39 protein-coding genes (1 of these 39 running past the window's edge) are annotated in these 41,358 nt (G+C 64.7%); 22 read left to right on the top strand and 17 right to left on the bottom strand.

Annotated features, from left to right (window positions below; all coding sequences use genetic code 11):
- The coding region (locus ACYVHH_RS11325; protein WP_460565252.1) for an MCP four helix bundle domain-containing protein at positions 1-1,004 on the bottom strand (1,004 nt) is incomplete at its 3' end.
- Positions 1,005-1,253: 249 nt separating this feature from the next.
- Between ACYVHH_RS11325 and dcd the strand changes: the two genes are divergently transcribed.
- Together dcd and ACYVHH_RS11315 are read left to right on the top strand one after the other, a co-directional pair.
- On the top strand, positions 1,254-1,826 hold the full coding sequence (gene dcd, locus ACYVHH_RS11320) for a dCTP deaminase (protein ID WP_460565251.1): 573 nt from the start codon (positions 1,254-1,256) through the stop codon (positions 1,824-1,826).
- Between the two features lie 14 nt (positions 1,827-1,840).
- On the top strand, positions 1,841-2,218 hold the full coding sequence (locus ACYVHH_RS11315; RefSeq protein ID WP_460565250.1) for a cupin domain-containing protein: 378 nt from the start codon (positions 1,841-1,843) through the stop codon (positions 2,216-2,218).
- Positions 2,219-2,228: 10 nt separating this feature from the next.
- Here the strand turns inward: ACYVHH_RS11315 and ACYVHH_RS11310 are convergent, their stop codons facing one another.
- The 5 genes from ACYVHH_RS11310 to ACYVHH_RS11290 are packed head-to-tail and all read right to left on the bottom strand — an operon-like array spanning position 2,229 to position 5,871.
- Positions 2,229-3,059, bottom strand: coding sequence for a thymidylate synthase (locus ACYVHH_RS11310; RefSeq protein ID WP_460565249.1), 831 nt, complete (start codon positions 3,057-3,059; stop codon positions 2,229-2,231).
- 26 nt (positions 3,060-3,085) lie between these two features.
- On the bottom strand, positions 3,086-3,772 hold the full coding sequence (locus ACYVHH_RS11305) for a glutamine amidotransferase (RefSeq protein WP_460565248.1): 687 nt from the start codon (positions 3,770-3,772) through the stop codon (positions 3,086-3,088).
- Positions 3,769-4,011, bottom strand: coding sequence for a DUF3297 family protein (locus ACYVHH_RS11300; protein ID WP_460565247.1), 243 nt, complete (start codon positions 4,009-4,011; stop codon positions 3,769-3,771). The genes ACYVHH_RS11305 and ACYVHH_RS11300 overlap by 4 nt, the downstream gene beginning before the upstream one ends.
- Before the next feature lie 28 nt (positions 4,012-4,039).
- Positions 4,040-5,467, bottom strand: coding sequence for an FAD-binding oxidoreductase (locus ACYVHH_RS11295; RefSeq protein ID WP_460565246.1), 1,428 nt, complete (start codon positions 5,465-5,467; stop codon positions 4,040-4,042).
- Positions 5,464-5,871: a DUF2069 domain-containing protein gene (locus ACYVHH_RS11290; protein WP_460565245.1), complete on the bottom strand. Its 408-nt coding sequence runs from the start codon at positions 5,869-5,871 to the stop codon at positions 5,464-5,466. The genes ACYVHH_RS11295 and ACYVHH_RS11290 overlap by 4 nt, the downstream gene beginning before the upstream one ends.
- Before the next feature lie 31 nt (positions 5,872-5,902).
- Here ACYVHH_RS11290 and ACYVHH_RS11285 point away from each other — a divergent pair, with 31 nt between their 5' ends.
- Positions 5,903-7,147 (top strand): YihY family inner membrane protein, encoded by a 1,245-nt coding sequence (locus ACYVHH_RS11285; RefSeq protein ID WP_460565244.1) that lies wholly within the window; start codon positions 5,903-5,905, stop codon positions 7,145-7,147.
- Between the two features lie 19 nt (positions 7,148-7,166).
- On the opposite strand, the gene ACYVHH_RS11280 is transcribed toward ACYVHH_RS11285, so the two are convergent.
- From ACYVHH_RS11280 to ACYVHH_RS11260, 5 genes are all read right to left on the bottom strand, one after another.
- Positions 7,167-7,886, bottom strand: a complete 720-nt coding sequence (locus ACYVHH_RS11280) for a methyl-accepting chemotaxis protein (RefSeq protein ID WP_460565243.1) — start codon at positions 7,884-7,886, stop codon at positions 7,167-7,169.
- Positions 7,887-7,918: 32 nt separating this feature from the next.
- Complete coding sequence (gene amt, locus ACYVHH_RS11275) at positions 7,919-11,323, bottom strand: ammonium transporter (RefSeq protein WP_460565242.1); 3,405 nt, start codon at positions 11,321-11,323, stop codon at positions 7,919-7,921.
- Positions 11,324-11,426: 103 nt separating this feature from the next.
- A complete protein-coding gene (locus tag ACYVHH_RS11270; RefSeq protein ID WP_460565241.1) occupies positions 11,427-12,722 on the bottom strand; it encodes a cytochrome P450 in 1,296 nt (431 codons plus the stop codon).
- 4 nt (positions 12,723-12,726) lie between these two features.
- Positions 12,727-13,533, bottom strand: coding sequence for an alpha/beta fold hydrolase (locus tag ACYVHH_RS11265; protein ID WP_460565240.1), 807 nt, complete (start codon positions 13,531-13,533; stop codon positions 12,727-12,729).
- A 2-nt stretch (positions 13,534-13,535) separates the two neighbouring features.
- Positions 13,536-14,837, bottom strand: a complete 1,302-nt coding sequence (locus ACYVHH_RS11260) for an O-acetylhomoserine aminocarboxypropyltransferase (protein WP_460565239.1) — start codon at positions 14,835-14,837, stop codon at positions 13,536-13,538.
- Between the two features lie 178 nt (positions 14,838-15,015).
- On the opposite strand from ACYVHH_RS11260, the gene ACYVHH_RS11255 reads away from it, so the two are divergent.
- From ACYVHH_RS11255 to ACYVHH_RS11245, 3 genes are all read left to right on the top strand, one after another.
- A complete protein-coding gene (locus ACYVHH_RS11255) occupies positions 15,016-15,492 on the top strand; it encodes a CBS domain-containing protein (protein ID WP_460565238.1) in 477 nt (158 codons plus the stop codon).
- A 109-nt stretch (positions 15,493-15,601) separates the two neighbouring features.
- Positions 15,602-16,708 (top strand): chorismate synthase, encoded by a 1,107-nt coding sequence (gene aroC / locus ACYVHH_RS11250; RefSeq protein WP_460565237.1) that lies wholly within the window; start codon positions 15,602-15,604, stop codon positions 16,706-16,708.
- A gap of 8 nt (positions 16,709-16,716) precedes the next feature.
- A complete protein-coding gene (locus ACYVHH_RS11245; RefSeq protein ID WP_460565236.1) occupies positions 16,717-17,886 on the top strand; it encodes an MFS transporter in 1,170 nt (389 codons plus the stop codon).
- On the opposite strand, the gene ACYVHH_RS11240 is transcribed toward ACYVHH_RS11245, so the two are convergent.
- From ACYVHH_RS11240 to ACYVHH_RS11215, 6 genes are all read right to left on the bottom strand, one after another.
- Positions 17,846-18,733 carry a DMT family transporter gene (locus tag ACYVHH_RS11240; RefSeq protein ID WP_460565235.1) on the bottom strand — a complete coding sequence of 296 codons (888 nt, stop codon included), beginning with the start codon at positions 18,731-18,733 and terminating at the stop codon, positions 17,846-17,848. The genes ACYVHH_RS11245 and ACYVHH_RS11240 overlap by 41 nt on opposite strands.
- 71 nt (positions 18,734-18,804) lie before the next feature.
- The gene (aroQ, locus tag ACYVHH_RS11235) at positions 18,805-19,266 is read right to left on the bottom strand and encodes a type II 3-dehydroquinate dehydratase (RefSeq protein WP_460565234.1); all 462 of its coding nucleotides are present in this window, start codon (positions 19,264-19,266) and stop codon (positions 18,805-18,807) included.
- 38 nt (positions 19,267-19,304) lie between these two features.
- Entirely contained in the window at positions 19,305-19,712 is a 408-nt protein-coding gene (locus ACYVHH_RS11230) for a DUF6691 family protein (RefSeq protein WP_460565233.1), read from the bottom strand.
- Positions 19,709-20,185, bottom strand: a complete 477-nt coding sequence (locus ACYVHH_RS11225; RefSeq protein WP_460565232.1) for a YeeE/YedE family protein — start codon at positions 20,183-20,185, stop codon at positions 19,709-19,711. The genes ACYVHH_RS11230 and ACYVHH_RS11225 overlap by 4 nt, the downstream gene beginning before the upstream one ends.
- A gap of 31 nt (positions 20,186-20,216) precedes the next feature.
- Positions 20,217-20,504: a 2Fe-2S iron-sulfur cluster-binding protein gene (locus ACYVHH_RS11220; RefSeq protein WP_460565231.1), complete on the bottom strand. Its 288-nt coding sequence runs from the start codon at positions 20,502-20,504 to the stop codon at positions 20,217-20,219.
- Positions 20,501-21,214, bottom strand: a complete 714-nt coding sequence (locus tag ACYVHH_RS11215; protein ID WP_460565230.1) for a haloacid dehalogenase type II — start codon at positions 21,212-21,214, stop codon at positions 20,501-20,503. Before ACYVHH_RS11215 ends, ACYVHH_RS11220 begins: the two co-directional genes overlap by 4 nt.
- Before the next feature lie 286 nt (positions 21,215-21,500).
- Here ACYVHH_RS11215 and ACYVHH_RS11210 point away from each other — a divergent pair, with 286 nt between their 5' ends.
- The 16 genes from ACYVHH_RS11210 to arsB all read left to right on the top strand — a co-directional run.
- Entirely contained in the window at positions 21,501-22,703 is a 1,203-nt protein-coding gene (locus tag ACYVHH_RS11210) for an HD-GYP domain-containing protein (protein ID WP_460565229.1), read from the top strand.
- 11 nt (positions 22,704-22,714) lie between these two features.
- Positions 22,715-25,711, top strand: a complete 2,997-nt coding sequence (locus ACYVHH_RS11205; RefSeq protein ID WP_460565228.1) for a PAS domain S-box protein — start codon at positions 22,715-22,717, stop codon at positions 25,709-25,711.
- Between the two features lie 10 nt (positions 25,712-25,721).
- A complete protein-coding gene (locus ACYVHH_RS11200; RefSeq protein WP_460565227.1) occupies positions 25,722-26,858 on the top strand; it encodes a response regulator in 1,137 nt (378 codons plus the stop codon).
- A complete protein-coding gene (locus ACYVHH_RS11195; protein ID WP_460565226.1) occupies positions 26,851-27,186 on the top strand; it encodes an Hpt domain-containing protein in 336 nt (111 codons plus the stop codon). Before ACYVHH_RS11200 ends, ACYVHH_RS11195 begins: the two co-directional genes overlap by 8 nt.
- 498 nt (positions 27,187-27,684) lie before the next feature.
- Complete coding sequence (gene sbnA / locus ACYVHH_RS11190) at positions 27,685-28,668, top strand: 2,3-diaminopropionate biosynthesis protein SbnA (protein ID WP_460565225.1); 984 nt, start codon at positions 27,685-27,687, stop codon at positions 28,666-28,668.
- 9 nt (positions 28,669-28,677) lie between these two features.
- Positions 28,678-29,691: a 2,3-diaminopropionate biosynthesis protein SbnB gene (gene sbnB, locus ACYVHH_RS11185; RefSeq protein WP_460565224.1), complete on the top strand. Its 1,014-nt coding sequence runs from the start codon at positions 28,678-28,680 to the stop codon at positions 29,689-29,691.
- Positions 29,688-32,165, top strand: a complete 2,478-nt coding sequence (locus ACYVHH_RS11180; RefSeq protein WP_460565223.1) for a Pls/PosA family non-ribosomal peptide synthetase — start codon at positions 29,688-29,690, stop codon at positions 32,163-32,165. The genes sbnB and ACYVHH_RS11180 overlap by 4 nt, the downstream gene beginning before the upstream one ends.
- A gap of 1 nt (position 32,166) precedes the next feature.
- On the top strand, positions 32,167-34,716 hold the full coding sequence (locus ACYVHH_RS11175) for a non-ribosomal peptide synthetase (RefSeq protein ID WP_460565222.1): 2,550 nt from the start codon (positions 32,167-32,169) through the stop codon (positions 34,714-34,716).
- Between the two features lie 35 nt (positions 34,717-34,751).
- The gene (locus ACYVHH_RS11170) at positions 34,752-35,774 is read left to right on the top strand and encodes a TauD/TfdA family dioxygenase (protein WP_460565221.1); all 1,023 of its coding nucleotides are present in this window, start codon (positions 34,752-34,754) and stop codon (positions 35,772-35,774) included.
- 32 nt (positions 35,775-35,806) lie between these two features.
- Positions 35,807-36,859: an NAD(P)-dependent oxidoreductase gene (locus tag ACYVHH_RS11165; RefSeq protein WP_460565220.1), complete on the top strand. Its 1,053-nt coding sequence runs from the start codon at positions 35,807-35,809 to the stop codon at positions 36,857-36,859.
- A gap of 28 nt (positions 36,860-36,887) precedes the next feature.
- The gene (locus tag ACYVHH_RS11160; RefSeq protein WP_460565219.1) at positions 36,888-37,553 is read left to right on the top strand and encodes a 4'-phosphopantetheinyl transferase family protein; all 666 of its coding nucleotides are present in this window, start codon (positions 36,888-36,890) and stop codon (positions 37,551-37,553) included.
- 139 nt (positions 37,554-37,692) lie between these two features.
- Positions 37,693-38,736, top strand: coding sequence for an ArsJ-associated glyceraldehyde-3-phosphate dehydrogenase (locus tag ACYVHH_RS11155; protein WP_460565218.1), 1,044 nt, complete (start codon positions 37,693-37,695; stop codon positions 38,734-38,736).
- A 2-nt stretch (positions 38,737-38,738) separates the two neighbouring features.
- Positions 38,739-39,980, top strand: coding sequence for an organoarsenical effux MFS transporter ArsJ (arsJ, locus tag ACYVHH_RS11150; protein WP_460565217.1), 1,242 nt, complete (start codon positions 38,739-38,741; stop codon positions 39,978-39,980).
- A 10-nt stretch (positions 39,981-39,990) separates the two neighbouring features.
- On the top strand, positions 39,991-40,317 hold the full coding sequence (locus ACYVHH_RS11145; RefSeq protein ID WP_460565216.1) for an ArsR/SmtB family transcription factor: 327 nt from the start codon (positions 39,991-39,993) through the stop codon (positions 40,315-40,317).
- Positions 40,318-40,327: 10 nt separating this feature from the next.
- Positions 40,328-40,819, top strand: coding sequence for an ArsI/CadI family heavy metal resistance metalloenzyme (locus ACYVHH_RS11140; protein ID WP_460565214.1), 492 nt, complete (start codon positions 40,328-40,330; stop codon positions 40,817-40,819).
- A gap of 9 nt (positions 40,820-40,828) precedes the next feature.
- On the top strand, positions 40,829-41,358 hold the 5' portion of the coding sequence (gene arsB / locus ACYVHH_RS11135) for an ACR3 family arsenite efflux transporter (RefSeq protein WP_460565213.1). It continues 493 nt past the right edge of the window; 530 of the gene's 1,023 nt are visible here — the first part of the coding sequence; the start codon lies at positions 40,829-40,831; its stop codon lies off the right edge, out of view.

Here is a 41,358-nt window from a genome sequence, read left to right as displayed (position 1 = left end):
AGGTTGCCTTGTTCCAGCGCCTCGGCCACGGTGATGGTGTCCTTGAAGGCGGTGTCCACTGTGTCGCTCAACTGGTTGAGCAGCTCGGAAAGCTCCTTGGTGTAGCCCGCCTTGCCGTGCAGGTCCATCTTGCTGGTGAAGTCGCCTCGGTTCGCCGCGGCCACGATGTTGCGAATCTCGGCGACGATGGCGATCAGGTTGTCCTGCATGGATTTCATCGAGGCCATCATGCTAGCTGTGTCGCCCTGCTTCAGAGCAATTTGGGTAGAGAGGTCGCCTGTGGCAATCTTGTTGGCGATGTCTGCGGCCGTGCCAGGCTCACCACCCAGTTGTCTTGTCAGACCTCGTGTAATGAGCATGCCGATGACAATGCCCATCGTGAGTGCTACGCCAATCACGGCGAGCATCAGTGCGCGGGATGTCTCGTACAGCGTGGTCGTGAAGTCGGATGCTTCCTTGGCGTTGTCCTCCTTGAGCTTGGTCAGATCAGTCAAACTCTCGTCCAGCTTATCGACCGCTGCTCTTACCTCTTTCATCATGTACTCGGCAGATTTTCGCTCCTGTTGCCGAATGCCTGCCGCTTCTTCTTGCTTGGCCATCTCTAGAATCTTTTGTTGGCCTTCTTGATATGCCTTGTATGCCAGTTCAACAGCGGCAAACTTCGCTTTACCGTTTTCTGTATAGAACATTGGTCTCGCTTTCTCGAGGTTGGCGCGAGTTTGATCGTCAAATTTGCTTAAGGCAACAAGATGAGGTGCTGCGTCCACTGCGGGCAGGGACTGGGCCATCAAGTAGTTGCGTATAGCACGCCCCTGATAGAGAAGGCCAATGTTGGCCTCCTTGACATAAGAGAGGCCCAGCAGTTCCTTTTGATACATCGTGTCAGCTGCATCGTTGATCTTGCTCATGTTGTTGATGGCGATCACGCCTACCACCAACGAAAACAATGCGACGACAACGAAACCGGTTAACAGTTTGGTCGAAACTTTCAGACTTTTGAACATGATTCTTTCTCGAGGGGGTGTGTGTGGGGCGGTGTAGAAATTTGTCTTTTAAGCCCCTGCCGGTATATGTACCCAAGCATAAATTCCAATCAAAATAAGTAAATCAGGAGATTCTGATTTTTGAGGAGGATGTGTAGGGCGAGGATGTAGGGGGTTGCTTATGACGTATGCCTTGATGCGCTTTCATAGTGCCGTGAGCGGTTGCTATCAGGCGAAGTGCCTACAATCTGCCCAACTGGAGCAACACCGATGAGCATCAAGAGCGACAAATGGATACGCCGCATGGCCGAGCAACACGGCATGATCGAGCCGTTCGAACCTGGCCAGGTGCGGCATGTTGATGGGCGCAAGGTCATCAGCTACGGCACCAGCAGCTATGGCTACGACATCCGTTGCGCCCCCGAATTCAAGGTGTTCACCAACATCCACAGCACCGTGGTGGACCCGAAGAACTTTGACGAAAAGAGCTTTGTCGACATCCACAGCGACGTCTGCATCATTCCGCCCAACAGCTTCGCGCTGGCGCGCACGGTGGAGTACTTCCGCATTCCGCGCAACGTGCTGACCATCTGCCTGGGCAAGAGCACTTACGCGCGCTGCGGCATCATCGTGAACGTGACGCCTTTCGAGCCCGAGTGGGAAGGTTACGTGACGCTGGAGTTCAGCAACACCACGCCGCTGCCCGCCAAGATCTACGCGGGTGAGGGCTGCGCGCAGGTGCTGTTCTTCGAAAGCGACGCGGACGACGTTTGCGAGGTCAGCTACAAGGACCGTGGCGGCAAGTACCAGGGGCAGCATGGCGTGACCCTGCCGCGCGCCTGAAGGCGGAGCTGGTAGTGTCTGCAGCCGATCTGTTGCGCTTTGGCCTGCCGCTGCAAGGCGAGGCAGAGCTTTCCCGCCCCAAGCCGGAGCGCCTGCTGGCGGGCAACCCCTTGCGCGAGACCTGGAACGCGCTGGACGCGCCGCTTGACGGCGCCAAGACCCTGAGCACGGGTGTCTGGCGTTGCGAACCGGGCCACTGGCGCATTGCCTTTGGCCCCACCGAGCGCGAAGTGTTCACCGTGCTGCAGGGCCGTTGCCGCCTGCACGAAGATCGCGGTGGCGGCGGTTTCCAGGAGGCAGGCCCCGGCCAGGCCATCCACATTCCGCCAGGCTTCACCGGCTCCTTCGAGGTGCTGGAGACGGTGACGAAGGTCTACGTCATCGTCGAGTGAGCCAGCGTCCTCAGACGGCCACGGGCGCCTTGATGGCCGGGTGGTGCTGGTATTCCAGCACCTCGAAATCCTCAAACTCGTAGTCGAAGATGCTGGCAGGCCGGCGCTTGATGTGCAGCGTCGGGTAGGGGTGGGGCTGGCGGCTCAGCTGCAGCTCCACCTGCTCGAAGTGGTTGTTGTAGATGTGGCAGTCGCCACCCGTCCACACAAAGTCGCCCACGTCCAGGTCGCACTGCTGCGCCAGCATGTGGGTGAGCAGGGCGTAGCTGGCGATGTTGAACGGAACACCCAGGAAGATGTCGGCACTGCGCTGGTAGAGCTGGCAGCTGAGCTTGCCCCGGCCACCGGGCTCGGTGGCGGGCGCCACGTAGAACTGGAAGAAGGCGTGGCAGGGCATCAGTGCCATCTTGTCCAGGTCGGCCACGTTCCAGGCGCTCACGATGATGCGGCGGCTGTCGGGGTTGGTCTTGAGCTGTTTGACCACCTCGGCAATCTGGTCGATGTGGCCGCCATCGGGTTTGGGCCAGTTGCGCCACTGCACGCCGTACACGGGGCCAAGGTCGCCATCCTCGCGCGCCCATTCGTCCCAGATGGTGCAGCCGCGTTCCTGCAGCCAGCCCACGTTGCTGTCGCCGCGCAGGAACCACAGCAGTTCCAGGATGATGGACTTGAGGTGCACCTTCTTGGTGGTGACCAGCGGGAAGCCTTCGCTCAGGTCGAAGCGCATCTGGTGGCCAAACACGCTGCGCGTGCCGGTACCCGTGCGGTCGCCCTTGTGCACGCCATGGTTGTACACGTGGCGCATGAAGTCTTCGTACTGGCTGCGGACGGGGCGGTTCATGGGACAGGGTCTCAAAAAATGGGATTCTATGCCGCGGCAAGCCGGGCAAAGCGTGCCAGCAGGGAGGCCGCTTCCGGTGCTTCGGCCACGGGCGGGCGCTGGGTCAGGTCCGTGTTGGCCTGCACGTAGGCTGCCGTGGCCTGCGCGCTGAACTCGGGGTGGAACTGCACGCCCCAGGCGTTGCGGCCAAAGCGAAAGGCGTGGTGGGGTTCGAAGCCGTTGCCCGCCAGATGCACCGCGCCTTCGGGCAGGCGCCGCACACTCTGGCGGTGGGCTGCCTGGCCACCAAAGCGCACGGGCATTCCGCTGAAGAGCGGGTCTTCCTGTGCGGCGGGCGTCAGGTGGATGTCGACCGTACCCAGCTCAATGCCGCCAGGGTGGTAGTCCACCTCGCCGCCCAGGGCGTGCGCCAGCAGCTGGTGGCCGTAGCAGATGCCCAGTACGGGAAGCTCGGCGGCTACCGCCGCTTGCAGCCATTCGGCGGTCTGTTCGCTCCAGGGTTCGCGGTCTGTCACCATGCTGTGCGAACCGGTGACGATGGCGCCAGCCACATCGCCGCTCGCAGGCAAGTCCACGCCCTGGCGCGGGTCCACCACTTTCACGGGCAGGCCAGCTTCGCCCAGTCCCTCGATGATCCAGTGCTCGAAGTCGCCCAGCGCTTGCGCAATGTGCGGGTGGGTGCTGCCCACCTTGACGATGAGCAGTGGCTTCACTTGTAGAACGCCTCGACCGTGCCCTTGAGTTTGATGAGCAGCGGGTTGCCTTTGCGGTCCACGGTCTTGCCTGCGGGCACGCGCACCCAGCCTTCGCTGATGCAGTACTCGGCCACGTCAAAGCGTTCCTTGCCGTTGAAGACGATGCCGATGTCGTGTTCGAACACGGCGGCGACGTGGTGCGGGCTGCGCGGGTCGATGGAGAGATGGTCGGGCAGTGCGGGGCGTTCTTTGCTCATGGTGTTTCAGATCGAAAAAAGACGCGGCTCAAAGCACGCGCCCAGGGTTCATGGTGCCCTGCGGGTCGAGCGCGGCCTTGACGGCGCGCATGAGTTGCAGGGCGGTGGGGTCTTTGTAGCGGGGCAGGGTGTCGCGCTTGAGGCTGCCAATGCCATGCTCGGCGCTGATGGAGCCGCCGTGCCGTTGCACGGCGTCGAACACCAGCGTGTTGACGCGCGCTTCCTGTTCGCGCAGGAAGGCGGCGCCGTCCGCGCCCTCGGGGCATTGCACGTTGTAGTGCAGGTTGCCGTCGCCCAGGTGGCCGAAGTTGACCAGCCGAACGCCGGAAATTTGTTCGGCCAGCAGGGCGTCGGTTTCGGCACAGAAGGCGGGAATGCGCGAGACGGGCAGGCTGATGTCGTGCTTGATGTTGAGCCCTTCCTCGGACTGCGCAAGCGAGATGCTTTCGCGGATGTGCCAGAGGTTGCGGGCCTGGGCCAGGCTTTCGGCCACCACCGCGTCGGTCAAAACGCCGTCTTCCAGCGCCGCTTCGAGCAGGGCTTCAAAGCGCTGGCGGGCGTGGGCCTCGCCTTCGGTGTCGCTGTTTTCCAGCAGCACGCAGTAGGGGGTGTCGCGCCAAAGGGGCACGCGCAGGTCAGGGAAGTGCTTGTCCACCAGGCCCAGGGCGAACTGGCCCATCACCTCGAAGCCGGTGAGGCCCGGCCCCAGGTGGCGTTGCGCCAGGCCCAGCAGGGCCACGGCCGCGTCCATCGATGGCACGGCCGCCCAGGCGGTTAGCTGTGAAGCCGGGCGTGGGAACAGTTTGAGAGTGGCCCCAGTGATGATGCCCAGCGTGCCTTCGCTGCCCACGAACAGGTGGCGCAGGTCGTAGCCAGTGTTGTCCTTGCGCAGGCCGGTCAGGCCGTTCCACACCTCGCCCTGGGCGGTGACGACCTCCAGGCCCAGGCACAGGTCGCGCGCATTGCCAAAGCGCAGCACCTGGGTGCCACCGGCGTTGGTGGCCAAGTTGCCGCCCACCGTGCAGCTGCCTTCGGCGGCCAGGCTCAGCGGCAGCCACAGGCCAGCGTTCTCGGCGGCCTGCTGCGCTGCCTGCAGCACGCAACCTGCGTCCACGGTGATGGTGAGGTTGGCCACGTCGATGGCACGCACGGCGTGCATGCGTTGCAGGCTCAGCACCACCTGGGTGCCCGTGGCGTCGGGTACGCTGCCCACCACCAGGCCGGTGTTGCCGCCCTGGGGCACCACGGCCACGCCTGCGGCGCCGCAGGCCTGCACCACCGCGGCCACCTCCTGGGTGTTGCCGGGACGCACCACGGCCAGGGCGCGCCCGGTGTGGCGTTTGCGCCAGTCCTGCTCGTAGGCCGACAGGTCGGTGCCGTCCTCATGGCAAAGCACGTGAGCCTCGCCCACGATGGCGCGCAGCTGCGCGCGGAACCGTGTGACGTCAGGCTTCATGAGTTGGCTGCCTTCGCGGCCTTCAAACGCAGGCGGACATGCAGGCTGCACGCCGCGAACAGCAGCAGGCAGAGCAGCACCTGCGCCAGTGCCAGCCATGCGCTCAGGCCGGTGTCGCTGGTGGCGCGCACCAGCCCCTCGGTGATGTAAAGCCACACCAGCAGGCTGAGCCAGCGGTAGGTGTACATGCGGTGTTTGAGCAGGCCCGCCACGGGCAGCGCCAGCGGCAGCACCTTGATGGCCCACCACGAGCCGCCGGGCCGCAGCGGCGCCAGCCACAGTTCCCAGGCGAGCCCCAGGGCGATGAGCGCCAGCAGGCTGCCCAGGGCCAGGGCCTGGATGCGTTTGAGGGTAGGGCTTGCGCTGGTTGCGGGCGGCGGGGACGGAACGTTGGGGGCTTGCATGGTCGATCGATCTCGGTGGCATGATACCGGCATGAGTGAAACCACACGCTGGGCCGGGCGCATCGACAGGGCAAGGAAGCAGGCCGAAGAACTTTGGGAGGGCGTTCGTCACTTTCCCTGGCGCAATACCGCCATCACCCTGCGGGAACGCTTCAGGGAAGACCGCCTGGCCGTCACGGCGGGCAGCCTCACCTTTACGACGATGATTTCCATGGTGCCGCTGTTCACGGTGGCTCTGGCCATCTTCAGCGCGTTCCCGATGTTCTCGCGCATGGAGACCATGCTGCAGAAGTGGCTGGTGCAGAGCCTGGTGCCCGAGAACATTGCGCGCCAGGTGATGAACTACCTGGTGCAGTTTTCCAACAAGGCCGGGCAGATGGGGTGGCTGGGCGCCTTGCTGCTGCTGGTCACGGCACTGGCCCTGATACTGACCATAGACCGCAAGCTGAACGATATCTGGCGGGTGCGGCAGCTGCGCCCGCTGGCCCAGCGGGTGCTGGTGTACTGGGCCGTGCTCACGCTCGGGCCGTTTGTCCTGGGGCTCAGCCTCAGCCTGAGCTCCTACGCCATGTCCACGTCCCGGGGGTGGGTCGGCGGTCTGCACGGCGGCCTGCTGTTCCTGCTGGACGTGCTGGAGTTCGTGCTCGTCATCGGTGCCCTCGCGGCGCTGTACCGCTATGTGCCGCACGCCAAGGTACGGTGGCCCCATGCCATGCTGGGCGGGCTGTTCGTCTGGATCGGGCTGGAGCTGGCCAAGAAGCTGCTGGCCTGGTACTTGGTGAAGGTGCCTACCTATTCGGTGGTGTACGGCACGTTTGCTACCGTGCCCATACTGCTGGTCTGGATCTACCTGGCCTGGGTGACCCTGTTGCTGGGGGCGGTGGTCACGGCCTACCTGCCCAGCCTGCTCAGCGGCATCGCGCGTCGGGGCGATACGCCGGGCTGGACGTTTCAACTGGCCCTGGAGGCGCTGGACCAGCTCTGGCGCAGCCGCGACGCCGAGGACAAGGGCTTGAGCCTGGTGGTGCTGGCGCAGCGGCTCAGGGTGGACCCGCTGCAGCTGGAGGGCCCTTTGGAAACCCTGCAGGCACTTGACTGGGTGGGCAAGCTGGCCGAGGAAGAAGAGCGCTACGTGTTGCTGATCCAGCCCGAGGCCGTGGACGTGGAGCCCCTGGTGCACCGCCTGTTGCTCCCCCGGGCAGACAGCGCCCTGCCGTTCTGGCAGGCCGCCCGGCTGGCCGGGCTGCGGCTGGTGGAGGCATTGCCGCCGCGTTGAGGCGCGGCACCCGAAGGCATCAGCGTGACGCCAGGGCCAGCCCCTTCTTGGCCAGTGTGTCCACTTCGGTACTGATGTTGGCCAGCGTGTTGGCTACCACGGCAAACTCCCTGCCAACGGTTCCGGCGCGGGCGGCAATGACCTGCGCGTTGAACGACACGACTTTCGCCTCCCGGGCCACCGACTGGATGTCGCCCACGATGCCCTTGAGTTCCTTCATGATGGCCGCCTCCTTGGCTGCGCTGATCCGGTCGAAGGCGCTGGTCGCCGTGTTGAGGGCCTGGAGCACGCTGTCCACACTGCTGACCAGCCGCTCCAGGGCCACGTTGCCACCGGCATGGGACGCGCGTGCATAGGCCAGTGCCTCCTGCGCGTGGCGAATGAAGGTGTCCACCGTGCGCGCGACGTGTCCGGGTTCGAAATAGGTTTCACGCAGCAAGGCGCCGTCGCCGTTGGTGAGCTGGCGGGCCGTCTGCACCAACTGCGCCTGGCTGTCGACAAACAGCGCCAGCGACTGCTCGGCCGCGCTCAGCTGGCTGGATTCCCCCCGGGCTGCCAGCACGATCTGCAGCGTCAGCCGCTGAGACAACATGCGCTGCCTGGCAGACAGGTTCACCAGAGACATGCCGTTGTGCCCGTTGGCGGCAGGCTGGCGCAGCGCTACCGGCTGGACGCTGGCCATGCTGGGCGCGGGAACGGCGGCGGGGACGCGGGAGGGAGCGAGTGCTAGGTTGTTCATGGCGTGCATTCGTGATGTGGTGGAAATGGGGGTCAGCGGGGCATCATCCGCACCTGCGCCAGACTGGCCAGGGGCCTGGGCTCGCCCAGGTGAAAGCCCTGCCCGAAGTCGACGCCGATGTCCTGTATGCGGTCCATGATGGCGGGGCTCGACACGTACTCGGCGATGGTCTTGAGCCCCATGACATGCCCGATGGCGTTGATCGCCTGCACCATGGCCAGGTCGATGGGGTCGGTCTCGATGTCCTTGACGAAGCTGCCGTCGATCTTCAGGAAGTCCACGGGCAGGTTCTTCAGGTAGGCGAACGAGGACAGGCCGCTGCCGAAGTCGTCGAGCGCGAACAGGCAGCCCAGCTGCTTGACCTCGCCGATGAAGTGCACGACCTTGGAGAGGTTGGCCACGGCGGCGGTCTCGGTGATCTCGAAGCAGACCGAGCCCGCTGGCAGCTGGAGTTGTTCCAGGGTGGCGTGCAGGTTCTGGCGGAAGCGCTCGTCCGACAGGGACGCCCCTGAAAGGTTGATGCAATAGACGCCGTCGAGCTCGCCTTTCTGGCGCAGCTGGTCGCCCATCCACGCCAGGGTGTTGTTGACCACCCATTGATCGATGCGGGGCATCAGCCCGTAACGTTCGGCAGCAGGCAGAAAGGCGCCAGGCAGAACGAGCTTGTCATCTTCCTCCAGCCGCACCAGTATCTCGAAATGCGTCTGCTCGCCAGTGCCGCGGTGCAGGGGAACGATAGGCTGCACGTACAGCCGCAGTCGGTCCTGGTCCAGGGCAGACTGCAGGCGCGACACCCATTGCATCTGGCCTTGCTGCTCCATGAGCTTGCTGTCGTCGGCCTGGTACACGTGCACCCGGTTGCGGCCGTTTTCCTTGGCTGCATAGCAGGCAGCGTCGGCGGCGGCCAGCAGCAGCCCCAGGTCCTTGTGGGTCTGGTCTATGCAGACGAGGCCGATGGAGACGCCGATGGAGAAGGACTTGCCCTCCCAGCCGAAGCGAAAGTCGGCAATCGATTCCCGTATGCCATTGGCCAGCTGCAGGGCGCGCTCCATCGGGCAAGCCTGCAATATCAGGCCGAATTCGTCGCCGCCCAGGCGCGCCAGCGTGTCGGCAGCACGCAGCTGGGTCCGCACGAGCTGCGTGACCTGTCGCAGCAATTCGTCGCCCGCGACGTGGCCGCAGGTGTCGTTCACGATCTTGAACTGGTCAAGGTCGAGGTAGCACAGCACGTGGTTCTGGCCGGGTGTTTCGGCGCGCGACAGCAGTTCCGTCAGGCGCCGCTCGAACTCCCGCCGGTTGGGTATGCCGGTCAGGGCATCGTGGGTGGCCTGGTGGGTCAGCTCCCGGGCCAGGTTCAGCGTCACGGTCACGTCGTGAAACACCAGCACAGCGCCGATGATGAAGCCGTCGCGCGAGCGGATGGGCGCCGCGGTGTCCAGCACGGGCACGCTGTCCTGGTCCCGGCGCTGCAGCAGGGCATGCTCGCGGCGCGGCATCAGCTGGCCGCGCTTGAGCACTTCGCGCACCGGATTGGGCAAGGGCTGCAGCGTGTTTTCGTCTTGCAGGTTGTAGACGGTGGTGATGAACTGCCCCCGGGCCTGGTGGGCGGGCCAGCCGGTCAGCCGCGCTGCCACGGGGTTGATGTACTGGATGATGCCGGTCTCGTCCGTGGTGATCACGCCGTCGCCGATCGACGCCAGGGTCACCTGAGCCAGATCCCTTTGCTGGTGCAGTTGTGACTCGACCAGCTTGCGTTCGGTGATGTCGCGCACCGTTCCGGTGAACCGCAACTCCTGGTCCTGGTGGTTTTCGCTGACCGAGACCTCGTAGTAGGCGCGCTGCGCCCCGGGCCGGGCCATCCGCAGCTCCAGCTTGGCGCCAGGGCGGCAGAGCTGTTCGGTCGTGAGGGGGTGGGCGTGGCCTGCCAGGCGCAGGACGTCGGTGAACGGCACGCCGACACTGTTGCCGGCACTCACGCCCAGCAGCTTTTCCGCGCCGGGGTTGAGGCTGGTGAGGATGCCATCCCGCGTGAAGGTGACGATGCCGTCGCGCATGTCACGCACGATCGCCATGGTTCGCTGCGTGGCTCCTTCCAGCGCTTCGATGACCCGGTTGTAGGCCTTGGCCACCTGGCCGACCTCGGTGAAATCCTCTTCGGGCACGCGCTGGCTCAGGTCCCCCGAGCGGCGTTGCGTCTCCATCGCGTCAAGCAGTTCGATGAGTTCGGTGCGCGCACCGTGCTCGGCCACGTTCAGTCCGGCACGCTCTTCGTCGGGCGTCACGCGCAGCCCGCGCCGTGGCACGAAGATCCGCAGGAACGCCCACGTCATGCTGACGCACCACAGCCCGCAGACTGCCACGCCCAGCAACTGCACACCGATCTGCTCCCAGCGGGTGTTGCCCGTGCCCAGCAGCTCCAGGTCGCCGAACACGCCAACCGCCAGCGTGCCCCAGATCCCCGCGACCAGGTGGGTGGGTATGGCACCGACGGCATCGTCTATGCGCCAGCGCAGCAGCTTTTCGTTGGCCCAGGCCATCAGCATGGCGCCGGCCGATCCGATCAGCATGGCCTGGAAGGATGTGACCACGTGCGCCCCCGCAGTGATGGCCACCAGCCCGGCCAGCAGGCCGTTGATGAGGTAGAGCGTTTCGTAGTAGCCGTGCCACAGGCGGCCCAGCACCATGCCTGTGGCGCAGCCCGCCACGGCGGCAAGTGTGGTGTTGATCAGGATGCCCGGCACGCGGTCATCAAAGGCCAGTGTGCTGCCGCCGTTGAACCCCATCCAGCCAAAGAACAGCAGCAGCGTGCCCAGCATGGCCATGGGCAGGTTGCCTGCGGGGATGACAGTGGGTTCGCGGTCCAGGGGGAAGCGGCCGCTGCGCGCGCCGATGACCCACACGGCCACCAGCGACACCCAGCCGCCAACGCTGTGCACCACCGTTGAGCCCGCGAAATCCGTGAAGCCCAGGTTTGCCAGCCAGCCCGTCCCCGAGCCTCCCCAGGCGCCACCCCACGCCCAGTGGCCGAACACGGGGTACACGAGGAGCGAGACGAGTGCGGAGAGCCCCAGGTAGGCCCCGAAGCGCATGCGCTCGGCGACCGCGCCCGACACGATGGTCGCGGCGGTCGCGCAGAACATCACCTGGAACAGGACAAAGCTGAGCAGTCTGGGTTCGTGGCCAATCTGGTCCAGACCGCCGAACAGGTGCGTGCCTATCCACCCCCCGGCGCTGGGGCCGAACATCAGCCCGAAGCCCAGCAGCCAGTACAGGAGCGAAGCCACCGCAAAGTCGGATACGTTTTTCGCGGCAACGTTGATCGAGTTCTTGTTGCGGGTGAGGCCGGACTCCAGGCACAGGAAGCCCGCCTGCATCACGAACACCAGACCAGCGCAGATGAGGACCCAGAGAATGTCTAGCGGTTGGCTGTTTGTCATGGCGGTGCGTCACAGTGAGGTGGATGCACCCTTTTGGGGTGCCTGTGGCACACCTAGCAATTAGCGTTCCCGCCTGCATCACAGGTCGTGAAGTTTGCTTACCTCATGTGCTGAACGGCGCGTTCAGGAAGCCTCTGAACCGGGCGCGTCCGCCGCGCTTCGGGGGGGCGCTCAAGGCGTAACCGGGGAAGCGTTGCAAGAATCGGCCAATGGCAATGCGCCCCTCCAGCCGCGCCAGGCTCAAACCCGCGCACTGGTGCACGCCAAAGCCGAAGGCCAGGTGCTTGTTGTTCTGGCGCCCCAGGTCCAGCGACTCGGGTTGGCTGAACTGCGCCGGGTCGCGGTTGGCGGCACCTATGCAAAGCGTCACCAGCGCACCTTCAGGCAACGCCACGCCGCCCACCTCGCACGACCGCAGCGCACGGCGGTTGCCCAACTGGTTGGACGACTCGAACCGCAGGAATTCGTCCACGGCCAGCGTCAGAGTGTTTTCCTGGGCCTCGGCGTCGTCACGCTGGTCGTGCAGGCGTTGCAGCAGCCAGGCTTTCTGGCCGGGCCATTCGTGCAGACTCACCAGCGCGTTGCCGATGAGGTTGGTGGTGGTTTCGTGCCCGGCGTTGAGCAGGAAGATGCAGTTCTGCAGCAGCTCCACCTCGCTGAGCCGGTCGCCGCTGCTTTCACCCTGGATGAGGCGGGTGAGCACGTCGTGTTCCGGGTCGCCCGGGTGGCGCCGCCGCTCGGCCACCAGCACGCGCAGGTAGTCCAGCATTTCCTGCACGCTGCGGTTGCCCAGGGCTTCCTGTTCGGGGGTGAGCACGGGTTCCAGCGCGCCCAGAATGGCAAGCGACCAGCCGCGCAACGGTTCGCGTTCGCCGTGCGGCACGCCCAGCAGGTTGCCGATGATCTCCACGGGAATGGCGCTGGCGAAGTCTTCGATCAGGTCGCCGCCTTGCCGGGCTTCGATGCGGTCGAGCAGGCTGTCAACCAGCTTGACCAGGCCGGGCTCCATGTCGGCAATGGCGCGCCGCGTGAGCGCGCCCATGATGAGCTTGCGCACCCGGGTGTGCAGCGGCGGATCGTTGAACACCAGGCTGTGCGTGTGGTGTTCAAAGAGCGGGGAGTCCTTGCCGTACTTGGGGGCGAATTCCACCTGCTTGTCGGAGCTGAAGGTGGCGGCGTCGCGGTACACCGCCACCAGGTCAGCGTAGCGGGTGAGGAACCACGAGCCGTCTGGCATGCGGCGCACCGGTTCGCGGTCACGCAGCGCCGCGTACACCGGGAAGGGGTTGGCCAGGAAGTCGGCAGGCAGCCGCCGCAAGTCGAAGTCCGCGGCGATTTCGCGCGCGCGGGCTTCCGTCATGGGCGGGGTGATGTCCGCTGCGGTCACGGTCTGGCTCATCGGTTCACCTCTTGATGAAACGCAGCAGCGCCATCAGCACGCCGTCCGGGTTCTCCGTCATCAGCGAGTGCCCGGCGCGCAGCAGCACGGTCTGCCCGTGTTTGGCGCGTTTGCTCAGGCTCTGTGCGGCCTTCGGGGGCGTCATCTGGTCGTGCGTGCCCAGGATGAAAAGGGTGGGGCATTCCACCTTGTCCATGGCCTGTTCGCCCTGGTCGTAGCTGTCGCAGGCCACAAAGCCCCGGTGGAACACGTTCACCTTGGGGTTGCTGGCCAGCACGCGGCGCATCAGCGCGCGCGAGCCGCCGTGCAGCCAGGTGCCCGGCCCCAGCGCCGAGGGGGGTGGCGCCAGCGTGGAATGGCTGAACACGTTGACCATGTCGATGGCCTTGAGCGGCTGGTTGAGCGAGCTGTCCAGCAGCGCAGGCGACACTTTCATGGGGTAGGCCGTGCCCACCATTACCAGCTGACTCACGCGTCCGGGGGCGTCGGCCGCGGCCTGCAGTGCGATGAGAGAACCGAAACTGTGGCCCGCGAGCACCGCCTTGTCGATCTTCATGGCGTCAAGCAGGGCGATCACGGTGGCTGCAGCCTCCTGCACGGTGGAGGGCGGCTCGCCGCCGCTCTTGCCGTGGCCGGGCAGGTCGATGGCCAGCACGTTCCAGTTGTGGTGTGCCAGGTAGCGGCTCTGCAGAATCCACACGCTGTGGTCGTTGAGCACGCCGTGGATGAAAACGATGGTGGGCTGCGCGGGGTTGAAGGGCTTGGTGCCGGTGTACACGTACAGCGGCGCGCCTTGAATGTCTATCAACATGGTCAGGCCTCCGCTTTCTCGGCCGCTTTGAGGGCGCGCTTCAGATCGTCGATCAGATCGTCCGGGTCCTCCAGGCCAATGGACAGGCGGATGGTGCCGGGCCCGATGCCCGCTTGCGCCAGCGCGGCGTCGTCCATGCGGAAGTGCGTGGTGCTGGCCGGGTGAATGACCAGGCTGCGGCAGTCGCCCACGTTGGCCAGGTGGCTGAAGAGTTTGAGCGTTTCGATGAAGGCTTTGCCCTGGGCGCGGCTGCCCTTCATGTCGAAGCTGAAGACGCTGCCCGCGCCGCGCGGCAGCAGCTTTTGCGCCAGTGCGTGGCTGGGGTGGGACTCCAGCAGCGGGTGCCCCACGCGGCTCACAAAGGGGTGGCTGGCCAGGAAGCTCACGACCTTTTCGGTGTTGGTCATGTGCCGTGCCATGCGCAGCGGCAGGGTCTCTATGCCTTGCAGGATCAGCCAAGCGGTGTGCGGGCTCATGCAGGCGCCGAAGTCGCGCAGCCCCTCGCGGCGTGCACGCAGCATGAAGGCGCCCACGGTGGATTCCTCGCTGAACACCATGTTGTGAAAGCCGTCGTAGGGGGCAGTCAGTTCGGCAAACTTGCCCGACTTTTCCCAGTCGAAGCTGCCGCCGTCCACCACCATGCCGCCCACCACCGTGCCGTGGCCGCTCAGGAACTTGGTGGCCGAGTGATAGACGATGTCTGCACCCAGGTCCAGCGGCTTCATCAGCCAGGGCGTGGTCAGGGTGGAGTCCACCAGCAGCGGCACGCCGTTTTCGTGGGCCATCTGCGCCACGGTGGGAATGTCCAGCACGTCCAGTCCCGGGTTGCCCACCGTCTCGCCAAAGAACAGCTTGGTGTTGGGCCGCACGGCAGCACGCCAGCCGTCGATGTCGCCCGGCTTGACGAAGGTGGTTTCAATGCCGAAGCGCCGCAGCGTGTAGTGCAGCAGGTTCTGGCTGCCGCCATACAGCGCGGTGGACGCCACGATGTGCGAGCCCGCGCCCATGAGCGTGGCGATGCTCAGGTGCAGCGCCGCCTGCCCGCTGGCCACGGCAATGCCGCCGATGCCGCCTTCCAGCGCCGCCACGCGCTGCTCCAGAACGGCGTTGGTGGGGTTGCTGATACGGCTGTAGACGTGGCCAGAGCGCTCCAGGTTGAACAGCGCCGCAGCGTGGTCGCTCGACTCGAACACGAACGACGTGGTCAGGTGGATGGGGACGGCCCGCGCGCCTGTGGCGGGGTCGGGCTCGGCGCCGGCATGCAGCGCCAGGGTGTCGAAGCCGGGGTCGGCGTATCCGGTCATGTCAGCCTCCGTCGAGCCGCCTCAAGGTGGCTGAGGCCCCCTCGGGGGGCCGCGAGCAATATGAGCGTGGGGGTCATGTCATCTCCTTTTTTTGTGTGCAATCTGGTGCGATTGTGGGCTATATTGGCGTCAAGACCAGACAGGTCCGAGACAGAACACCGCTCCGAGGAGAATACCGATGAAAGTCAGCGACATCCTGCGCGTCAAAGGCAACACGCTCTACACCATCACGCCCGAGGACAGCCTGGCCGACGCCGCCAACCTGATGGCCGAGAAGGACATCGGTTCGCTGGTGGTCATGTCCAATGGCCTGGTGGTGGGCATGCTGACCTTCCGTGAGGTGATTCAGGCGGTCGTCAAGAACGGCGGCTCCTTCGGCGCCACCACCGTGTACCGTGCCATGGACCCGGGACCGCTGACCTGCACCATGGGCACCGAGATGGACGAGGTGCGCCGCATGATGCTGGACCGTCACGCCCGCTACATGCCGGTCATTGAAAACCGCATGCTCATGGGTGTCATCAGCTTCTATGACGTGGCCAAGGCCGTGGTGGACGCGCAAAACTTCGAGAACAAGATGCTCAAGGCCTACATCCGCGACTGGCCGGAGGAAGAGGAAACGCCGCCCGACGAGAGCGCGTCCAAGTCCGCCTGACGCCGCCAGCCTGAGATGATGTTGCCTCCGCGCTCACTTCTTTCGCTGCGCCCCAAGGGGGTTTCAGCCTCCTTGAGGCGGCTCGGCAGAGGCTGAGATAATGCCGCCCATGAGCGGCAATACTTTCGGAACCCTGTTTTGCGTCACCAACTTTGGTGAATCCCACGGCCCGGCCATCGGCTGCGTCATCGACGGCTGCCCGCCGGGCATGGAACTGAGCGAGGCCGACATCCAGGGCGACCTGGACCGCCGCCGCCCAGGCACCAGCAAGTTCGTCACCCAGCGCAACGAGCCCGATCAGGTCCAGATCCTCAGCGGCGTGTACCAGGGCAAGACCACGGGCACGCCCATCTGCCTGCTCATCCAGAACACCGACCAGCGCAGCAAGGACTACGGCGACATCGTCCAGTCCTTCCGCCCCGGCCATGCCGACTACGCCTATTGGCAAAAGTACGGCATCCGCGATCCGCGCGGCGGCGGTCGCTCCTCGGCACGCCTCACGGCGCCCACCGTGGCGGCAGGTGCCGTGGCCAAGAAGTGGCTGAAGGAAAAGTTCGGCACCACCTTCCGTGGCTGCATGACGCAGATCGGCGAGCTGCCCATAGCCTTCGAGAGCTGGGAATACGTGCCCAACAACCCCTTCTTCGCGCCGGTGGCCGACGTTTCTGCGCTGGAGGACTACATGTCCGCGCTGCGCAAGAGCGGTGACTCCTGCGGCGCCCGCCTGCGCGTGACGGCGCAGAACGTGCCGGTGGGTTTGGGTGAGCCGCTGTACGACAAGCTCGATGCCGACATTGCTCACGCGATGATGGGGCTCAACGCCGTCAAGGGTGTTGAAATTGGCGCGGGCTTTGCCAGCGTTGCCCAGCGTGGCAGCACGCACGGCGACTCGCTCACCCCCGAAGGTTTCCTGGGCAACAACGCGGGCGGCGTGCTGGGCGGCATCAGCACCGGGCAGGACCTGGAGGTGTCGCTGGCCATCAAGCCCACCAGCTCCATTCTCATCCCACGCCAGTCCATCGACGTGCAGGGCCAGCCCACCGAGCTCATCACCAAGGGCCGGCACGATCCCTGCGTCGGCATCCGCGCCACGCCCATCGCCGAAGCGCTGCTGGCGTTGGTGGTGATGGACCACGCCTTGCGCCACCGCGCTCAATGCGGTGACGTGGCCGTGCCCTTCGGGCCTATTCCCGCCTCGGCGCCCGGCCAGGGTTGAGCCGGAAAATGCTCTGGCCGTTTGCAGCGCTTTCGGCCAGCTACTTCGCCCACATAGGCTTCTTCAACCCCTACCTGCCGCTGTGGCTGCAGGAATTGGGCTATGGCCTTCTGGCCATTGGTCTGCTCACTTCGCTGCAGTCGGCCACGCGCCTGTTCGCGCCGTACTTCTGGGGTTGGCTGAGCGACCACAGCGGCCAGCGCGTCAAGCTGTTGCGCCTGTGCGGCGGGGTGGCCCTGCTGGCTTCCATGCTGCTGTGGCAGCCCTGGGGCACGCTGGGCCTGTTCCTGGTGCTGTTGCTGATGTTCACCCACACCAGCGGCATGATGCCGCTGAGCGAGGCCGTGCTGGCTCAACACGTCAGCCAGGCAGGCGGTTTCGATGCACGGCGGTATGGACGCGTGCGCCTGTGGGGTTCGCTGGGTTTTCTGGTGACGGTGGTGCTGGCGGGCGCGTGGTTCCAGCGCCATGGGCTGGAGAGCTTTCCAATGTGGGCGACGGCCACACTGCTGGGTGTGGTGGTGAGCGTCTGGGCCATGCCCGACCGGCCCGAGGCGCGGCACGCTGCCCATGAGCGTGTTCACATCTGGCCCGTGCTGCGCCAGCCGCGCGTGGCCTGGTTCTTTGCCTCGGTGTTCTTTCATGTGCTGGCGCACGTGTTTGTCTACATTTTCTTTTCGCTCTACCTGGACGCGCTGGGCTATGGCAAAGGCACCATCGGCCTGCTGTGGGCTGCGGCTGTGGTGGTGGAGATTGGCTGGTTCTTCACCCAGGGGCGCTGGTTGCCGTGGCTGGGCTTGCCGCAATGGCTCTTGTTTGCCGCAGGGCTGATGGCGCTGCGCATGGCGGTCACGGCGTCGGCGGGGGCATGGCTGTGGGCGCTTTTCCTGGCACAGGCGGTGCACGCCATCACCTTCGCAGCCCACCACTCGGTGTGTATCGCGCTGCTCAGCGAACACTTCCCGGACCGCCTGCGCGCACGCGGGCAGGCGCTCTATGCCATGCTGGGTTATGGCCTGTCGGGGGTTTGCGGTGGCACGCTGGGCGGCTGGGTCAGCAGCCGCTGGGGGCTGCATGCGGTGTTCTGGCTGTCGGCAGCGTCGGCCGGTCTGGCCATGGTGGCCGCTGCGCTCATGATCAGGTCGAAGGCACCGGCCAGAAGCGCCGCAGCGGGTTGAAACCCGTGACCAGGGCGGTGGCCAGCAGCACGAATGCACCACCAGCGTAGATGCCAGAACTCAGCGTCTCGCCCAGGAACAGGTGGCCCCACGTGACGCCGAACAGTGGGATAAGGAAGGCCGGTGTCATGGCGGCAACGGGCGCCACATGGCTAAGTATGCGCAGGTGCACCCAGTAGGCCAGCCCCGACGTGACGACGCCCAGCATCAACACCGCCCCCACCGCTGGCAGCGTGAACTGCGCGTGAGGCAGCTGCCACGCCGCGGCGGGCAGCATGAACAGGGTGGCACCCAGGTGGATGCTGGCCGATATGGCAAGTGGCTGCATGCGTTTGGTGGCGCGCTTCATCATGGGCGTGGCCACGCCGTAACAGCCCGCCCCGGCGATGGCCGACAGGGCCGCCAGCAGCACAGGCCAGGTGGGTTCGACTGGGCCGAGCTGCACGATCAGCGCCACGCCGGTGAACCCGGCCGAGCAACCCAGCAGCTTTCGCCAGGTGAGTGTGTCTTCCTTCAGCCAGGCCGATGAGAGCGTGCCGAACAGCACGGCCGTGGAGTTGAGCAGAGCGATGTAGCCCGCAGGCAGCTGCAGGGCGGCATACGAGAAGAACAGGAAGGGCAGCGCGGCCGTCAGCACGCCCAGGCCTACCACCTCTTTCCAGTGCGCTCGCGGCCAGCGGTGGCGCAGGAACAGCATCACCAACGCCAGCGTGCAGGTGGCCAGCGCCAGGCGCATGGTGGCCAGAACGACGGGGCCGAGTGCTGGGCTGGCCACGCGCAACAGCACGAACGAAGACCCCCACAGGGCGGACAGGCCCAGCAGTTGCAGGATATGACGGGTTTTCACCGCACCATTGTGGGGCAAGCGGCTCCAGTTGGCAGGCCGCCTGCGTCACCTGCGCGATAGGCGAATGGTGCTCAGGCCTTGTTGCCGTACTTGCGCACCAGGCCGCCCAGGGCAATCAGGTAGCCGTCCACCCCAAAGCCGATGACGATGCCGGATGCCGCCGGGGACACCCAGGAGTGGTGGCGGAAGGATTCGCGCGCGTGCACGTTGGAAATGTGGCATTCGATCACCGGCAGGCCGTCCACGCCCTTGATGGCGTCGTGCAAGGCAATGGAGGTGTGGGTGAACGCGCCCGGGTTGAACACGCAGCCCAGGGCTTCGCCGCTCTTGTAAAGGCGGCCGTACTCGTGGATCTTGTCCAGCAGGGCGCCTTCCCAGTTGCTCTGGAAGCATTCCACTTCGTAACCCAGGCGCTCGCCTTCGGCGCGGCACATGGCCTCCACGTCGGCCAGGGTGGTGCTGCCGTACTGTTCGGGTTCGCGGGTACCCAGCAGGTTCAGGTTGGGGCCGTTGAGGATGAGGATCTTTTTCATCGGTAGAAGCAGTTTGTGTTTATGTGCCCACCAGGGCATCAAGAAGGGCGGGAGGCACGCCAGCCTTGCGCCAGTGCGCCCAGGGCAATGCCCAGCAGCGCCCAGAGCAGTGTCCAGTTGCCGGTGCCCAGGCCTGCAATGGCCGGGCCAGGGCAAACCCCGCACAACCCCCAGCCTACACCGAAAATGGCCGCACCCTGAAGCGTGTCGCGGTTCCATGTGCTCACGTGGCGATGGAAGTGGCCGCCCAGCAAGGGGCGCCCCATCAGGTGCGGTGCAAGTTTGTAGGCCAACAGGGTGACGGCCACCGCGCCGCCCATCACCAGCATCAGGCCAAAGTCCTGAAAACGCAGAAAGCTCAGTACCACCTCAGGTTGCACCATGGTGGAAAGCGCCAGCCCAAAGCCGAAGAGCACACCGGCTGCCAACGTGGCCAGAATGTTCATGGCAGCCACCTTGCCACCACATTGGCCGTGATGAAGGCCGTGCCCATGAAAGTAAGCACCGCCAATAGCGAAGGCCATTGCAGCGACCCCAGCCCGCAAATGCCGTGGCCGGACGTGCAACCATTGCCCAGGCGGGCGCCGTAGCCTACCAGGAATCCACCGGCCAGGAGTTGCCAGATGGGGATGTCGGTGGACAGGGCAACGCCATCACCCATCCACAGCCACCACAGCAGGGCGCCCAGCACCAGGCCCAGCGCATACACCAGCCGCCAAGCGCGCGAGTCCAGGTAACGCGGTTGCTGAAAGTATTTGAGCCGCAACACGTACGACCAGGTGGAAGAGAACACCGAACTCATGCCGCCCACCAGCCCGGTGGAAACAAAAAGCCAGGCCACGCCAGCACCTATCAGCAGACCACCCAGCAGGTAGTGCTGCCAACCCAGGGGAAACAGGGAGGGAAGTACAGGTTCCATGGTCCGGATTATCCCCTCCCGGGTATCTGCCTCAAGTTGTCATGGTCTCGGGCAGATCGAGTTCCACGTCCGACAGCGGGCGGGCAACGCATGGCAGCACGTAGCCTTCGGCCTTCTCCTCGGGGAGCAGGCCGGGCCAGTCAATGGTGTGCGCCACCGCGCCATGCGCAACCCGGCAGATGCAGGTGCGGCATGTGCCGTTGCGGCAGGAGTTGGGCAAAAGCACTCCCGCCAGCAGCGCGGCTTCCAGGATGGTCAAGCCCTCATCCACCGGGAATGCGCTGCCCGAAGCACCCAGCCGCACCCTGTGCGTGGTCATGGGCAACCCAATTGGTCCGCCAGGTCCAGCAGGTTGCGGGCGTGCCAGGTGTTGGCCGGGTCGGGTGACACGTCCTTGGGCTGGCCTGCACCGAACTCCAGCGGGCGCTCGATATAGGCCGTCTGCAGACCGCAGGCGCGGGCTGCGGCCAGATCGTCCTGGTGGGCGGCAACCAGCATCACCTGGTGCGGCTCCAGGTCGAACACGCGCGCCACACCCAGGTAGGTGGCGGGGTCGGGCTTGTAGGCGCGGAACACCTCGGCCGAGAGCACACAGTCCCAGGGCAGACCGGCGCGCTTGGCCATGCTGGTCAGCAGCCCGATGTTGCCGTTGGACAGGCTGGTGATGGTGAAGCGGCGCTTCAACCGGGTCAGCCCTTGCACCACGTCGGGCCACGGGTCCAGGCGGTGCCAAGCTTTGTTCAAGTGGCGGCGCTCGGCTTCCGTCAGGTCTTGCAGGCCAAAGCGCGGCAGGATGCCGTCAAGGATCATGCGGTGCAGGTCGTCGATAAGGGTCCAGCCCAGCTCGCCGCTGCGCACCCGCTGCATGGCCGGTTGGTAACCGGCGCGCCAGGCCAGTGCGAAGGCGTTGCCGTCGACCTGCGGGCGCAGTGCCTGTACTTCGCGGGCAATGCCGCCGTGCCAGTCGACCACCGTGCCGAAAACGTCAAAAGCGAGGACTTGGGGCGGGGGGAGTTCTGGGGTGGTCATGGCGGGATTATCGGTTCCTGGGGGTGGGCTCGGTGTTCAGGCCGTCTGATCGAAGCTGCGCCCATTTTGACCACTTCGGTTCGAGCCGGTCGATCACCTTGGTTTTTCTGTTTTTTAATATCAATAAAATCAAAAATAGGGTATTGATGTAGTTAATTTAAGGTGTTATAAATAAATATAAGAGTAGATTTTGGGTTTTTTGTGGATTTTTTATATCAATTTAGTGCATGGCTGACCCAAACCGGTGGTGGGTCGGCAGCCGATCGGTGACCAGCAGAGCTAAGTTATGGGAGACCGCTATCTGCCCTTGTCGCTGGGCGTGTTGACGCTGGACAGGGCCATGCCTGTGGATCTGTGGAACGAGCACGGCATCCTTTTGCTCGCCCGCGGGCAGCCAGTCACGTCCCACACCCAGTTGCGCAGCCTGGCGGCGCACCGGCCGATGGTGCGCGCCGACGACTACCTGAAGCATTGCCGGGAGGGAGGCGATCCCGAGTTGATCCGCAGCGGCACGCTGGTTGCTGACTTGCCAGCTGCGCCCGAAGCCGAACCGGGTGGACCTGTGCCCATGGAGAACGCTGCTGATGCGGCAGCGGCGTGGATCAGGCTGCAGAAGGTTCTGTCCGCGGTGTTGCGAAATCCCGAAGGCAACGACTTTGCCGTGAGACTGGACGCGGTGTACCGGCAGGTCAAGGGGCTGGCGGCCGATCGCGCCGACGAGAGCCTGTTCATGCTGCTGCAGATGATGCAGGACCAGTCGCTGGGTTACAGCGCGTCTCATGCCTTGCTGGTGGCGGTGCTTTGCGAGTTGCTGGGTGACGAGACGGCGCAGCCCGGCTGGTCCACGCACAGCCTGAGCCACGCGGCCCTCACCATGAACATGGGCATGTTCTCCTTACACAACCAACTGGCGCTGCAGCGCACGCCGCTGGAAGAGGCGCAGCGGGAGCAGATCCGCAAGCACCCAGAGGAAAGTGCCCGCATGCTGCGGGAACTGGGCGTCACCGACTCTTTGTGGCTGGAGCTGGTTCGGGAGCACCACGAATCGCCGGACGGCAGCGGCTACCCTGCGGGGAAGCGAAACCTCTCGCGCGAACAGCGGTTGCTGCACATGGCTGATCTTTTCGTGGCACGCATCAGCCCCAGGGCGAACAGAAAGCCGTTGCTGCCGCTGGTTGCGTTGCGTGACACGTACAGCAGCCTGATCGAAGGCAACAAGGAGCTGGGAGAGATGCTGGTTCGCCGCCTGGGGTTGTACCCGCCAGGCAGCTATGTGAGGCTGAAGAACGGGGACACTGCGGTGGTGATCCGCCGGGGCCAGAAAGTCAGCCAGCCGCAGGCCGTCGCGATCGTCAATGGCCAGGGCATGCCGATTGCCTTGCCGGTGTTGCGTGACACTGCCTATCCGGCGTTTGCCGTTCTCTCGGTTGTTCCTGCCGAGTCTGTCAAGGTCCGCATCGATCCGGCGCGGATCATGCGGCGTTTGTGAGGAGTCCCGCCATGGACAAGAACATTCCCGCCACGCATTACGACGGCGCCCGCGATGAGCTGGAGATGCGCTGGGGCTCTGGCGCCATCAGGTATGCCGAAGACGTGAGCCGTGGCATCACGCTGGGCTACGACGCCAGCGGACGGCTGGCATCGATCCGGGTCCACGACGCGTCAATGCGCGTAGCGGAGGGTGCGGCCGCCGCCATCCCGCCAATCGCGCCTGATGGCGAGACGCTGTTGCGCTCCGTGATCGATGAGACGCCTTACCCCATTCTGGTGAAGGACGATCAGGGCAACTTCGTCCTAGCGAACCGTGCGCTGGCGGAGCTGTACAACACCACTCCGGCGCAGATGGCTGGAAAGCACGATGGGCATTTCGGTGTCTCGACAGAGATGGCGGACGCCTTCCGCGAGAACTGTCTGGACATCCTGGCTCGGGGCCGGACGGAGGTTGTTTTCGAGGACAGCCGCGATGCGGTGTCCGGGGAGATCAGGCATTACCGGTCCATCAAGAAACCGATCCGTGACTCGGTTGGCCGCGCGCAGCTCCTGGTGATTGCCCAGGACATCACTGACATGGTGCACAGCCAGCAGCTGGTGGCCGAAAGCGAGCGGCGCCTGCAGGAGGTGCTGCGCTTGACCCGGGAAGGCATCTGGGACTGGCATGTGCCCAGTGGACGGGTCCACCACAACGCGCAGTGGTATGCGTTGCTGGGGTACGCCGATGACGAGGTGCCGGCGACGGTCGATGGGTTCGCTGAGCTGATCCACCCTGATGACAAGGCGCAGGTTTTCCGCCGCATACAGGAAATGATGGACGGGCAGGCCAGCGAGTACTACTCCGAGCACCGCCTGCGCACCTCGAAAGGCTACATCTGGGTCCGGGACCGGGGCGGCGTCTCCGAGCGGGACGCGCAGGGGCGGCCCGTCAGGGTGCTGGGCAGCGTCACCAACATCACGGAGCGCAGGCTCCAGGAGCAGCTGGTGGCCGATCAGCGCAGGCGGCTGGATGACGTGGTGGAGGCCACCAACATCGGCCTGTTCGAGTGGAACTGCCAGACAGGCCGCCAGTCGGTGGACGAGCGGTGGGCTTCCATCGTCGGCTACCGGGTGGATGAACTGGAGCAGACGGTTGCCGGTACCTGGCGTTCCCTGGCCCACCCCGACGACCTGGCCGTGGCGGACCGCATCATGGACCAGCACCTCTCGGGCGAGATACCCATCTTCGAGTGTGAGGTGCGGCTGCGGCACCGGTCCGGTCACTGGGTCTGGGTGATGGCGCGGGCCAAGCTGATCAGCCGGGATGCCCATGGCCACCCCTTGCTGGTGACTGGCACCCACCAGGACATATCCCGCCTGAAGGAAGCCGAAGCCAAGGTCCGCGAGACCGAGGAGCTGTTGCGCTCGGGCATAGAGACGATCGACGAAGCACTGGTGATCTTCGATCCGGACGACCGGCTGGTCTACTGCAACAAGCGTTACCGCGACACGTATCCCACCATACGCGACATCATCCGGGTGGGCGTCAGCTTCGAGCAGATCGTGCGTACGTGGAAAGAGCGCGGCGGTGGCGACCCTCCGGAGGAGGGCATCGACAAATGGGTGGAGCAGCGTGTGCGCGCCCACCGCGAGGGCAGCCTCTTTGTGCAGCGCGTTGAAAACGGGCGCTTCATGCGGGTGCTGGAGCGGGTGAGTTCCAACGGCTACATCGTCGGGTTCCGGGTGGACATCACCGAGCTTGTCGAGGCCAGGCAGGCTGCCGAAGCGGCCAACGTGGCAAAGAGCCGGTTCCTGGCGACGATGTCGCACGAGCTGCGCACGCCGATGAATGGCATTCTTGGCATGGCGCAGCTGTTGCAGCAGGACGATCTGACAGAGGCGGAGCGCGTCAGCTTTGCCAGCACCATCCTGCAGTCTGGCGAGGCTTTGCTCGCGTTGCTCAACGACATCCTGGACCTGTCCAAGGTGGAGTCCGGCAAGGTGCAGCTTGAGCGCATGCCCCTGGACCCGGCCCTGCTGCTCGAGGAAACCCGTTGCCTGTTTGCCGAGACCGTGCGCGCCAAAGGGCTGTGCTTTGACCTGAAGTGGGCTGGCCCGGCGGGCGGGCGGTACTACACGGATGGTGGACGCGTGCGGCAGATGCTGAACAACCTGGTCAGCAACGCGATCAAGTTCACCCAGATGGGGCAGATCAGCGTGAAGATCGAGCTTCAGGCACCGCCAGCCCTGGCGGATGGATCAGGCAGTGCCATGCTCGAATTCACCGTGACGGACACGGGCATCGGCATTCCCGTCGACAAGCAGTCCCTTCTGTTCCACCCCTTCACGCAGGTGGACGCCTCCACCACCAGACAGTACGGGGGAACGGGGCTGGGGCTGTCGATCGTGCGCAGCCTTTGCACGTTGATGGGCGGGGAGGTGGGTGTCAGCAGCGTGCCGGGCGAAGGGTCACGGTTCTGGTTCCGCGTGCCCGTGGACGAGGCACTGGAAACCCCTGCGCAAGATGCCTTGCAACCCGCAGAGGCCGGCGTCGAGCCTTGGGGCAAGCCCGGGGGCACCGCGAAGCCGCAGGGTGTTCATCCCGTGCTTGCCGGGCGCGTCCTGGTGGTAGAGGACCACCCCATGAACAGGATGGTGGTGGACAACATGCTCCGGCGGCTGGGGCTGTCAGTCGCCATCGCGCATGTCGGCCAGGAAGGCGCGGAACTCGTGGAGTCGGGCGAAACCTTTGACCTGATCCTGATGGACGTGCAGATGCCCGTGCTGGACGGCTATGAGGCGACGAGGCGCATCCGGCTATGGGAGAGCATGGCGCCGGACCGCAAGCGTCTTCCCATCATCGCCCTCACGGCGAATGCCTTTGCCGCCGACCGCGACAAGGCGCTGCAAGCCGGGATGGACGACTTCATCGTCAAGCCAATGGCCCTGCCCAGGCTGCGCGAGGTGCTGGGCAAGTGGCTGGCGTCGAATGAGCAAGGTCAGCGCGCGTGTGTGGCAACAGATTGAGACAACGATCATGAATGCAGAAGGAACCCTGGAGATGCGCAAGCCGCGAGTGATGGTGGTGGACGACTCGCCCGCGAGCCTGGAGCTGCTGGGCTTTGCACTGAGGCAGGAGCACGAGGTGATGGTTGCCCACAGCGCCGAAACGGCTATGGTGCTCATGGAGCAGGAGGGTCTGCCCGAGGTGTTCCTGCTTGACGTGGTGATGCCCGGCATGGACGGCTACGAGCTGTGCCGCCGCCTCAAGGCCGACCCCGGCACGGCGGACATCCCTGTGATCTTCCTGACGGCCAGGGGCGACCCCCAGGACGAGGTCAAGGGCTTTGCCTGCGGTGCCGTCGACTACATCGTCAAGCCTGCTCCGGCAGCTGTCGTGCGGGCGCGGGTCAACACGCACCTGGAGTTGCGGCGAACCCAGAGCCTCCTGGCCAGCGCCAATCGTGAACTGGAGGGCGAAGTCGCAATCCTGGAGTCGGGCATTAGGGGGCTGGCCAACATGGGCAACGCCCTGGGCAAGGATGCCAGCCGGCGGCTGGAGCGGATCCAGCTTTACGTGGCGTGCCTGACCGGGCAATTGCGAGCCGCCGGGCCGCACGCGCTCAGCCTGCCGCCGCGCATCCAGGAAAAAATGGTCAAGGCGTCGGTGCTTTACGACATCGGCAAGATCGGCATTCCCGCCAGCATTCTTGGCAAGCCTGGACCCCTGCAGGAAGCTGAATGGGCGGTGATGAAAACCCACGCGGAACTGGGCGGGCAGGCGCTGCAGGGAGTGATCAGCGAAGTGGTTGCGCAGGTTGGCGGGCATGTGCTCCACACCGGTGAACAGGGCGGGCCGCTGACCTTTCTGGAGCTGGCGCGGGACATGGCCCTGTACCACCACGAGCACTGGGACGGCGGCGGTTATCCGCTGGGCCTGCGTGGCGACGCCATTCCCCTGTGTGCACGCATTGTGGGCCTGGCGGACGTTTACGACGCCTTGCTGTCAAGGCGCGCCCACAAGGCTCCTTGGCCGCGCGAGCGTGTACGGGAGCACCTGCGCGCAGCCAGCGGGCGGCAGTTCGACCCGGCCATCGTGGCGGCATTCGAAGTGGTGGAAGATGCCATGCACGGCATCTGGCTGCGCAACACCGAGGAGAACGAGCGTGTGTGAGTTCTCCCCCTCCGAGCAGGCGGCCATCGACACCTATTTTGAAGGGGACCGGGACTTCTTCCTGGCTTACCGGGACTCGTGCCTCCGCCAGCTGGTGGACGACGTTGCCGCGGGTGACCAGGCGTGCAGCCTCTGCGACCCGCGCGGCCTGCGCCGCGTCGTGCATACGCTTAAGGGCATTCTCAAGTCACTGGGGCGTGAGGAACTGGCGGCGCTTGCGCAAACGCTGGAGTCGGAGCTGGACGAACAGACCTGGTCGTCAGGTTTCGTTGCCCGGTGGGAGGCGTTGGCGCGCGCCCTGCAGGGTACGCCAGGCCAGCAGGCCTGAGCCAGAGGCGGTTGAAGCCAGCCGGCCGGTAGACCGGCGTGAATCGGCTGCCGCATGAAAAATAATATTGCAGTGGTGACCAATTGTTGATTACATATTGGTTTTGTTTTTCGTGTGCCTAATTTGGTTCGAGAATACTTATGGAATTGCTTTCGTGAGTCGCGAACTTATTTGTTGAATATCGGTCGCACGTGTTGCATTGATTGTTATCTTCGAGGGGATAATATTCTTTGTATTGATAGTGATTTGAGATATTTTTAAATTGGAAGGGGTGTCGAATATCGGGAAATTTTCTTCAAATTGATGGGTTCAAAATGTCAATCTGGAATGCGGGATTTGATCTTGCAATTTGGATGAATCTTCAATCTGCAGATGCTTCCATGCATTCTTTGGCGGGCGGTGCGAAGCGCCACTTGCACCACAGGTAATGGTGAACAGAGGAGGGATTGACACAGGAGTGTGATCATGTCATTCAACTCTGGCCAAGGCCCTGGTTTGATGGAACCGCAGCAAGGCGTGGTTGCCGAACCGCCTTCCCGTCTCTGCGCAAAGCTGGGACAACTTCGCAAGATGCTGCGGCCGACGCCGCATGTGCCCCTGGACATGGAGGGCATGGACCTTTTTGCGAAACTCGAATTCGTCAATCCTGTCGGTAGTATCAAAGACCGCCCCGCCTACTGGATTCTCAAGTGCGCTGCTGAGCGTGGCGAGATCGACGACGACACGACGGTCATTGAGTCCTCATCGGGCAATTTCGCCACTGCGCTGGCCACCTTCAGTCATCTGGTTGGCTTGCGTTTTATCCCGGTGATTGATCCCAACATTTCTGCAACTTACGAGTCATTCCTGCGGCGCATTTGCCCCGAAGTGGTGAAGGTGCAGGAGCGCGACGATACCGGCGGATTCCTCAAGACCCGCCTAGAAATGGTCAAGCATTTGTGCGCCACGATTCCGAACAGCTACTGGACCAACCAGTACGCCAACGAGGATGCCATAGAGGCGCACTACATGCTCACGGCGGGTGAGATCTGCGCCGATTTCGACACCCTTGATTACGCGTTCATTGCCGTCAGTACCGCTGGAACGATTGCGGGTGTCTCGCGCCGGCTCAAGGAGCATTTCCCGAAGATCAAGATCATTGGCGTTGACAGTGAGGGCTCTGTCATCTTCGGTGGCGCGCCGCGCAAACGCCACATTCCTGGGCTGGGGTCCAGCATCGTTCCGCCGCTGCTGTCGCAGGCCAGGATCGATGACGTGGTGATGGTGCCCGAAAGTGAAACGGCTGCGGCCTGCCAAGAGATGCTTGCCACACAGGGCTTGTTCGTGGGCGGGTCGAGCGGAACCGCGTACGCCGCCGTCAAGCGCTACGCCGCCAGGATGGCAGGCCCCAAGCGCCCCACCGTGCTTTTTCTGTGCGCGGACCGGGGCACCCCCTATCTGGACACGGTGTTCGACAGCAACTGGTCGACACGGCTGGAGTAGGGGGACGCCATGACCTTCGAACTTTCGATCATCAATGGCAAGACCGTTGCCGACATCCTCAGCCCCCACCGGGCAGAGTGCCTGGAGATCGTGCGGCGTGCCTACCTGGCACACGCGCAGGGGCACTCCGTCAACCCGGACAGCTACTTCCTGCGTTTCCCAGCCAAACCCGACTCCCGAATCATCGCGCTGCCCGCCTATCTTGGCGACAGCGTCGACGTGGCCGGACTGAAGTGGATTGCCAGCTTTCCCGGCAACGTCCGGCGCGGCTTTCCCCGCGCCTCGGCGGTGCTCATCCTGAACAGCTACGACACCGGCTACCCGTTTGCCATTCTTGAAAGCTCGATCATCTCAGCATCGCGTACCGCGGCGTCGGCGGCGCTGGCCGCATACTGGCTGAACGGCAAGCGCAGGCGCGCCCGCTCACTGGGCATCGTGGGCACGGGCTTCATCGCTCGCTACGTCTACGAGTTCCTCATCGACACGGGCTGGGAGATCGGCGAAGTGCAGCTGTTCGACCTCATGCCCCACGAAGCCGGGAAGTTCATGGCATCGGCATGCGACGCGGAACGCCACCAACGGATCACCGTGGCACCAGACGCGGCGAGCCTCGTCCGGTCTTGCGACCTCATCGTCTTCACGACCGTTGCCTCCGCCCCTCACATTTCCGATGCCGGGCTGTTCGCGCACAGTCCCGTGGTGTTGAACATCTCGCTGCGCGACCTGGCCCCTGAAGTGCTGCTGGCGTCGCAGAACGTGGTTGACGACGTTGACCACGTCATGAAGGCAAACACTTCGCCACATCTCACCGAGCAGCTGACCGGCAACAGGGACTTCGTCACCGGCACGCTGGCCGAGGTCATGCAGGGGCGCTGCGCGGTAGACCGGCAACGCCCCGTCATTTTTTCTCCCTTTGGCATGGGGATACTCGACCTGGCGGTGGGCAAGTGGGTGTACGAGCAGGCAGTCGCCTCCGGCCGGGACCTGCGCCTGTATGACTTCTATCACGAGGTCGTGCGATGAGCGCCGTCATGGCGGACAGCCAGGACGCCGTCACGAGCATCGAGCACCAGCTGGCCGAGGTGCTTGCCGGCGTCATGCATGCCGACAGCGTGCCGGTCGATCAGGACTTCTTTGCGGAACTTGGTGCCGACTCTCTGGTGATGGCGCATTTCTGCGCCCGGGTGAGGAAGCACGAGGGCCTGCCAGCGGTGTCGATGAAGGACATCTACGCCAACCCGACCGTCCGCCGTCTGGCCGCTGCGCTGGCCGATGCCGCCCCCGTGGCCGCCAAGCCTGAGGCGGCCGTCGCCGCAGCAGAGGCGGCCACGCCCACCAGCGCGCGCGAGTACGTTTTGTGCGGTGTGCTGCAGGCCTTGTTCTACTTCGGCTACACCTACCTGGGCGTGTACCTTGCCGTCGAGGGCTATCAAAAGCTGATACCCGGGGTGGTGGGTGCCGAAAAGGTTCTCCTCCTCGGGTTGTTCGGCAGTGCGGTCTTCGTCGTCGTGTGCATGGTGCCCATCGCGGCCAAATGGCTGTTGATCGGCCGATGGCGGCCCGGGCAGATCCGCCTCTGGAGCCTTGACTACGTGCGCTTCTGGGTCGTCAAGACACTGATCCAGTCGAACCCAGGCATCCACTTGTTCGTCGGTTCACCGCTCTATGGGCTCTACCTGCGGGCGCTGGGCGCGCAAGTGGGGCCGCGGGTCACCATCCTCTCGAAACACATCCCGGTGTGCACCGATCTGCTGACCATCGGCTCGGGGGCGGTGATCCGAAGAGATGCCATCTTCCAGTGCTACCGCGCGCAGGCTGGCCGCATTGAGACGGGCCCCGTGACGCTGGGCCAGGACGTGTTCGTCGGTGAAATGTCCGTGCTAGACATTGGCACTTCCATGGGCGACGGCGCGCAACTGGGCCACGCGTCGGCGCTGCACGGCGGCCAATCGGTGCCGGCAGGCGAGCGGTGGCATGGCTCACCGGCACAGCGCACCCTGACCGACTATGTCCGCGTTGCCCCTGCCCCGTGCGGGGCGTTGCGGCGAACCGTCTACGGCGTCCTTACTCTGTTCGGCGTGCTGTTCCTGATGGCTCCGCTCCTGGAAGGCGGCCTGGGCCTGCTGTTCCTGGCGGTCGAATCGCTCATGGAAGGGGCTGGCATGGGGGCGTACACCAACACAGCCACCGGCGCCATGACGGTGCTGGGGCTGTTGATCGAGTCGCTGGTCTTCTCGGCGGTGCTGTTCTTCGGCGCATTGTTCGCAGGCCTGCTGGCGGTGGGGCTGCTGCCGCGCGTGCTGGGGGTGTTCATCAAGCCGGATGCGGTCTACCCGCTCTACGGCTTCCATTACGCCGTGCACCGGACGATCGCCTGGCTGGGCAGGCAGCGTTTCCTCACGGTGGTCTTTGGCGACAGCTCCTACATCGTCCACTTCCTCACCTGGGTGGGCTACCACTTGTCGCCCGTCGTGCAGACCGGTTCCAACTTCGGCAGCGAAGTCACCACCACCAACCCCCTGCTCACCTCGGTGGGCAGCGGAACGATGGTCGCCGATGGTCTGTACCTGATCAACGACGAGGTGTCGAACTCATCGTTCCGGGTGTCGCGCACGGCCATCGGCTCACGCAACTTCGTGGGCAACTATGTCACCTATCCCACCGGTGCAAGAACGGCAGACAACTGTCTGCTGGCGATCAAGGTGCTGGTGCCGATAGACGGCCCGGTGCGCCAGGGGGTGGGTCTGCTGGGTTCACCGCCGTTCGAAATTCCGCGCTCGGTCGAGCGCGACAACCGCTTCGACCACCTGCAGCGGGGAGAAGCCCGGCGCCGTGGCCTGGCGGCCAAGAACCTCTTCAACCTGCGCACCATCGGCATCTTCCTGTTCACCCGCTGGCTGGGGGTGTGGCTGATGGTGATCGTCAACCTGGCCGCCATCGAGTTGTTCTACGACGTTGTTGCCCATGCGCTCATGGCAGCGTTGATGGCATTCAGCGTGGTGCTGGCCATCGTCTACTACGCGTTGGTGGAGCGCCTCTTCCTGGTGATTGCCCCGCCGCCGCCGCCCATCTGTTCCATTTACGACCCGGCCTTCTGGTGGGTGGAGCGCAACTGGAAGCTGCACCCCATCAGCCTTTACCACGTTTTCAACGGCACCCCGTTCAAGGGCGTGCTCTGGCGGCTGGTGGGTGTTCGCGTGGGCAAGCGGCTGTTTGACGACGGCGTCCACATTTCCGAACCGACCTTGACGGCGATAGGGGACGAATGCGTGCTCAACCACGCCAGCAAGCTCCAGTGCGAATCCCAGGAGGACGGTACCTACAAGTCCGGCCCGACCACACTGGGCACGGGCTGCACGGTGGGCGTGGGCGCTTTCGTGCACTACGGGGTGACCATGGGCGACGGCGCGCTGCTGGCCGCCGATTCCTTCCTCATGAAGGGTGAAGATGTTCCGCCGCGTACCCGCTGGGCGGGCAACCCGGCGCGGGAGAGTTGAGATGAGCACCATCGAACACCGGGGTCGCAGCGTTGCTGCCGAGGCGGCCCGCGCGTACTGGCAATCGGCACTGCTGGAAAGCGGGTTCACCGCCATACCTCGCTGGAACTTGAAACCGGTCGCGGGCACGAGCGAATGCGAGACCGCAGTTCCCGAAGCGTTGATGGCGGCCCTGCAACGGCTGGCCAAGGCCTTGGCGCTGCCTTTCAGCACCATGCTGCTGGCCGCGCACGCCAAGGTGCTCGGCGCGCTCTCCGGCGACCGCGACGTGACCACGGGCTACGCGGTGGGTGAGGGGCCGCCCGTGCCGCTGCGGCTCGCGCTGGCTGCACGTTCCTGGAGCGAATTGCTGCGGCACACTGCCCAGGCAGAAGCCGCGCTGCTGGCGCACCTGGACTTCCCGGTTGCCAGGCTGAAGCGGGAACTGGGGCTGACGCAGCCCCTGTTTGAAACCGAACTCACCCGAGACCCGGGCGCTGCACGGGGGCTGACGGGGGCCACGGTGTTGAAGATCGGTTTCGCAAGGGGCAAGGGGACCCAGAGGCCGGCGGGGACCGTGCTGCGGCTGGCGTACCGGACGAATGCCATCGACGCCGAATGCGCAGCCAGGATTGCGGACTACCACCTGACCGCGCTGTCCCTCATGGCCGTTGACCCAGGGGCGGACCACGCCCGCCAGTCCCTGCTGTCTCCGGCGGAGCTCCACCACCAGCTCGATGGTCTCGCCGGGCCGCGGCGAGAGCTGCCGGGCGGCTCGGTTCACGAACTGTTCGAAGCGCAGGTTCTGGCGCACCCGCGGACCATTGCCGTCGTGCATGGCAGCCAGCGGCTGACGTACACGCAGCTCAACGCGCGTGCCAACCGCCTGGCGCGAACGCTCCTGGCCCAGGGCCTGCACCGCGAAGGTATCGTGGCCGTGGTCACAGAGCGCAATCTGGACTGGGTCACGGCCGTGCTCGCCATCTTCAAGGCCGGAGGGGTGTACCTGCCCATCGAGCCACACTTTCCGGCAGACCGCATGGCGCGCATGCTCACGCGCGCCGGTTGCCGGTTCGCACTCACCGAGCCGGGCAGTGCCACCATGCTCGACCAGGCGCTCGCCTTGCCGTCCGTGGCACAACTCGGCACCCAGCGTCTGATCATCAGCACGGCCTGCGCACCGCCGGGCCCAGCTTCCAATCTGGGCATCACCGCCACCGGCGACCAGCTCGCCTACATCTACTTCACGTCTGGCTCGACGGGCGAACCCAAGGGGGCCATGTGCGAGCACGCCGGCCTCGTCAACCACCTGTTCGCCAAGATAGACGACCTGCAAATCGGCAAGGGCAGCGTGGTTGCCCAGACGGCGCCCCAGTGCTTCGATATCTCTTTGTGGCAACTCGTTGCCGCGCTGCTGGTGGGCGGGCGCACACAGCTGATCGAGCAGGACGTGATCCTGGACGCAGGGCGCTTTGTCGACAAGGTGGCCGATGCCCGGGTCAGCGTGCTGCAGGTGGTGCCGTCCTACCTTGACGTCGTGCTGTCCTGCCTGGAGGCGAGCCCGCGCGCCTTGCCGCACCTTCGGTTCGTGGCGGTCACCGGCGAGGCGCTGAAGAAGACCCTGGCACAGCGATGGTTCGCGGCCCAGCCGGCCATCAGGCTGGTGAACGCCTACGGGCTCACGGAGACCTCGGACGACACCAACCACGAGATCATGGACCGCGTGCCCAGCCGGGAGCGGGTTCCGCTGGGCCGGGCGGTCAACAACGTGCACGTGTACGTGGTCGATGAACACCTGGCGCCCGTGCCGCTCGGCGCCCCAGGGGAGATCGTCTTTTCCGGGGTGTGCGTGGGCCGAGGCTACATCAACGACCCCGAGCGCACTCGACGTGCCTTCATGCCCGACCCGCACCGCCCGAGCCAGCGGCTGTACCGCAGCGGCGACTACGGCCGCTGGCTGCCCGAAGGCAAGCTGGAATTCCTGGGTCGCCGGGACTCGCAACTCAAGATCCGGGGCTTCCGCATAGAAATCGGCGAGATCGAGAACAGCCTGTTGCGCTTGCCGGGGGTGGGTGACGGCGCAGTCGTGGCCGTCGAGCGGGGTGACGGCAAGCAACTGGTGGCCTTCTATGCCAGTGAGCGTCCGCTCGATACCGCCGTGCTGCAAAGGCAGCTGCGTGCATGGTTGCCTGGGTACATGGTGCCGTCGGCATTTCATTGGCAGCCCCAGCTGCCCCTGACGGGCAACGGAAAAGTCGACAAAAAGACCCTGACCGCGCTGGCCAGCGAACTTGGCAGCGCCAGGGCCGGCCAAGGCCCGGTGGCCACGCCAACCGAACAATGGCTGATCCGTGTCTGGGCAGAAATCCTTGGTATTCCGAAACAGGACATCGACCCGCAGACCGACTTTTTCAGGATCGGCGGCACGTCGCTGTCGGCGCTGCGGCTGGTCACCCAACTGAACCGTTCCATATCCCTGAAAGACCTGGCCGGTTGCCCGGTTCTTTCTGATCTGGCTCACCTCATCGAGACCCGCGGCGGGCAACCGGCGCGGGCCGCGCCTGAACGTTAGCTTGCAGGCTGCAAGCACCGAAGGAGATACCCCACATGTCCACATACTTTGCGAAAGACACATCCACAGCACAGGCCGCGCTGCCAAAGGTCGCGCGGCCTCCCGGCGGACTGCCACTGCTGCAGGTCGACGACATCGGCGGCGCCATCCACTGGGCGGCGGAACACCGCGAGGCCCTGCGCGCCGCTGTTCTGGAGCATGGGTCGCTGCTCGTACGCGGTCTGCGTCTGCAGGACGTGACCGGAACAGAGGCGGTTTTCCGCCAGCTGGGCTCGCTCATGACCGAGAGGGAGGCGTTCTCGCCCCGGCACCACTACTCGGATGTCCTCTATTCGTCGTCCAAGTGGCCACCCAACCAACCCATGTGCATGCACCATGAACTCAGCTATGCACTCCAGGCGCCTTCTCTCATGTTGTTCGCCTGCCTCACGGCCCCGGCTGAGGCTGGTGCCACCCCGCTGGCCGACGGCGAGGCCATGCTGCATGCGTTGCCTGCCGAAATCGTGGCTCGCTTCGAGGAAACAGGCTGGCTGCTGGTGCGCAACTACAACGACGAGATAGGGGCTTCCGTCGCCGATGCCTTCGGCACCGAAAGCCGTGACGAGGTGGAGCGTTACTGCCGTGCAAACGACATCCGGTTCGAGTGGCGACCCGGTGGCGCACTGCGTACCTGGCAGCGCCGCGGCGCCGTCGTGCGGCATCCGCGCACAGGGCGGCGCTGCTGGTACAACCAGATCGCCTTTCTCAATGAATGGACCATCGACCCGGAGGTGCGCGAATACCTTGTGGACATCTGTGGCGAGGACGGGCTGCCGTTCAACACCCGCTTCGGCAACGGCGACCCGATCGGCCCGGATATCGTCCAGCGGATCAACCAAGCCTACAGCGACAACACCGTGCGTGAGCAGTGGCAGTCCGGTGACATGCTGCTGGTGGACAACATCCGCACCGCGCATGGCCGGGAAAGCTACGCAGGCCAGCGCCAGGTGTTGGTGGCAATGGCCGACGCCGTGTGCGTGAATGCTTTTTCACCGGCGATCGATGTCGTGGCCGCCTGACGGCGTCCTGTATCCAGGCAAAGGGGGCGACGATGTCAGCCAAGGAACACACCACGCTGCTGCCGGTCGAGCCGGTAGCGATCGATCACATGAAATATCCGCACATCCGCACGGCAAGCCATGCCGCGCGGCGGATGCTTCAGGCCCGGGTCTTGATCTGCGACCCGATCGCCCCCGAGGCGATTGAGCAGATGCGTGACAGCGGTTTGGAGATCGACCAGCGGATCGGTCTGCCGCCCGATGCGCTCAAGGCCGTCATCGCCAACTACGATGCCGTCGTCGTTCGGTCCGCCACCAAACTTTCGGCGCAGCTGATCGCGGCAGCGCACAGGCTGCGGCTGATCGTTCGCGGTGGTATCGGTACCGACAACATCGACCTTGCGGCCGCCGCACGCCGGCACGTCAGGGTGCTCAACACCCCCAAGGCATCCACCATATCGGTCGCCGAGCTGGCCTTGGGGCAGATCCTGGCGCTGGCGCGGCGAACCCCGCAGGCCGACGCCGCTGTCAAGTCCGGCCTGTGGCCGAAAAAGGAGTTCTCGGACGGGGTGGAGCTCAAAGGCAAGACGCTCGGCATCATCGGCGTGGGCCGTATCGGCGGCACCCTGGGCCGCTATGCCTCGGCGCTTGGCATGGTGACCATCGGGGCCGACAGGGAGGCCCAGCCCAGGGGCTGCTTTGAAGGCCTCAAGATACTGACTCTCGACGAGCTTCTGCCCCGCGCCGATTTCATCTCTGTGCATACGCCAGGACTGGACAGCCGTGCCGTGATAGGGCGGCGTGAAATGGACCGGATGAAAGACGGCGTGTTCCTGGTCAACTGTGCACGTGGCGGGCTGATCGACGAAGACGCACTGCTCGAAGCACTTGAGTCGGGAAAGGTCCGCGGGGCGGCGCTGGACGTCTTCTCCGAAGAACCCTTGAGGAGCCTGTGCCTTGCCCGGCACCCGCGTGTCATCTGTACCCCACACCTGGGCGGTGCGACGCAGGAAGCGCAGGCGCGCATCGGCATGGAGGTTGTGCGGATCTTGGTGAGCGAACTGTCGCTCAACGGAGCGTCGAATGCATGGTCCACGGGAACATGAGGTGCATGTCTGGTGCGCAGGTCTGGACGTGTCCGCAGACACTGTAGGCCGCCTCTACGCCACCCTCTCTTCCGCCGAGCGTGAGCGCCATTCACGTTTCCGGTTCAGGCGCGATCAGCAACGTTTCGTGGCCGCCCATGGGGCCTTGCGTGACATTTTGGGGCGCTACCTTGGTGTCCCGCCTGACCAGGTGCGCTACGTCTGCAACCCATCTGGAAAACCCGAGCTGGACCCGGTGCTGCGCAGCGGGCTCAGATTCAACCTGTCCCATTCGTCTGACCTGGCACTCGTCGCCGTCGCCGCCCATGCCCGCGTTGGTGTGGATGTTGAAGCCATTCGTGAGGAAAGCGGATACGCGGAAATCGCTCAGCACTTCTTCCCCCCCCTTGAAGTTCGGCGGTTGCATGGTCTGTCAAAGCCACTCTACGCTGAAGCCTTCCTCGGGCACTGGACGAGGAAGGAGGCGTGCCTGAAAGCACTTGGCGAGGGCCTGGCGACTTCCCAGGAAAGGGGTTCCCTTGCGAGCGCGCTTCGTCCAAGGCGGCGTGCAGCCGTTCTGGGCCAGGTGCCTGACGGTTGCATGGCGAATGAGAATTGGTCGGTCCATACGCTGCGGCCTGCGTCCGGCTACATAGGGGCGCTTGCCATTGAAGGCCATGGCTGGCATGTGCATGAGTATCCATGGGAGGGATGAGCTGCAGGGGCTTTGCGGATGCCACGCGGAAGGTACCCCCGGTTTGGCACGCGCGCGATCCGGTCACGATGACTTCCGCGTGTCACAAACATGGGTTATTATTCAATAAATATTGAAATGTTGAATATTGGAGTGCTTGATGAAAGTAGGCATCAACGGCATGGGCCGGATCGGGCGGTTGGCCTTGCGCGCGGCCTTCGGCGCCGCCGAACGGCAGGCGGACGACCCGCGCGCAAACAACCGTCTGGAGGTGGTGCACCTCAATGAACTGAAAGGTGGCGCGGCGGCCACCGCGCACCTCCTGGCTTTCGACACCGTGCAAGGCAAGTGGCGCGAGAACATCCGCGCCGAGGGTGACGACGCCATCCTGATCGGTGACCAGCGGCTTTCCTTCAGCAGCCACGCCAGCCCGGCCGATATTCCCTGGGGCGAACTGGGTGTGGATGTGGTGCTGGAGTGCACCGGCAAGTTCCTGACGCCCGAAACGCTGCAGGGCCACCTGGACCGGGGCGCCAAGCGTGTGATCGTTGCCGCGCCGGTGAAGGTGGGCGCCGTGCTGAACATCGTGGTTGGTGTGAACGAACAGCTTTACGACCCGGCCGCCAACCGCATCGTCACCGCCGCAAGCTGCACCACCAACTGTCTTGCCCCCGTGGTGAAGGTGGTGCACGAGAAGATTGGCATCCGCCACGGGCAGATCACTACCATTCACGACCCCACCAACACCAACCTGGTGGTGGACGCCCCGCACAAAGACCTGCGCCGCGCCCGCAGCGCCATGGCCAGCCTGGCCCCCACCACCACGGGCAGCGCCACGGCCATTGCGCTCATCTACCCCGAACTCAAGGGCAAGCTCAACGGCCACGCAGTGCGCGCGCCCGTGCTCAACGCTTCGCTCACCGACTGCGTGTTCGAGTTGCAGCGCACCACCACGCCCGAGGAAGTGAACGCACTGTTCAAGGAAGCGGCGCAGACCTATCTGGCGGGCATTCTGGGGTACGAGGAGCGTCCCCTGGTCAGCGCCGACTATGCCCGCGACACGCGCAGCTCCATCGTTGACGCCCTCTCCACCATGGTGACCGACGGCACCCTGCTCAAGGTGTACGCCTGGTACGACAACGAAATGGGCTACGCCTGCCGCATGGTGGACCTGGCCTGCCACATGAACAACGTGGGCATCTGACCATGCAGCACGCCGCGCGCAACTACGCCATCGTCACGGCAGCCTACTGGGGCTTCACGCTCACCGACGGTGCCCTGCGCATGCTGGTGCTGCTGCACTTCTACCAGCTGGGGTACTCGCCCTTCACCCTGGCCTTCCTGTTCCTGCTGTACGAAGCCGCAGGGGTGCTGGCCAACCTGATCGGCGGCTGGCTGGCCACGCGCTACGGCATCACCCGCATGCTCACCGTGGGGCTGCTCACGCAGATCACCGGCTTCACGCTGTTGTCGTTGCTCAACCCGGCCTGGACGGCAGCGCTGTCGGTGGCCTGGGTGGTGGTCGCTCAGGGCATATGCGGCGTGGCCAAGGACCTGACCAAGACCGCCAGCAAGTCGGCCATCAAGGTCACGCAGGCAGCCGCGAAAGAGCAGGACAACGGGCAGCTGTTCAAGTGGGTGGCCTGGTTCACTGGCAGCAAGAACGCGATGAAGGGCTTCGGCTTCTTCCTGGGCGGGGTGCTGTTGCAGACGCTGGGTTTTCAGGGATCGCTGTGGTTGATGGCCGCATTGCTGGCTGTGGTGCTGGCGGGGGTGGTCTCCTCGCTGCCCCGGATGATGGGCAAGAGCAAGGCATCGAAGTCGGCGAAGGAACTGTTCGCCAAGAACGCGGGCATCAATGCCTTGGCTGCCGCCCGCGTGGCGCTGTTCGGCGCGCGCGACGTGTGGTTCGTGGTCGGCGTGCCCGTGTTCCTGTATTCGCAAGGCTGGAACTTCACCATGGTGGGCGGCTTTCTGGCGGCGTGGACCATCGGCTACGGCCTGGTGCAGGCCCTTGCCCCGCAGATCGTGAAGCGCAGCGCCGATGGCCTGAGCTCGGAAGTGCCCGCCGCGCGCCGCTGGTCGGCCATGCTTGCCGTCGTGCCAGCCGGGCTGGCCGTTGCGGTTGCGCTGCAGGCCCCCGCGCTGGAATGGGTCGTGGTGGCCGGGCTGGCCTTGTTCGGCTTTGCGTTCGCCGTGAACTCGTCCGTTCATTCCTACCTGGTGCTGGCCTATGCAGGCAGCGAGAAGGCCGCCGAGGACGTAGGCTTTTACTACGCCGCCAACGCGCTGGGCCGCTTCCTGGGCACGCTGCTGTCGGGTCTGTTGTACCAGTGGGGTGGGCTGTTGTACGCCTTGATGGGGTCGGCCGCCATGCTGGGGATCTGCTGGCTCGTCACGCTCAACCTGCCCACCCGTGCAAAGCAGCACACGGCCTTGCCGTCTTGAGGAGATTGCCATGACCGAAGCTGAAGTCGTCAAGGCCCTGGCCGCCCTGGCACAGGAAACACGCCTGAAACTGTTCCGGCTGCTGGTGGTGGCCGGTCAGGAAGGGCTGACCCCAGGCCACATGGCCGAATCGTTGGGCGTGTCCACCACGGCACTGTCGTTCCACCTCAAGGAACTCAACAACGCTGGGCTTGTGAGCACCCAGCGTGATGGTCGCAACATCATCTACCGGGCTGCCTTTGCGGCGATGAACGACCTGCTGGCCTTCCTGACAGCCGAGTGCTGCCAGGGGCAACCTTGTCTTGATGTAACCACTGCCACCTGTACCAACTGCTGAGGAGGTCTCCATGAAGCGCTTTCACGTCCATCTCCACGTTCAGGACCTTGTCCAGAGCATGGCCTTCTACAACCGCCTGTTCGCGGCCATGCCCGCCCGGGTCGAGGCCGACTACGCCAAGTGGATGCTGGAGGACCCCCCGGTGAACTTCGCCATCTCCACCCGGGGCGACGAGCCGGGCATTGACCACCTGGGCATTCAGACCGACAACGAACAGGAGCTGCAAGAGCTCAAGGAACGGGCGCAGACCGCCGACATGACGCTGCTTGACGAAGGGCAGACCACCTGCTGCTACGCCCGCAGCGAAAAGCACTGGGTTACCGACCCGCAAGGCATTGCCTGGGAGCATTTCCATACACTGGGCAACATTCCCGTGTTCCGTGAAAAGCGGGACGAGGCAGCCGCTGCCTGCTGCGCGCCCGGTGGCTCTGCGGCCAAGGATGCATCAGCGTGCTGCGCCCCGGCTGCTGGTGCCCAAACGCCCGCCAACCGTTGCTGCTGAGGGCTTCCCATGGGAGTGTTTGAGCGATTCCTGACCGTATGGGTTGCCCTGGGCATAGGCGCGGGCGTGCTGCTGGGCCTTGAGTTGCCGGGTGTTTTTCAGGCCATTGCGGCGCTGGAATACGCCCAGGTCAACCTGGTGGTGGCGGTCTTCATCTGGGTGATGATCTACCCGATGATGATCCAGATCGACTGGCACGCGGTCAAGGACGTCGGCAAGCGGCCGCAAGGCCTGATGCTCACCCTGGTGGTGAACTGGCTCATCAAGCCGTTCACCATGGCGGCCCTTGGGGTGCTGTTCTTCCATTACCTCTTCGCCCCGTGGGTGGACCCGCAGTCGGCCAGCGAATACATCGCAGGCATGATCCTGCTGGGGGTGGCGCCGTGCACGGCCATGGTGTTCGTGTGGAGCCAGCTGGTCAAGGGCGACGCCAACTACACGCTGGTGCAGGTGTCGGTCAACGACATCATCATGGTCTTCGCCTTTGCCCCCATCGCCGCATTCTTGCTGGGTGTGACCGACGTGACGGTTCCGTGGGA

Source organism: Hydrogenophaga aquatica (assembly GCF_054780915.1).
Note: the sequence above shows the minus strand (reverse complement) of the source record. Positions and strands in the feature narration are given on the sequence as shown.

What these genes read in the sequence shown, in the direction of transcription:
- ACYVHH_RS11290 (WP_460565245.1), bottom strand. Translation starts at nt 5,871, where the DNA reads ATGCAAGCCCCCAACGTTCCGTCCCCGCCGCCCGCAACCAGCGCAAGC.
- ACYVHH_RS11270 (WP_460565241.1), bottom strand. Translation starts at nt 12,722, where the DNA reads ATGAGCCAGACCGTGACCGCAGCGGACATCACCCCGCCCATGACGGAA.
- ACYVHH_RS11260 (WP_460565239.1), bottom strand. Translation starts at nt 14,837, where the DNA reads ATGACCGGATACGCCGACCCCGGCTTCGACACCCTGGCGCTGCATGCC.
- ACYVHH_RS11280 (WP_460565243.1), bottom strand. Translation starts at nt 7,886, where the DNA reads ATGAACAACCTAGCACTCGCTCCCTCCCGCGTCCCCGCCGCCGTTCCC.
- arsJ (WP_460565217.1), top strand. Translation starts at nt 38,739, where the DNA reads ATGCAGCACGCCGCGCGCAACTACGCCATCGTCACGGCAGCCTACTGG.
- sbnB (WP_460565224.1), top strand. Translation starts at nt 28,678, where the DNA reads ATGACCTTCGAACTTTCGATCATCAATGGCAAGACCGTTGCCGACATC.
- aroC (WP_460565237.1), top strand. Translation starts at nt 15,602, where the DNA reads ATGAGCGGCAATACTTTCGGAACCCTGTTTTGCGTCACCAACTTTGGT.
- ACYVHH_RS11210 (WP_460565229.1), top strand. Translation starts at nt 21,501, where the DNA reads ATGGGAGACCGCTATCTGCCCTTGTCGCTGGGCGTGTTGACGCTGGAC.
- ACYVHH_RS11140 (WP_460565214.1), top strand. Translation starts at nt 40,328, where the DNA reads ATGAAGCGCTTTCACGTCCATCTCCACGTTCAGGACCTTGTCCAGAGC.
- ACYVHH_RS11215 (WP_460565230.1), bottom strand. Translation starts at nt 21,214, where the DNA reads ATGACCACCCCAGAACTCCCCCCGCCCCAAGTCCTCGCTTTTGACGTT.
- sbnA (WP_460565225.1), top strand. Translation starts at nt 27,685, where the DNA reads ATGGAACCGCAGCAAGGCGTGGTTGCCGAACCGCCTTCCCGTCTCTGC.
- ACYVHH_RS11255 (WP_460565238.1), top strand. Translation starts at nt 15,016, where the DNA reads ATGAAAGTCAGCGACATCCTGCGCGTCAAAGGCAACACGCTCTACACC.
- dcd (WP_460565251.1), top strand. Translation starts at nt 1,254, where the DNA reads ATGAGCATCAAGAGCGACAAATGGATACGCCGCATGGCCGAGCAACAC.
- ACYVHH_RS11310 (WP_460565249.1), bottom strand. Translation starts at nt 3,059, where the DNA reads ATGAACCGCCCCGTCCGCAGCCAGTACGAAGACTTCATGCGCCACGTG.
- ACYVHH_RS11205 (WP_460565228.1), top strand. Translation starts at nt 22,715, where the DNA reads ATGGACAAGAACATTCCCGCCACGCATTACGACGGCGCCCGCGATGAG.
- ACYVHH_RS11265 (WP_460565240.1), bottom strand. Translation starts at nt 13,533, where the DNA reads ATGTTGATAGACATTCAAGGCGCGCCGCTGTACGTGTACACCGGCACC.
- ACYVHH_RS11170 (WP_460565221.1), top strand. Translation starts at nt 34,752, where the DNA reads ATGTCCACATACTTTGCGAAAGACACATCCACAGCACAGGCCGCGCTG.
- aroQ (WP_460565234.1), bottom strand. Translation starts at nt 19,266, where the DNA reads ATGAAAAAGATCCTCATCCTCAACGGCCCCAACCTGAACCTGCTGGGT.
- ACYVHH_RS11180 (WP_460565223.1), top strand. Translation starts at nt 29,688, where the DNA reads ATGAGCGCCGTCATGGCGGACAGCCAGGACGCCGTCACGAGCATCGAG.
- ACYVHH_RS11295 (WP_460565246.1), bottom strand. Translation starts at nt 5,467, where the DNA reads ATGAAGCCTGACGTCACACGGTTCCGCGCGCAGCTGCGCGCCATCGTG.
- ACYVHH_RS11145 (WP_460565216.1), top strand. Translation starts at nt 39,991, where the DNA reads ATGACCGAAGCTGAAGTCGTCAAGGCCCTGGCCGCCCTGGCACAGGAA.
- ACYVHH_RS11230 (WP_460565233.1), bottom strand. Translation starts at nt 19,712, where the DNA reads ATGAACATTCTGGCCACGTTGGCAGCCGGTGTGCTCTTCGGCTTTGGG.
- ACYVHH_RS11175 (WP_460565222.1), top strand. Translation starts at nt 32,167, where the DNA reads ATGAGCACCATCGAACACCGGGGTCGCAGCGTTGCTGCCGAGGCGGCC.
- ACYVHH_RS11165 (WP_460565220.1), top strand. Translation starts at nt 35,807, where the DNA reads ATGTCAGCCAAGGAACACACCACGCTGCTGCCGGTCGAGCCGGTAGCG.
- amt (WP_460565242.1), bottom strand. Translation starts at nt 11,323, where the DNA reads ATGACAAACAGCCAACCGCTAGACATTCTCTGGGTCCTCATCTGCGCT.
- ACYVHH_RS11225 (WP_460565232.1), bottom strand. Translation starts at nt 20,185, where the DNA reads ATGGAACCTGTACTTCCCTCCCTGTTTCCCCTGGGTTGGCAGCACTAC.
- ACYVHH_RS11285 (WP_460565244.1), top strand. Translation starts at nt 5,903, where the DNA reads ATGAGTGAAACCACACGCTGGGCCGGGCGCATCGACAGGGCAAGGAAG.
- ACYVHH_RS11200 (WP_460565227.1), top strand. Translation starts at nt 25,722, where the DNA reads ATGAATGCAGAAGGAACCCTGGAGATGCGCAAGCCGCGAGTGATGGTG.
- ACYVHH_RS11220 (WP_460565231.1), bottom strand. Translation starts at nt 20,504, where the DNA reads ATGACCACGCACAGGGTGCGGCTGGGTGCTTCGGGCAGCGCATTCCCG.
- ACYVHH_RS11155 (WP_460565218.1), top strand. Translation starts at nt 37,693, where the DNA reads ATGAAAGTAGGCATCAACGGCATGGGCCGGATCGGGCGGTTGGCCTTG.
- ACYVHH_RS11245 (WP_460565236.1), top strand. Translation starts at nt 16,717, where the DNA reads ATGCTCTGGCCGTTTGCAGCGCTTTCGGCCAGCTACTTCGCCCACATA.
- ACYVHH_RS11300 (WP_460565247.1), bottom strand. Translation starts at nt 4,011, where the DNA reads ATGAGCAAAGAACGCCCCGCACTGCCCGACCATCTCTCCATCGACCCG.